The organism is Streptomyces sp. NPDC054842, from assembly GCF_053611025.1.
The window spans coordinates 1-57671 of record NZ_JBSGZN010000045.1 but is presented as its reverse complement, the minus strand read 5'-3'; the positions used below and the strand labels follow the sequence as shown (position 1 = coordinate 57671).

Sequence of the window (57671 nt, the reverse complement as noted above, 5' to 3'; positions counted from 1 at the left end):
TCCGGCCCAGTTCGCGGGAGATGGCCGCTCCCCAGTCGCCGCCCTGTGTCCCGTACCGCTGATATCCGAGGCGCCGCATCAGCTCCGCGAACGCGGCCGCGACCCGCTTGAATTCCCAGCCGGTCTCCCGGGTGGGTCCGGAGAAACCGAATCCGGGAATGCTCGGCAGCACGAGGTGGAAGGCGTCGGCGGGATCCGCGCCGTGTGCCCGGGGGTCGGTCAACGGGCCCACGACGTCCTGGAATTCGGCGATCGAGCCGGGCCAGCCGTGCGTCATGACGAGCGGGGTCGCATCGGGTTCCGGGGAGCGGATGTGCGCGAAGTGAACCGTGGCTCCGTCGATCTCGGTACGGAACTGCGGCCACTCGTTGAGACGTTTCTCCGCCGCCCGCCAGTCGTATGCGTGACGCCAGTGGCGTACGAGTTCGCGGAGGTAGTCGCGGGGAACTCCGTATGCCCAGCCCACGCCGGGCAGTTCGTCCGGCCAGCGTGTGGCGTCGAGACGCCGGCGCAGATCGTCCAGGTCGCTCTCGGGGATGTCGATGGTGAAGGGCCGGATGAGGGGGGTGGCGTCCTGCGGCGTGGTCATGTGCGCGGATGTTATCCCCGCTCACGCGGTGGCGAAGTGGCCCGGTGTGGCCCACGCGCCCGCCGGGGCGCGAGCCGGTCGGTCCGGACGGCGGTCGGCCCGGGGGCGCTGTCCTCGCCGGCCCGGACCGCCGCGACGACGTACCGGGTGGGCCCGGAGGAACGACGCTCTCCCTGCGGTCGGCGGCCGGTGGCCGAGGGTGTCCGGACCTCGACGCGGGCCACGGCTGCGGGCCGTCCGTCCTCGGTCGGCGCCTCGGTCCCGCCGTCCGGATCGTCGCTCGGCCCGCTCCGGCGTGCCCGGCGCGGTGCCGCTGGGCGCCGGGTGCCGGACGGCCCGCCGTGCGACCGATGAGTTTCCGGACGAGGATCGGTCGTTACAGGTGAAGAGGTTCCCGCCCGAGGAGGTACACATGTCCACCGACGGATTCACCACGTGTCTGTGGTTCGACGGCCGCGCCGAGGAGGCCGCCGACTTCTATGTCTCGGTGTTCAAGAACTCCCGGATCGGCAGGGTCGGCCGCTACACCGAGGCGGGGCCCGGCCCCGCCGGTTCCGTGATGGTCGTCGAGTTCGAGGCCAACGGCCAGAAGTTCGTCGCGCTGAACGGGGGGCCGCAGTTCACGTTCAGCGAGGCGGTGTCCTTCCAGATCGTCTGCGACGACCAGGAAGAGGTGGACCACTACTGGGACCGCCTCACCGAGGACGGCGGCGAGGCCGGTCCCTGCGGCTGGCTGAAGGACAGGTTCGGCCTGTCCTGGCAGGTCTTCCCGTCCCGGCTCATCGACATGATCGCCGACCCGGACCCGGTGAAGGCGGCGCGCACGACCCAGGCCATGTACGCCATGAGCAAGATCGACCTCGCCGCCCTGGAGAAGGTCCACGCCGGCGAGTAGCATCCGGACCCGCCGCCCGGACAGTGCGCGCGCACGCCCTGCCCGGGCCGGCCGGGCCCGGTCGGCACGCCGCCTCGCCGGGCGCCCCGCCGGGCCGACGGTCAGGTCCCGTCCTGGCGTCGCCGCCCTACCCGTGCAGCGCCGTGTACGCCCCGTTGCGGCTCAGCAGTTCCTCGTGCGAGCCGATCTCCCGTATCGCCCCGTCCCGCATCACGACGATGCGGTCCGCGTCCCGGATCGTGGAGAGCCGGTGCGCGACCACGAACGTCGTCCGCCCGCGCAGCAGCCGGGCCAGCGCCTGCTGCACGAGCGCCTCCGAGTGCGTGTCGAGCGCCGAGGTCGCCTCGTCGAGGATCAGCACCCGGGGGTCCCTGATCAGCGCCCTGGCGATCGCGAGGCGCTGGCGCTGACCTCCGGACAGGCGGGCCCCGTGCTCGCCCACCAGCGTGTCGAGACCCTCGGGGAGCCGGTCGACGAACTCCAGCGCGTTCGCGTCCCGCAGCGCCTCCCGCACCACCGTGTCGTCGGCGTCGTCCATGCCGTAGGCGACGTTCTCCCGGATCGTCCCGTCGAACAGGATCGACTCCTGGGGCACCACCGAGACGAAGCGCCGGTAGGTACGCAGGTCCAGCGTGCTCATGTCGGTCCCGTCGAGCAGCAGCCGGCCCGACGTGGGCCGGACGAACCCGATCACGAGGTTCAGCACCGTGGACTTGCCGGCCCCCGAGGCGCCCACCAGGGCGACGGTCTCGCCGGGGGAGACGCGCAGCGAGAAGTCGCGCACCGCCGCCCTGTTCTCGTCGTAGGCGAACCCGACGCGCTCGAAGGTGACCGCGCCGCGCACCGAGCGCACCTCCTCCTTGCCCTCGTTGTCCTCCAGTTCGGGCGCCTGGAGCACCTCGCCGACCGAGCGCACGGACTCCAGGCCCTTGGAGATGACCGGTGCCAGCGCGGCGAGCGTCGTCGTGGAGTTGGTCAGCGTGGTGAGGAACGCGCTGAGCATGACGACGTCGCCCGCCGTGACGCTCCAGACGCCGTAGTACGACACCAGCGCGGCGGCCGTCAGGAAGAGCACGCCGACGACGTTGAGGAAGACCCAGGCCAGCGATCCGAACCGCCCGTTGAGCAGATCCAGCCGCAGACCCGAACTGAGCACCTGGCGCAGCGTGTTGTCCATCCGCCGCAGCGCCTTGCCCTCCAGTCCGTGGGCGGGGGTGACCGAGATCAGGCGGGTCATCTCGGTGACCCGCGAGGACAGGTGCTGGACCTCGTGGCGGAAGTGCTCGTTGTGGGTGCGCAGCCGGGTCCGCAGCCGGGCCACGAGCAGGGCGGCGACGGGCACGACGACCAGGAAGACCGGCAGGAACTGCGGGGTGCGGACGGCGATGACGACGAGTCCGCCGGTGAGCACCGTGAGCGCGCCCAGTCCGGTCTCGGCGGTCTGCTGGACCATCTGCTCGACGGTCTCCACGTCCATGACGACCTTTGCCTGGAGGACTCCCGCGCTGACCCGTGAGTGGTAGCCGATGGACAGCTGCTGCATCCGGGTGCACAGCTCCGACCGCAGATCGGTGCCCATGCGGCGCACGCTGCCGTAGAGCAGGCGGACGTAGAGCAGGTGCAGCGGCAGGTTGAGCGCCAGGATGACCATCAGGACGCCGGTGCTGAGCCACAGCCGGCTGATCGGCCCGTGCTGGACGACGGTGTCGATGATCGACGCGGTGATCAGCGGCAGGAGCCACACCGGGCTGTGCTTCACGGTGAAGACGACGATCGCGGCGGCCAGGCGCCGGCGGTCGGCGCGGAACAGGTAGGCGAGCGTGCGGACCGGGTGTTCGTCCCGGTAGCGGTGGTCGAGCGGCCTTTCCGGCGACGCCATGGACGGGTGTCCTCCTCGGCACAGGGGTACGGGGCGAGCGCTTACTGCCCAGGCGGCGCCGGAGTACACCCCGCAACGCCCGTTCCGCACGCCCCAGTTCGCCTTGTGTCCTGCTCGACAAGAAGCGGCAACTATCTCTGCGCCGAGTGTGGACTCAACAACATCAGCATGCAACTCTCCAACAACTGACCGCAAAAACGCGACCCTTGCTCTCTCGTATCTCTTCCGCGTCCCCCCGTGACACCGCTCCAGGGCAGGAGAAGGATGATCAGACACCGTTGGAGAGGCCGCTTGCTGGCGGCCCTGCTGACCACAGCGCTCGCCCTCATCGGGCTCCCCGCGCTCACCGCGCCGGCCGCCGCGGCCGGCGGCCCCGATCTCGCCGCCGGCCGGAGCGCCACGGCGAGCAGCTCCAAGGCCGAGTACGGCGCGGCCCACACCACCGACGGCAACGCGGCGACCTACTGGGAGAGCTCGGGCTCCGGCTTCCCGCAGTGGGTGCAGGCCGACCTCGGCGCCGCCGCCCGGATCGACGAGGTGGTCCTGAAGCTCCCCGCGGCCTGGGAGAGCCGGAACCAGACCCTCTCGGTCCAGGGCAGCGGCGACGGCACGAGCTTCGACACGATCAAGTCCTCGGCCTCGTACGCCTTCACGCAGAGCGCCGGCAACACGGTGACGATCGGGTTCCCGGCGACCCAGGCCCGCTACGTGCGGATAACCGTCACGGCGAACACCGGCTGGTCCGCCGCGCAGCTCTCGGAACTGCAGGTGCACGGCGCGAGCGACTCCACCGGGAACCTCGCCGCCGGCAGGCCGTTCACCGCCAGCAGCTCGACCCAGACGTACGTCGCCGCCAACGCGGGCGACGGGAACCGGGCCAGCTACTGGGAGAGCCGCAACGGCGAGTTCCCGCAGTGGATCCAGGTGGACCTCGGCTCGTCGGTGCGCGTCGACCGGGTGGTGCTGCGGCTGCCGTCCGGCTGGGGCGCGCGGACCCAGACGCTCAAGCTCCAGGCGAGCGCGACCGGTTCGGACTTCCAGGACCTGACGGCCTCGAAGGGCTACGCGTTCAACGAGGCGAACGACCTGTCGCAGAGCGTGGCCTTCAACGCCACCACGACCCGCTACGTCAGGATGCTCGTCACGGCCAACACCGGCCAGCCCGCGGGACAGTTGTCGGAGCTGGAGGTGTACGGGCCGGCCACGGGCGACACCCAGGCGCCGACCGCCCCCACCGACCTGGCCTACACCGAACCCGCGACCGGCCAGATCAAGCTGACCTGGAAGGCCGCCACCGACAACGTCAAGGTCACCGGCTACGACGTCTACGCCGACGGCGAGCTGCGGACCTCCGTCGCCGGTGACGTCACGACGTACACGGACACCCAGCCGGCGTCGGCGACCGTCGCGTACTACGTGCGCGCCAGGGACGCCGCGGGCAACCAGTCGGGCAACAGCAACACGGTCACCCGCAAGGGGGACTCCGGCGACACCCAGGCGCCGACCGCCCCCGCCGACCTCGCGTTCACCGAGGCCACCAGCGGCCAGGTCCGCCTCACCTGGCGGGCCTCCACCGACAACGTGAAGGTCACCGGCTACGACATCTACGCCAACGGCGCCCTGCGCAAGAGCGTCGACGGTGACGTGACGACGTACACCGACACGCAGCCGGCGTCCGCGACGGTGACGTACCGGGTGCGCGCCAAGGACGCGGCGGGCAACCAGTCCGCCGACAGCAACACCGTCACCCGCAACGGCTCCACGGGCGACGGCGCGAACCTCGCCGTCGGCAAACCCGTCTCCGCCTCCTCCAGTGTCTTCACGTTCGTCGCGGAGAACGCCAACGACGACCGCACCAGCACGTACTGGGAAGGCGGGCCCGGCAGTTACCCGAACAGCCTCACCGTCAAGCTCGGTGCCAACGCCGACGTCGACACCGTGGTCCTCAAGCTCAGTCCGGACGCGGCCTGGGCGGCACGGACCCAGCGCGTCCAGGTGCTCGGCCGGGAACAGAAGGCCACCTCGTTCACGACCCTGGCCGCCGCGAAGGACTACACCTTCGACCCGGCGAGCGGGAACACGGTCCGGGTCCCCGTCGCCGGCCGCGTCGCGGACGTCCAGCTGGTGATCACCGCCAACTCGGGCTCCTCGGCCGGGCAGATCGCCGAGTTCCAGGTCCTGGGCACCCCGGCGCCCAATCCTGACCTCCAGGTCACCGGGATCACCTCGGCGCCGGCGAGCCCCGTCGAGTCCGACGCCGTGAAACTGACCGCGACCGTCCGCAACTCCGGCACGCAGGCCTCCGAGGCCACCGACGTCGAGTTCCGGCTTGGCGGCACCAAGGCGGGCACCGCCGACGTCGGCGCGCTCGCCGCGGGGGCCTCGGCCACGGTCACCGCCGACATCGGAGCCCGCGACGCCGGGACCTACCAGGTCGGCGCCGTCGCCGACCCGGGCAACAAGGTCGTCGAACGGGACGAGGGCAACAACTCCTACACCAGCCCCACTTCCCTCGTCGTCAAGCCCGTCTCCAGCTCCGACCTCGTGGCCGCCTCCGTCGGCTGGTCGCCCAGCGCCCCCGCCGAGGGCAACACGGTCACCTTCTCCGTCACCCTGAAGAACCAGGGCACCGTGGCCTCCGCGAGCGGCGCCCACGGCATCACGCTGACGGTACTCGACTCCTCCGGCGCCACCGTCAGGACGCTCACCGGCTCCTACGACGGAGCCATCGCGGCGGGTGACACCGCCCCCGCGGTGAAGATCGGCACCTGGACCGCGGGCAAGGGCAAGTTCACCGTCAGGACCGTGGTCGCGGCCGACGCCAACGAACTCCCGGTCAAGCGCGACAACAACACGAGCAGCCAACCCCTGTTCGTCGGCCGCGGCGCCAACATGCCGTACGACATGTACGAGGCCGAGGACGGCACCACGGGCGGCGGCGCGCAGACCGTCGGACCCAACCGCACGGTCGGCGACATCGCCGGCGAGGCGTCAGGCCGCAAGGCCGTCACCCTCAACAGCACCGGCAACTACGTGGAATGGACCACCAAGGCCGCCGCCAACACCCTGGTGACCCGCTTCTCCATCCCGGACGCGGCGGGCGGCGGCGGCACGAACTCCACCCTGAACGTCTACGTCGACGGCAAGTTTCTCAAGGCCGTCGACCTCACGTCGAAGTACGCCTGGCTGTACGGCGCGGAGACCGGACCGGGCAACTCGCCGGGCTCCGGATCACCTCGGCACATCTACGACGAGGCGAACCTGATGCTCGGCCAGACCGTCCCGGCGGGCAGCCGGATACGGCTGCAGAAGGACGCCGCCAACGACTCCAGGTACGCGATCGACTTCGTGAGCCTGGAGCAGGCGTCGGCGATCCCCAACCCGGACCCGGCGACGTACACCGTGCCGGCCGGCTTCTCCCACCAGGACGTGCAGAACGCGCTCGACAAGGTGCGCATGGACACCACCGGCAAGCTCGTCGGCGTCTACCTGCCGGCCGGCGACTACGAGACGTCCAGCAAGTTCCAGGTCTACGGCAAGGCGGTCCAGGTCGTCGGCGCGGGCCCCTGGTACACCCGCTTCCACGCCCCGTCGTCGCAGGAGAACACCGACATCGGCTTCCGGGCCGAGGCCAGTGCCAAGGGATCGTCGTTCGCGAACTTCGCGTACTTCGGCAACTACACCTCGCGGATCGACGGCCCGGGCAAGGTGTTCGACTTCGCCAACGTCTCCGACATCACCATCGACAACATCTGGAACGAGCACATGGTGTGCCTCTACTGGGGCGCCAACACCGACGGCATCACCATCAAGAACTCGCGGATCCGTGACATGTTCGCCGACGGGATCAACATGACCAACGGCAGCACGGACAACCACGTCGTCAACAACGAGGCGCGGGCGACCGGCGACGACAGCTTCGCGCTGTTCTCCGCGATCGACGCGGGCGGAGCCGACGAGAAGAACAACCTGTACGAGAACCTCACGTCGATCCTGACCTGGCGCGCGGCGGGCGTCGCCGTCTACGGCGGGTACGACAACACCTTCCGCAACATCCACATCGCCGACACCCTGGTCTATTCGGGCATCACCGTCAGCTCGCTGGACTTCGGCTACCCGATGAACGGCTTCGGGACGGCTCCCACGACCCTGGAGAACATCTCGGTCGTCCGCTCGGGCGGCCATTTCTGGGGCTCCCAGACCTTCCCCGGCATCTGGATGTTCTCCGCCTCGAAGGTCTTCCAGGGCATCCGCGTCAACAACGTCGACATCGTCGACCCGACGTACAGCGGGATCATGTTCCAGACCAACTACGTGGGAGGACAGCCCCAGTTCCCGATCAAGGACACCGTCCTCACGGACGTGACGATCACCGGAGCGCACAAGAGCGGCGACGCGTTCGACGCCAAGTCCGGGTTCGGCCTGTGGGCCAACGAGATGCCGGAGGCCGGCCAGGGGCCCGCCGTCGGTGAAGTCACCTTCCACAACCTCAAGATGAGCGACAACGCGCAGGACGTGAGGAACACGACGTCCACCTTCAAGATCAACGTGCTGCCGTAGCGCGCACCTCACGCCGACAGCCAGCCGATCGCCCGCGGGCGGCGGGGTCCCGAACCCCGCCGCCCGTACGGCGACCGGCCCACCGCCCGGCCCGGGCGCCCGCGCCGCAGGTGATCGACTGGTGCCCCCGTAGGCCCCGGCTTACGTTGGTCAAGTGAATGCCGGTGACTCCGCCGGCCTGCGACGACGCAGGGAAACCCAGATGACGGCATCTCCCGCGACACCTTCCACATCTGCCGGATCCCCGGAGCGGGGCCGCGGCAGCGGTATCGCACTCCTCGTCATCTGCTCGTGCCAGCTGATGGTGGTCCTCGACATCACCATCGTGAACATCGCCTTGCCGTCCATCCAGGAGTCGCTCGGTTTCTCGACCGAGAGCCTGTCCTGGGTGATCAACGCCTACACCCTCACCTTCGGCGGCCTGCTGCTGCTCGGCGGACGCCTCGGTGACATCCTCGGCCGCCGCAGGGTCTTCATGTTCGGCGTCCTGCTCTTCGTGTTCGCCTCCCTGCTCGGCGGACTGTCCCAGGAGTCCTGGCACCTGCTCGCGGCCCGCTCGTTGCAGGGCGTCGGCGGAGCCATCGCGTCCCCCACGGCCCTGGCGCTGATCACCACCACCTTCCGCGAAGGCCCGGAACGCAACCGGGCGTTCGGCGTGTTCGCCGCCGTCTCGGCGGGCGGCAGCGCGATCGGCCTGCTCGCCGGCGGCATCCTCGTGGAATGGCTCGACTGGCGCTGGGTCCTCTTCGTCAACGTGCCCATCGGCCTGCTGATCGTCCTCGCGACCCCGCGCTACATCCGCGAGTCCGAACGCCACCCCGGGCACTTCGACCTCCTCGGCGCGCTCACCTCCACGCTGGGCATGGTGCTCCTCGTCTACGGCTTCATCCGCGCCTCGGAGGACGGCTGGAGCGACCCCCTGACCCTCGGCTCCTTCGCGGCCGCGATCGTGCTGATCGCCGCGTTCATCGTCGTGGAGAGCCGGTCCAAACAGCCCATCACGCCGCTGTGGATGTTCCGTGACCGCAACCGCGCGGGCGTCTACGGAATGATGCTGACGCTCGCCGCGGCGATGTTCGGCATGTTCTTCTTCCTGACCCTGTTCGTGCAGAACATCCTGCACTTCAGCCCGCTGCGGGCGGGCCTCGCCTTCCTGCCGGTGAGCGCCATCATCGCGGTCGGCGCGGGTGTCGCCTCGCAGCTCCTGCCCCGGTTCGGGCCCAAGCCGTTCATGGCCACCGGCTCGATCCTGGCGGCCCTGGGACTCGGCTGGCTGACGCTCACCGACGTGAACAGCACGTACCTGGGCAGCATCCTCGGCCCGATGCTCGTCTTCGGCTTCGGCATGGGCATGCAGTTCGTGTCACTCACGCTGATGGCCGTCTCGGGTGTGTCGGCCCAGGAGACGGGCGCGGCCTCCGGCATCCTCAACGCCACCCAGCAGGTGGGCGGATCGCTCGGCCTGAGCGTGCTGGTCACCGTCTTCGGCACGGCCAGCCGCAACGAGGCCACCGAGCAGATCCGCGACTTCATGGCCGACGCCACCCCCGCCCAGCGCCTCGAGTTCCGCAGGACGGGACAGCTCCCACCGCCCTGGAGCGACGAGGTGCTGACCTCCGGCATCTCCAGCGCCTTCGTCGTGGCGGCCGTCCTCGCCGTCGTGGCCGCGCTGGTCGCCCTGATCATCATCCAGGTGCGTCCCGACGACCTCGAACGGCTCCAGGGCGGCGCCGTCGCCGGGGTGCCAGCCGGCGGCACCCCCGAGGACGCGGCACCGGTGGCGGGGCGGGACCCCGACGCCCGCGGCGGCCCACCCTCCTGAGGGGCACGTCAGCGCACCAGGCCGGCGATCACCCGGGTGATCTCGCGCGCGATCCTCGTGATCCCCGGCGAGCGGACCGGGCACGGCCGCGGCTCGGACGTGGTGGGCGCGAGGCAGAAGTGCAGAGGGTCGTCGTCGCGATGCAGAGCGGTACGGCCCGGTCCCGGCCGGGTGCAGTACGCAGGGTGCTCCCGCTCGTACGCGGTGCACGGCAGGTACTGCGCCCAGGTGTAGCGGCCGGACGCCGGGCTGACCGCGCCGCCCGCGTCGGCGACCACGTCGTGCGAGGCGTCCGCCTGTCGCGCGTACAGGGCGTTGACCTCGCGGACCCGGCCGGGGGTCATCGGGTCGGGACCCTGGAGCACCCACACGATCCTCGGACGCCGGGAGCCGCCCGCCGCCGCGATCTGGTCGGTGAGCCGGTCCGCGTCCGCCGCGTACCGGGCGAAGTACCTGCCGCGCGCCTTGTCGTACGTGATCCCGTCCATGCACGGCGTGTAGCCCCAGGAGTTGCCCCAGAACTGGAGCACCACGAGGTCCGGCCGCAGCGAGCGCACCAGCGCGGCTGCCTTGTCCTCGGCCGGCACCAGTGACTTCACGTCGGTGCCCTCCAGGTAGTCGCACAGGGTGGTGCCCGAGTAGGGCGCGCTCGTGTACCGGCCGCCCACCCGCGCCCGCAGCTCCGTGCCCAGCACCTTCTGGTTCTCCATGGCCAGCGAATCCCCGAGGTACAGCACCGTGGGAGCCTTCGTCCTCGCCTTCGCCTTGGGCTTCGCCTCCGCCCTCGGCTCCGCCCCGGCCTTCGTCGGCGTCGCGGCGGGGGAGGCGGCCGCCCGCCGGTTGACGGTCGCGGACGGCGTCCAGGAGCCGTCTCCGGGACCCACCGGGGCAGGTGCCCGCCCTTCCGACGCGGGATCACCGCAGGCGCCGAGCAGCAGCCCGGCCAGCAACGCCCCCACAATCCACGGCTTTCGCATCCGGCCACTCCCGCCCCGCCCGCCGAAAGGGCCTCCCAGGCAAGCACACGCGCCCGGAACGCGGAAGGCGTGCACCGGCCACCCGGCCGCGCCCCGGCCGGGACCCGCCGTGACGGATTCCCGGCGTTGACGCGCCGGGCCGGCCTCCGCTCCCATGCACGTGTCCGCCGGGCGCCGTCGAACCCTTCGCAGTCACGAGGTGAACGCCGAGTTCAAAGGCGCCAAGGCGCTTCTCGTCCCGCTCGCGCTGCTCCTGGGCTCCGCCGCGCCCTCCGATGCCCGGCCCGACGCCGTGCCTCCCGCACGCGGCCGGGTCGGCACCTGGCGGGCACCGGCGGTCGGCAGGCGCACGCACACGGCATCAAGGTCATCGGCGCCACCCTGACCTCCTTCAAGGGCTGGCGCGTCCACGACGACACCCTGGAAGCCACCCGTCTTGTCTCGCCGTCAACGATCACATCCGCACCAGCGGCCTCTTCGACCACGTCGTCGACTTCGACCGTGCCGTCCGGGACCCCGCCGACCCGCTGCGCCTCCTGCCCGCCTACGACGCGGGCGACCATCTGCACCCGAACGACGCCGGCTGCGCGGCCATGGCGGCGGCCGTGGACCTGCGCACCCTGTGACCGGCCGACACCGACCGGCCGTCGCCGACCGGGAGTTCAGTGCCGGGGCGGCAGGTCGTTCACCAGCACGGCGGCCCCGTCGAAGCGTCCGGCCTTGAGGTCCTGGAGCGCCTCCTGCGCCCGGGACAGCGGATACGCGTGCGTGGTCGCCCGGACGCCGTACCGCGCGGCGAGGGTGAGGAACTCCCGCCCGTCGGCACGCGTGTTGGAGGTGACGCTGCGCAACTCCCGTTCGTAGAACAGCTCCCGCTCGTAGTTCAGCGGCGGCGTGTCGCTCAGGTGGATGCCCGCCACCGCGAGGACCCCGCCGCGGTCGAGGGCGCGCAGGGCGACCGGGACCAGGTCTCCCACCGGCGCGAAGAGGATCGCGCTGTCCAGGGGCTCCGGGGGAGCGTCGTAGGGTCCCCGGGCCGACGTCGCGCCGAGTTCCAGCGCGAGCCGCCGCGCCGCCGCGTCCCGGGTCAGGACGTGCACCCGGGCGCCCTGCGCCAGCGCCACCTGCGCGCACAGATGGGCACTGGCCCCGAAGCCGTACAGGCCCAGCCGGCCGTTCGGCGGGAGTGCGGCCCGCAGCAGCGCGCGGTGGCCGATGATGCCCGCGCACAGCAGGGGCGCGAGGGAGACGTCGTCGACGTCGCGGGGCAGGCGGTACGCGAACGCGGCGGGCACCGTCGTGTACTCGGCGTATCCGCCGTCGGCGTCCCATCCCGTGTACGTCGATCCGGGGCACAGGTTCTCCGACCCGCGGACGCAGTGCGCGCAGGTTCCGTCGGTGCCCCGCAGCCAGGCCACGCCCACCCGGTCGCCCTCCGCGAACCCGCTGACGGCCGCCCCCGTCGCCGCCACCACACCGACCACCTCGTGCCCCGGCGTCACTCCGGGCCTGCGCACCGGGAGATCGCCCTCGCTGACGTGCAGGTCGGTGCGGCACACACCGCAGGCGCGCACGTGCACGAGCAGTTCACCCGCCGCCGGTACCGGCACCGGCTTCTCGACGAAGCGCAGCGGCTCCTGCTCGATCGGCCCCGGACGGGCCACCTCCCACGCGTGCATCATCCCTGCCCCGTCCCGTCCCGCGGCCGACCGGCCGTGCCTCTTCCTGCGTGCCGTGCCCAGTCTCGTCCAGGTCGCCGCGCTCGGCGCGCGGCGCCGCCCCGGGCTGGCTAGCGTGAGGAGCGAGAACCATCCAGCCAACCGGAGAAGGTCGACGTCATGGCGGTACAACCTGATGGAACACCGTGCTGGGCCGATGCGATGTTCGGCGATGTCGAAGGAGCCAAAAGCTTCTACGGTGACGTGCTCGGCTGGACGTTCGGCGAGTCGTCGTCGGAGTTCGGCAACTACACGCAGGCGTACGCGGACGGCAAGGCGGTGGCCGCCGTCGTGCCGCCGATGCCCGGGCAGGACGGGCAGTCCTCCTGGTGTCTGTACTTCGCCTCGGCGGACGCCGACGCCACCGCCCGGAAGATCCGTGAGAACGGCGGCGAGGTGTTGATGGAGCCGATGCAGGTCGGTGACTTCGGCACCATGGTGCTGGCCCGCGACCCGAGTGGTGCCGTCTTCGGCGTGTGGCAGGCCGGCGTCCACGAGGGTTTCGAGGCGACGGCCGTGCCGGGCGCCTACTGCTGGGCCGAGGTGTTCACGCGCGAACCGGAGAAGTCGGACGCCTTCTTCCCGGCCGTCTTCCCCTACCGCGCCCAGCAGATGGACGACGAGCAGGTGGACTTCCGGGTGTTCAGCCTCGGTGAGGGCTCGCCGGTTCTGGGCCGGATGCGGATGACGGACGACTTCCCGCCGGAGGTGCCGCCTTACATCAACGTGTACTTCACCGTCGAGGACTGCGACGCGGCGGTGGCGAGGGCGACCGACCGGGGCGGTGTCCTGCGGTTCGGGCCCATGGACAGCCCGTTCGGCCGCTTCGCCGCGCTGAGCGACCCGCAGGGCGCGGCGTTCACGGTGATCGACGTCAAGACGACCCAGGGTGAGATGCCCCCGCTCTCCGACGTCTCCTGAAACGCGGACGACGGAGATCAGCCGGCCCGGCTTTCCGGAGCCGAGCCGGTGAAAACCCTCCGGGCGGCGAATTCAGGAAGTCCGAATGCGGAATTCCGGTGAGTGGAGGCGTCGATTTCCGGTCGTTTCCACGGCCACTCCCGGCGTGCGAGGAAAACCCCTGGTGGGGACGCGGAAAGCGAAAAATACCGTCGGATTGCCGCACCCTGGGGCAACCATGCCAAGTACCCATTCGTCTACCTCCAGTAGCCGCTCACACGCTCCGAGCGGCTGACCCCCCACAGGGACTGGGAGTGTCGAAGACCGCATGCTCCGTATTCATTTCACCCCGCAGGATCTGCAGAATGTCCGCGTCGCCCGGCAGCCCGATCCGCTCTGGGAACTGATATGCGGTGTCTGCCGGCTGGAGACCGAGCACGGGCCGCTCGAATTCGGTCCGTGGCGCCGCTCGGCGCGCGCCCGCCTCGCCGTGGACCAGGCGGCCGCCCGCGCCCTGGGTCCGGTGCGCCGGCTGATCCCGGCGACCGGCTACATCCCCGACTTCCTCACCCCGCCCGTCACCGGCGAGGGTCTCGCCGCCGGACTCGAACAGGTACGCGCGACGCCCCGTACAAGGCTGGTGCACGACCTCTCCCGGCTCGCCGAGTCCCGGCCGCTCCCCGACTGGGCCGCCACGCTGGGCAGACCGGGCTCGGACTCCCTCACCCTGCTGGCGGGCGCCCTGGCCCGCTCCTTCCGCACCCTGTTGGAACCCTACTGGCCGCTCGTCCGCACGGCCGTCGCCGGTGATGTGGATCTGCGGACCCGCACACTGCTCGACGGCGGCACCCAGGCACTGCTGGAGGGGCTCGCCCCGCTCGCGCGCTGGCGGCCCCCGGTGCTCGAAGTGGATTACCCCGTCGACCGCGACCTCCGTCTGGAGGGACGCGGCCTGCTGCTCGTCCCCTCGTACTTCTGCTGGCGGCGGCCGACCGCGCTCGCGGACCCCGGCCTCGACCCCGTGCTCGTCTACCCGGTCGCCAAGCCGGCGCTGGACGTCGTCCGCACGGTGGAGGACGGGCTGGAGAAGCTCCTCGGCCGCACCCGCGCCACGGTGCTGAGCGCGGTGGCCGGCCCCAGCGCCCGGACCAGCTCCGAGGTCGCGCGGGTGGTGGGCATCTCCCTGCCCAGCGTCAGCTACCAGATCGGGGTGCTGCGGGACGGGGGACTGGTGGCCAGTCACCGCGACGGAAAGCACGTGCTGCACACGGCCACCCCGCTGGGCCGGCGCCTGATCGTCGGGAACGGCGGCGGGACCGCCCGCCCCGGGCCCGGAGCGGCCGTCGGGGCGTGGCATGATCGAGGGCATGTCTGAACGCGTTGTGGCCGCCTGTGACGGGGCGTCGAAGGGAAATCCCGGACCCGCCGGCTGGGCCTGGGTGGTCGCCGACGACGCGGAGACGCCCACCCGCTGGGAGGCCGGCCCGCTGGGCACGGCCACCAACAACGTCGCGGAACTCACCGCGCTGGAGCGCCTGTTGACGGCGGTCGACCCCGGGGTCCCGCTGGAGATCCGGATGGACTCCCAGTACGCGATGAAGGCCGTGACGACCTGGCTGCCCGGCTGGAAGCGCAAGGGCTGGAAGACGGCCGCCGGGAAGCCGGTCGCCAACCAGGAGCTGGTCGCGCGCATCGACGAACTGCTCGACGGCCGTTCGGTGGAGTTCCGCTACGTGCCCGCACACCAGGTGGACGGCGACCGCCTGAACGACTTCGCGGACCGTGCCGCGAGCCAGGCCGCCATCGTCCAGGAGCCCGCGGGCAGCGAGCTGGGCTCCCCGCAGCCGCCTCCGTCACCGGACACGCCCGCGTCGGGGACCCAGCGGCGCAAGCCCGCGGGCAAGTCCGCCCGCACGGGTGGCGGGGCCTCCCGCACGGGTGGACCGGCACGGACGATCAAGGCGAAGTTCCCAGGGCGCTGCCTGTGCGGACGCCCCTACGCCGCGGGCGAGCCCATCGCGAAGAACGCGCAGGGCTGGGGCCACCCGGAATGCCGCACGGCCGGCGCCGACGCCTGAGTGCGCCGTAGGCGCGAAGGGCGACGCGGCCGGCCGTACGGGGGAGGGGTGCGGCTCACACGACGGTGCCGCGCCAGCCGCCCGTCTCCAGACCGCGGGACTCGATGTACTTCTTGAAGCGCTCCAGGTCACCCTTGGTCTGACGCTTGACGACACCGAGCTTGTCGCCGACGGTCTCGGTGAGGCCCTCCGGCTGGAACTCCATCCGGAGCTTCACCTTCGTGCGGCCTGCGTCCAGGTGGTGGAAGGTGACCACACCCGCCTGCTTGGCCTCGCCGCCGACCGTGGTCCACGCGACGCGCTCGTCCGGGATCTGCTCGGTGATCTCCGCGTCGAACTCCTTGCTCACCCCGTCCACCTTGGTGACCCAGTGGGTGAGGGTGTCCGTACGCTGCTCGATGCGCTCGACGCCGCTCATGAACTCGGGGAACGTCTCGAACTGGGTCCACTGGTTGTACGCGGTGTGGACCGGGACGCCGACCTCGATGGATTCCTCGACCTGAGACACGGGTTACCTCCTCGTCGGACGTGCGCCCGGACCATCCGGACGCGTCAACGCGGGTACCCGACAGCCAGGATGCGAACCCCCGCGTTCCGCTTCCCTTGCTGACGCAACGTCACCAACAGTCGCCGGGGGACCCGTTGAGCACACACGCCACCGCCCACTGCTCAGCCGTACCGGCACAGGAGCAGCCGGAGATACTCCTCCAGGCGCCCGGTGAGGACGGACGGGGTCAGATCCTCCCGGCCGAGACTGCGCCAGGGCTCGGCCACCTTCTCCGCGTCAGGAGCGAAGGCCAGGGCGTCCAGTGCAGGAGCCTAGTGATCGAGGACTCCGGGGGGTTCCCGTTAGCGGGATCAGGTGGTGGCGGACGGGCCGTGCTTCGAGGGGGCGAGCGGGTCGGCCGGGGGCGCGTCCGGCCACCGGAGACGGGAGCGCCGGACGTGGCCGTGAGCGCGTGGCGTCATGCCGGATCGGCCGCGCGAGGTGTGCCGTCGATCCCGGGGCGGCCCGGTCAGTGGGCCAGGGAGGCGCCGCAGCGGTTGCAGTAGAGGGCGTCGCTCTCCGTGGCCATCCGTCCGCACTCGGCGCAGACCTGCTGGAGCAGGCAGGCGGGCTCGCCGCCCCCGGACGCCGCGCCGAGCCCGGTGTCCACAGCGGGAGGCGCTGCGGGGTGGGGCGGGCGCGGCAGAACCGTCAGGCAGTACAGGCCGGACTCGCCCGCGTGCAGGCTCTCCTCCCGGCGCCGGGGCAGCCAGACCGCCGTGTGCCCGGTGAGGTCCTGGTCACCGTCGGCCGACCGCAGGTGCCCGTGACCGTCGAGGACGATCAGGAGCACCTCTCGGTCGCCGGGGAGTTCGACTCGGGCGCCCGGGGCGATCCGGACGGCCGCCACCCGCAGTTCCGCTGCCGCTGCCTCCAGCCGCCAGACCTCGTCCCCTGGTCCGGCGGTGCCCCGGACCAGTTCGTCGAGCGCGGCCAGGACGGGGGTGACGGGCGAACGCATGGGGCTGACCTTTCCGATTCCTGCGGCGGGCGTGGCCGCGATCGTATGCCCGGAGGGCGGTGCGTGAACGAGCCGGGGCCGGTGCGCGGCGGCCCCGCGGCAGGCGTTCGTGGACACTCCGGGAAGCGTGCCCTCGTACGGCTGAGCCCGCCCTGCGGAGCGCCGGCTCGCCCCCGCCGCGCTGCTACTCTTCGTGATCGACTCATCGACTATGCGTGATGCAAGGGGAGTGCGCGTGAAGATCGCGTGCGTCGGCGGCGGCCCGGCAAGCCTGTACTTCTCGATCCTGATGAAGCGTCAGGACCCGTCGCACGACATCACCGTGCACGAGCGGAACCCGGCCGGATCGACGTACGGCTGGGGTGTGACGTACTGGAGCGGTCTCCTCGACCGGCTGCACGAGGGCGACCCCGAGTCGGCGCGGGCCGTGCGCGACGCCTCGGTCCGCTGGAGCGACGGAGTCGCCCACGTCGGGGACCGCACGACGGCGCACCACGGCGACGAGGGCTTCGGCATCGGCCGCCACCGGCTGCTCGGCCTCCTCGCCCGGCGGGCGGAGTCCCTGGGGGTGCGGATCGAGTTCGAGCACGAGATCGCCACCGACGACCCGCTCCCCGAGGCCGATCTCGTCGTCGCCGGGGACGGGGTCCACAGCGGTCTGCGCGAGCGCCACGCGGACCACTTCGGCAGCGCCGTCGCCCTCGGGCGCAACCGGTACATCTGGCTCGGCACGACGAAGGTCTTCGAGGCGTTCACCTTCGCGTTCGTCGAGACCGGTCACGGCTGGATCTGGTGCTACGCCTACGGATTCGGCGAGGACCGCAGCACCTGCGTCGTCGAGTGCGCACCGGAGACCTGGACGGGCCTCGGCCTCGACACCGCGAGCGAGGCCGACGGCCTGGCGCTGCTGGAGAAGCTCTTCGCCCGGCTCCTGGACGGGCACCGGCTGATCGGCCGGGCGCAGCCCGACGGAAGCGCCCAGTGGCTGAACTTCCGCACCCTCACCAACCGGACCTGGCACCGCGACAACCTCGTCCTGCTCGGCGACGCCGCCCACACCACGCACTACTCCATCGGCGCCGGCACGACCCTCGCCCTGGAGGACGCCATGTCCCTGGCGAACGCCCTGGGCGCCCACCGGGAACTGCGGCCGGCCCTCGCCCGGTACGAGCAGGAGCGGCGGGCCGCGCTGCTCCCGGTGCAGAGCGCGGCCCGGCACAGCGCCCAGTGGTACGAGAACCTGCCGCGCTACATCCACCTTCCGCCCGCGCAGATGTTCGCCCTCCTCGGCCAGCGGCACTCCCCGCTGCTCCCGTACGTCCCGCCGCAGCTCTACTACCGGATCGACCGGGCCGCGGGGCGGCTGGACTCCCTGCGCCGGCTCAAGCGGTGGCTCGGACCCCGCATCGCCCGCACGGTGCAGGCCCGCTCGGGAGGCTGAGTACCGCCCACGCGGACATCACGCTCAAGGAAATCGCCGACCGCGTGGGCATCAGCGCGCCGCTGATCCCGAAGTGCTTCGGGGGCAAGAGACGTTGCTCGCGCGGGTGATGTCCTTCGCGAGACGGACGCCACCGCCCGCCTGGACGCGCCGCTCGACGCGCTCGACCGCCACCTGGTCCGGCACCTCCTCGTCAGGCCGGCGGGACCACGGCGCCGACCCCGTCCTGCGGATCGTCTTCGCCCCCTCCACGGCCGGCGGGGCGACATCCTGGGCGCCAACTTCCGCGCCCGGGCGGGCGACCGTCCCGCCGAGCGCCTCGAAGGTCCGGACGCCTTCGCGGCCGGCCCGACGGGTCCTAGTTCACGCCCTGCGGGCGGAACTGGATGCTGATGCGGGGGCCGGTTGCCCGCGCGGACTTCGGCACGGCGTGCTCCCAGGTGCGCTGGCAGGAGCCGCCCATCACGATCAGGTCGCCGTGCCCGAGGGGGTAGCGCAGCGTCTCCCCGCCGCCGCGTGGGCGCAGCGCCAGGTCCCGCGCCGCGCCCACGGACAGGATGGCGACCATCGTGTCCTCGCGCGCGCCGCGCCCGATGCGGTCGCCGTGCCAGGCCACGCTGTCGCGGCCGTCCCGGTAGTAGCAGAGCCCGGCCGTGGCGAACCGGTCGCCGAGTTCGGCGGCGTACCGCGCGCTGAGCGCGTCGCGCGCCTCGTCGAGGACCGGGTGCGGGAGGTCCTCACCTGCCCGGTAGTAGGAGAGCAGCCGGGGTACGGCGACGACCTGCTCGTACATCTGGCGGCGCTCGGCGCGCCAGGGGACGTCGGCGGCGAGCTGTTCGAACAGCGCGTCGGCGCCGCGGAGCCATCCGGGCAGCAGGTCGATCCAGGCTCCGTGTCCGAGCACGGTCCGGTGCAGTCCGTCGAGGGAGGTCAGGCCCACGTCGTCGGTCTGGTCGAACAGTGAGCCCTGGAGGTGCGTGGACATGTTTTCAGCGTACCTCGTTAATCGAAAATATGTTCCATGAGGTGCGATGGATTCGGACCGGTGGCTTCCGTGAGGCAACCCCGTGGCGGCCGGTGCCGTCTTGATCGGCAGCAGCAGGAGGACGGCGCACGGCGGTACGGCGAGGGTTGCCCGGGCTGAGGTCCGGTCCACTATGCGCTCGGTGTATACATGGCAGGTAGAGACGCTGTGCATACCCGGGCGCGTCCGCAGGGGACACCGACGTCCGCACGCGCCGTCCGTCCGGTGACAACCCGACCGGCCGCCGTCCACCGGCACTCCGACCGGCGGCAGATCCGAAAGGCACGCATGTACAGCAAGGCATTCGCCCCGGAGTACCAGGGCGCTCTCACCACCCTGTCGGTGAACTCGTCGCTGAGGGACGTCCTCGCCGCCGGTACCGAGCAGCTGCGCGCCGCCGAGCGCGCCGGGGCGCGCGCCGAGGCGGCCCGCTCGGGCCTCGCCGTCGCCGAGGCCCACCGGCGGCTCGGCCAGGTGGCGGACGCGGACCGCGCCTGGAAGGCGAGCTACCGCACCGCCCGGGAGGCGGGGGACACCGGCGCGATGGCCTGGGCGCTGTGGAGCGGCGGCACCCTGGCCAGGCAGCGCGGGGCCTTCCCCCTGGCCCGGCGCCTGCTGCGGCTGGCCGCCGAGCTGGGGGAGGCTGCCGGGGACGTGGTGGTCCGCGGCTACTCGCTCGCCGGGCTGGCGGAGACCGGACGGATCCAGGGCGACTACGAGGCCGTCGCCGCCCTGCACGAACAACTGCTGGCCGAGGCGCGGAAGCGGGGGGAGGCCCGCCACACCGTGTGGGCCCTGGAGGGCATCGCCCAGATGCACCGCAACACCGGGTCCTACGACACCGCGTACGCGATGTTCGAGGAGGCCGCCGGGATCGCCGCCCGCGCGGAGGACCGGCGAGGCCACGCCTGGGCGCTGCGCGGGCTGGCCGACATCGTCTCCGTGCGCGACGGCGACACGTCCCGGGCGCTGGAGCTGCTCGCCGAGGCGGAGGTCTCCTGCCGGGAGATGAACCTGGTGAGCGCGCTCGCCTACAACCACAAGATGCGGGGCAACGTCCTGTACCGGGCCGGGCGCATGGAGGAGGCCCGGGACATGTACGCGCGCGCCCTCGCCGGGTTCGAGGGGATGAGCGAGCCACGCGGCCGGGCCCTGGCCCGGCTCGGGCTGGTCAAGTCCCGGGCCCGGCTCGGGCACGACCGCGCCGAGACGGCCGCGGAACTGGCCGAGCTGGCCGGTGTGCTGGAGGAGATCGGGCTGCGCCACGGCCGCGCGCTGGTCGACCGCGCCCGCGCGGAACTCGGCTTGAACGAGCCCCGGTTGGAGGGAGCGGCACCGGCCGGGACCGAGTCGGCGGCGGACCTCGCCGCACCGGCCGGCACTGACTCGGCGGCGGACCTGACCCAGGGACGGCCGGACGACGGCATACCCGGACGGACGGCGGGCGGAACCGGTCCCGGCGCGGCGGACGCCGACCGCTCGGGCACGGAGGCGGGCCGGTGACCGCCCTCACCACGCCGTACGCGGGCGAGCGGACGGCGCCCGCCGACGTGCCGAGCCTGCTGCGCCGCTGCCGTGAACTGGTCGCTCCGTCGCTCGGCGAGGCGGTCGGCACCCTGCACCCCTGGGTCGGGGAGATGGCCGGCTACGCGCTCGGCCGCGTCGAGACCGGCGGCGCGCCCGCCGGGCACAGCCCCGGCAAGGGCGTACGGCAGGCACTGGCCGTGCTCGGCGCGGAAGCCGCCGGAGCCCCCGCCGAGGCAGGCGTGCCGGCCGCGGTCTGCGTCGAACTCGTGCACACCTTCTCGCTGTTGCACGACGACATCATGGACGGAGACCCGCAGCGCCGGGGCAGGCCGGCCGTGTGGAAGGCGTACGGCACCGGCCCGGCCGTCCTGGCGGGGGACGCCCTCCTCGCCCTCGCCGTCGAGACGCTGGCGGCGGGGCCCGCGCGAGCCGGCACCGTACCGCCGCGCCACGACGAGGCCGGTCCCGCCGAGTCTTCCGCGCGGGACGCCGGGCCGGCTCCCGTCCACACCGCGGCGGCCGTACGCCGGCTGACCGCCGCTCTGCGCGAGCTCGTGCACGGTCAGGCGGACGACCTGCGGTTCGCCCGGCGTCCGTGGTCGGGCCCCGACGCGGTGAGCGTGCGGGAGTACGAGGCGATGGCCGAGCGCAAGACGGGTTCCCTGCTCGGGTGCGCGCCGGCGCTCGGGGCCCAACTCGCGGGAGCGGCAACGGAGACGGTCACCGCTCTGGACCGCGCGGGCCGTCACCTGGGCGTGGCCTTCCAGATCACGGACGACGTCCTGGGCATCTGGGGCGACCCCGCCGTCACCGGCAAGCCGGTCCACGGCGACCTGCGCCAGGGCAAGAAGACCTTCCCGGTCCTCGCCGCCCTGGACACGCCGGGCCGTGCCGAACTGGCCGGACTGCTGGCCCGCGCCGCCCGGGACGACACCGCCGTGCGGCGGGCGGCACTCCTGGTCGAGCGGTGCGGTGGCCGCGCGGCGGCGCTGAACGCCACCCGGCGTCATCTCGCCGCGGCCGACGCCCACTTGGCGGCGGCGCCACTGGCTCCGCGTCCGCTCGCGGAGCTGCGGAGCCTGCTCACGGCCCTCACGCACCGCACCCTCTGACGCCCTCGGAGCCCCCGGTCCACGGGCCGGGCCGGGGGCAGACGACAGGCGTTCTCACCGAGAAGCGCAGGAGCGGCGACAACGTGCGTTGATGGCGGGGGAGTCGGAGACGTGATCCGGGCGGTCCGGAGTCCCGTCGTGCCCCTCCGTCAGTGCTGCTGCGTCTTCTGGGGTGTCGCCTCGCTGGGCCGCACGACGACGAACCCCTCACCCTCCAGCTTGAGTTGCACCGCCTCGCCCGACCCGCCGCGGATCATGGACCCGAACGACTGCGAGCGGTGCAGCGAGGTGTTGAGGTGCGCGCTCCAGCCGACCACCGCGTCCGTGTCCACGTACACCGGCTGCTGCGGCGAGACCGGGATGACGAGCGGGTTGCCCTCGCAGATCAGCCCGAGCCTGCCCTGCCCGGTGAAGACGCTGTTGAACAGACCGCCCCCGGAGATGCCCGCGCCCTTCACCGTCTTGATCTCGTACGACAGGGAGGCGTCGAAGCACAGCACGTTGCGTCCGTTGACGGTGAAGACGTCACCGGGCTCGATGTCCACGACGAAGCAGTTCTGCGCCTCGTGCGCGAACCACGCCTCGCCCTGGCCGCGCACCGCCATCAGCGCCAGGCCCTCACCGGTGACCGCCCGCTTCAGCATGCCCCCCACACCCTGGCCCTTGCGCTCGAACTGCAGCGCCCCACGCCAGGCGATCATCGCCCCCTGCCGCGCGAACATCTCGCCGTTCACCGCGTACTTGACGCACTTGGCGTTCTGCACGGTCATGCCGGGCGCTACGGCCGGCTGCACCATGTGGTCACTGGAAAACAGGTCGCCCTTCATGCGCGCATCTTGTCCCGGAGCGATTCGTTCCGACAAGATCGATCGCCTCCCGGCGGCGATCCAGGACCGAACTGCGACATGCCGCCGGTGCCCGGGCGACGACGGCCGGGGCCGAGAGGACCGGGGGAACCACCCGGGTGAGCTTCCCGAGGCGCCGGCGCGGGTGCTTCCGTAGGCTGGCCGGGGAGGCACTCATGACAGTCCGCCGGATCGGTCTGGTCACGCACGGAGGACGCCGGGAGGCCGTGGAGGCGGCTCGCAGCGTCCGCGCCTGGTGCGAGGAACACGGTGTGCAGTGCACGGACATCGACGTGTGGCACGACGGCGGCCGGCACAGCGCCCACGAGGAGAACGAGGCCGCGGGTGACCCCGACCTCGTCGTGACCCTGGGCGGTGACGGCACCTTCCTGCGCGGAGCCCGTCTCGCCGCCGAGAACGACGCCCTCGTCCTCGGTATCGACCTGGGCCGGGTGGGCTTCCTGACGGAAGTGTCGGCCGCCGCGGTGCGCTCGGCACTGGACGCCGTACGCGAGGACCGCCTCACCGTCGAACAGCGCATGCTGCTCACGCTGCGCGCCTCCCGTGCCTTCGAGGTCCCGGCGGACATGGGGGTGCTCATGCGCTACGGGCGCGGCCCCCTCCTGCCGCCTCCCGGCGTGCGCGCGGACTGCGACACCGGCGACGAGTGGGGCGTGGCCCTGAACGTCACCGCCCTCAACGACATCGTCCTGGAGAAGCTGTCGCGGGACCGGCAGGTGTCCGCCGGTGTCTACCTCGCCGGGCGGCTCCTGGCGTCCTACTCGGCGGACGCCCTGCTGGTGGCCACCCCGACCGGCTCGACCGCCTACAGCTTCGCCGCCGGCGGCCCGGTCGTGTCGCCCCGCACGGACGCCCTGATCTTCACCCCGGTGGCCCCGCACATGACGTTCAACCGGTCGGTCGTGGCCGCCCCCGACGAACCGATCGCCCTGCGCCTGCTCGAACGCTCGGGCCAGGCGGCGGTCAGCATCGACGGCCAGGTGCGGGGCGTGCTCGAACCGGGCGACTGGATCGGCGTCTACGCCGCCCCGCGCCGACTGCGGGCCGTCCGGCTGGGCCCGACCGACTTCTACGGCCGGCTGCGCGAGCGGATGAACCTCACCGACGCACCCGCCGCGCTCGCGGACGGCGACGCCGCGCCCCTGTGGCCGCAGACCACACCGCCGCCCCCGGACCTCGCCCACCTCGCCATGCCGCCCCGGCCGAACCCGCCCGCCTGAGACGCCCGCGCCCCCGTCGCCGGGGCACGGAGCGTGGCCCGGCGGTGTCGTCCTGGATCGTCACCCCTCCAGCGGGAGAAGCGGTCAGGACCTGACCGCTTACGGCGTCACGATGGGCCCATGCCCAAGACCTCCGCGCGACTGCTCTCCCTCCTCTCGCTGCTACAGGCCCGCCGGGACTGGCCCGGAGCCCTGCTGGCCGAGCGGCTGGAGATAAGTCCGCGCACCGTGCGGCGTGACGTGGACCGGCTGCGCGAGCTGGGCTATCCCGTGGTCGCCACGAAGGGCCCCGACGGCGGATACCGGCTGGACGCGGGCAAGGACCTGCCCCCGCTGCTGTTCGACGACGAGCAGGCCGTCGCCCTCGCCGTCGCCCTCCGGATCGCCGCGACCACCACCGGCGCGGGCATCGAGGAGGCCGCGGTGCGCGCGCTGCACACCGTCCGGCAGGTCATGCCGGCCCGGCTGCGCCACCGCGTCGACGCCCTCCCCGTCACCGCCGTGGCACGCCCCTCCGAGCGGCCGGACCCGCCGGTCGCCACCGGAGTCCTCGTCGCGCTCGGGGCGGCCGTCCACGCCCGCGAGGAGTTGCGCTTCGACCACGTCCCCTCCGCGTCGAACCGGCCGGAACGAGTCGCCGCCGGGGCTTCGCCGCGCCGCGTGCAGCCCCAGCACCTCGTCACCTGGGCCGGCCGCTGGTACCTCGTCGGCTGGGACCTCGACCGCGAGGACTGGCGCGTCTTCCGGGCCGACCGGATCACTCCGCGCATCCCCACCGGGCCCCGCTTCGTGCCGCGCGAACTGCCCGGCGGGGTGGCCGCCTTCGTGGCCGGGAGGTTCCGGGGCGCCGAGAGTTCGGGAGGATGGCCGTGCCGCGGCGAGGTGATCCTGGGCCTGCCCGCCGCCGCCGTGTCGCCCCACGTCCGGGACGGGATCGTCGAGGAACTCGGCCCGGACCGCTGCCGGCTCGTCCTGGGCTCGTGGTCGTGGGCGGCCCTGGCCGCCTCCATCGGCAGGTTCGACGCCGGCTTCGAGGTCGTCGGCCCGGCCGAACTGGCGGACGCCGTCGCGCACTTGGCGCACCGCTGCGCCGCGGCCGTCAGCGCGCCGGGCGTACCGTCCCCGCGTCCGCGGTGAACCGTCCCGTCCGCAGGGAGTCGTCGCGTCCGCGGTGAGCCGTCGCGGTGGGGCGGGCGAACGCCCCCGGCGGTAACGGCGAGCGCCCGCCTGCGGATTCCCCGCCGTTCGCCGTTCGCCGTTCGCCGTTCGCCGTTCGCCGTTCGCCGTCACGCGGCATGGGCAACAGGTCACAGACCACAGGTCGCGGGGCACGTACGGCAAAGACGTCCGGGCCGGCGGTGGTGCTCGCCGGCCCGGACGTCGGGAAGGGATCAGACCAGGTCGAACCGGTCCAGGTTCATCACCTTGTCCCACGCCGAGACAAAGTCCTTCACGAACTTCTCCTTGGAGTCGTCGCTCGCGTAGACCTCGGCCAGGGCGCGCAGTTCGGAGTTCGAACCGAAGACCAGGTCGGCACGGGAGCCGGCCCACTTGACCTCGCCCGTGGCGGCGTCGCGCCCCTCGAACGTGGTCTGGTCCTCGGACGTCGCCTTCCACGTGATGCCCAGGTCCAGCAGGTTGACGAAGAAGTCGTTCGTCAGCGAGCCGGGCGTCCGGGTGAGGGCACCGAGCTGGGACTGCTGGTAGTTGGCGCCCAGCACGCGCAGGCCGCCGACCAGCACGGTCATCTCGGGAGCGCTCAGCGTGAGCAGGTTCGCCCGGTCCAGCAGCAGGTACTCGGCCGGCAGGCGGTTGCCCTTGCCGAGGTAGTTGCGGAACCCGTCGGCGGTCGGTTCGAGCGCCTCGAACGACTCGGCGTCGGTGTGCTCCTCGGTCGCGTCGACCCGGCCCGCGGTGAAGGGCACCTCCACCTGGAAGCCGGCTTCCTTGGCGGCCTTCTCGACGGCGGCGGAGCCACCGAGGACGATCAGGTCGGCCAGGGAGATCCGCTTCGCGCCGGCGCCGGCGTTGAACTCCTGCTGGATGCCATCCAGGACACGCAGCACCTGCGCCAGCTCGTCGGGCTCGTTGACCTCCCAGCCGCGCTGCGGCTCCAGGCGGATGCGGGCACCGTTGGCGCCGCCGCGCTTGTCGCTGCCGCGGAAGGTCGACGCCGACGCCCACGCGGTGGACACCAGCTGGGCGACGGACAGCCCGGACTCCAGGAGCCTGGTCTTGAGGACGGCGATGTCCTCGGCGTCGACGGTCTCGCCCTCGGCCTCGGGCAGCGGGTCCTGCCACAGCAGGGTCTCCTGCGGCACCTCCGGACCGAGGTAGAGGGACTTGGGGCCCATGTCACGGTGCGTCAGCTTGAACCAGGCGCGGGCGAAGGCGTCCGCGAACTCCTGCGGGTTCTCGTGGAACCGGCGCGAGATGGGCTCGTAGATCGGGTCGAAGCGCAGCGCCAGGTCGGTGGTGAGCATCTTCGGGCGCTGCTTCTTCGACGGGTCGTGCGCGTCGGGCACGGTCTCGGGAGCGTCCTTGGCCACCCACTGGTTGGCGCCGGCCGGGCTCTGCTCCAGCTCGTACTCGAACTCGAAGAGGTTCTTGAAGAACCCGTTGCTCCACTGCGTGGGCGTGCTGGTCCAGGTCACTTCGAGGCCGGAGGTGATGGCGTCGCCGCCCTTGCCCGTGCCGTAGGTGCTCCGCCAGCCCAGGCCCTGCTCCTCCATGGAGGCGGCCTCGGGGTCGGCGCCGACGTGGTCGGCCGGGCCGGCGCCGTGCGTCTTGCCGAAGGTGTGGCCGCCGGCGATCAGGGCGACGGTCTCCTCGTCGTTCATCGCCATGCGGCGGAACGTCTCGCGGATGTCGCGGGCCGCGGCGAGCGGGTCCGGGTTGCCGTTGGGGCCCTCGGGGTTGACGTAGATGAGGCCCATCTGCACCGCGCCGAGGGGGTTCTCCAGCTCGCGGTCGCCGCGGTAGCGCTGGTCGTCGAGCCACGTGGTCTCGGGACCCCAGTAGACGTCCTCCTCCGGCTCCCAGACGTCCGCCCGGCCGCCGGCGAAGCCGAAGGTCTCGAAGCCCATCTGCTCCAGGGCGACGTTGCCGGTGAGGACCATGAGGTCGGCCCAGGAGATGCTCTGGCCGTACTTCTTCTTCACGGGCCACAGCAGACGGCGGGCCTTGTCGAGGTTGCCGTTGTCCGGCCAGCTGTTGAGCGGGGCGAAGCGCTGCTGTCCGGCCCCGGCGCCGCCGCGGCCGTCGCTGATGCGGTAGGTGCCCGCGCTGTGCCAGGCCATGCGGACCATCAGCGGGCCGTAGTTGCCGAAGTCGGCCGGCCACCAGTCCTGCGAGGTCGTGAGCACCTCGGCGATGTCGTGCTTGACGGCCGCGAGGTCGAGTGCCTGGAAGGCCTTCGCGTAGTCGAAGTCCTCACCGAGGGGGTTCGCCACCGCGGGGTTCTTGGCGAGGATCTTCAGGTTGAGCCGCTCCGGCCACCACTGGCGGTTTCCGCCGCCCTGCGTCGGGTGCGGGGCGCGCCCGTGGGCGACCGGGCAGCCACCGCCGTCCTCTGTTTTCGCGTCGGTGACGATTGCATCATGGTTGTCGGACATGGGAATCCTTCCGGACCAGGCGGATCACGGTGCTCAAGAACTGCGGGCGGTGGAACAGTTGAGGCACGGGCCCCGGAAGGGGATCCCGGCCCCGGCGGCCGGAGGGCGGTCGTCGGCGGTCGTGGTCGGGCGGCGGACCACGAACGCCGTGCGGCTCACCTCGGCGCCGAGGCGGTCACCGTCCCGGACGGTGTGGAGCGGCGCGTCGCGGACGGCCCCGGGCCGCCGTGCGGTGCCGCGGGGCGTACCGGCGGTGATGCCGTCACGTCTTGGTCTCCTGCCGTACTGGGTCGTCCTGTCCCTTGGCTATTGCCGGAACCGATCCTACGATGGACAGAGTCCAAGTCAATAAGGATGCCAAATCCACAGGGGATCGAATCCGGACGTCCACGCCGAACGCGAACACCCACCGAGCCCGAATAGGTGAACCGACATGAGTGACCTGCTGGAGCGACTGCGCGGGCGCGGCTGGCGGATGACGTCCCAGCGGCGCGTCGTCGCGGAGGTCCTCGACGGCGACCACGTCCATCTCACGGCCGACGAGGTGCACGCCCGCGCGGCCGAGCGGCTGCCCGAGATCTCCCGGGCCACCGTCTACAACGCCCTGGGGGAGCTGGTGTCCCTGGGCGAGGTCATCGAGGTCTCCACCGACGGCCGCGCCAAGCGCTACGACCCCAACGCCCACCGGCCGCACCAGCATCTGGTCTGCTCGGGCTGCGGCACCATCCGCGACGTCCACCCGACCGGCAGCCCGCTCGCGGACCTGCCCGCGGAGGAGCGGTTCGGCTTCACGGTGTCCGAGGCGGAGGTCACCTACCGCGGGCTGTGCCCCGCCTGCGCCTGAGGGAGCGAGGAGCGGCGGCGGCAGGCGTCGTCCCGTCGGCGGTTCGGGCCGGACTTCGGCGCCCTCAGCTGCCACCGCCGGTGTGTCCGACAGTGGCGGGTTCGAAGGCGACGCGTGTCGTCGAGCCGTCGTCTACCCAGCGCACCTCGACGCCGTGCGCGTCCGCCGACACCCCGGTGACCGCCTCGGCGATGGGTACCGGGTCCGGCTCCGCGGTGAGCGTGGCCAGGCTCGCGTACACGGCGGTGCCCTCGGCCGCACCGGTGAGCCGCGGGACCCGAGCCCAGGACGTGAACGCCGTGCCCTGCGGTGCCCGCGCCTCGTCCGCGCCGCTCCAGCCGTGCAGCGGATGCAGCGCGGAGTACGCGCTCCCGTCGGGGCCGGTCGCCCAGCCCGTCTGCTCGACGACCGCTCCGGGCGGGGCGCCCACGACGCGGTGCACCCGCAGTTCGAGACGGCCCCGGACCACGGTGACGCTCTCCACCCGCAGCCCGGGCACGGTCGGCGGACCGGCCGCGAACACCGGCCGGTGCCAGGAGGCCGCCCAGCCCCAGCCGTCCCCGCCGCCCGCACCCAGCGGATGTATCCGGCGCCGCACGCTGCGCGCCCCGCCGACGACCAGGCCCAGGTGGTTGTCCGCGACGTTCCCGGCGGCCGTCGGGCCGGTACGGGTGCTGTACGCCTGACGGCCGTAGAGCGGGTCGTCCTCGGCGGCCGACTCGCCCTCGTGCGGGCGGACGTTGTCGCTGCCGTGGTTGTGCAGCCGGACGATGCCGTCGGAGCCCGTGCTCTGCACCAGGAAGCCCGGTGCCCACAGTGCCAGGACCCGGTCCGGTCCCTCGCTGGGCGCGGGCTCCTCACGCGCCGTCCACAGCGGGTGGCCGTCGGGCGCGAGCAGGCCGACGAACGCCTTCGACGCCCAGTACGGCGAGGCCGGACCCGAGTAGCGCTGCAGCGTCGCCGCGTGCGGGCCGTGCCAGCCGAGGCCGAGCAGTCCGTTCCCGTCGACGGCGCCGCGGTCCAGGAAGTGCCGCAGCGCGCCGCTCATCAGCCTCCGCGAGGTGCCCGGGGACAGCGGCGTGTGGCCGGTGACGGCGCCGAGCGCCACCGCCGAGGCCGCGGCGAAGCGGTACGTGAGCGACCGCCCGAAGTGCAGCGGCGCCCCGTCGGCCCCGAACATCAGGGAGTAGCTCTCCAGATGCTCGCGCAGCCGGGCACCGTACGGGGCCGCTCCCTCCTCGCCCGCGAGATCGTCCGCGAGATGCGCGTCGAGCACCGGGTACAGGTGCAGCGCCCACCCGTTGTAGTGGTCGAAGGCCCGCCCGTCGCCGTCCGCGTACCAGCCCTGGCCCCGGTACCAGCCCGCTAGAAGATTGAGCGCCCGCTCCCGCGCGCGGGCCGTCAGCGCGTCGCCGCGGCCGACCGACTCCAGGAACCCGGCGACGGTGTACGGGAAGAGGTACCAGTTGTTCGGCGCCGGTACGTGCTCCAGGGCGCCGCGCAGCCATCGCGCCGCCCGGTCCTGCACGTCGCCGTCGAGGCGGTCCCACAGCCACGGGCGGGTCAGCCGCAGACCGAGCGCCACCGACGCGGACTCCACCATCGGCTGGCCCTGCACGTGGTGGTCCAGGATCAGCGGCCAGGACTCGGCGTCGTCGCGGCCGGGCGTGCGGGTGCCGGCGGCCAGTCCGGCGGCGTAGCGGTCGAGCCAGCCGTGCGGGTCCTCACCGTCGGCGCCCGCGGTCCGGAAGGCGGCGGCGAGGAACGTCCGGGCGTATCCCTCCAGCCCGTCGGAGCGGGCGCCGGAGACCGAGGGGGGTCCCGGCAGGTCGAGCAGGGCGCCGCGCGGGGTCGCCCAGCGCCAGGCGGCGTGCAGCAGGAGGTCGGCGGCCGTCTCCCAGTGGGCGCGGGTGCAGCCGGTGGCAGGGCTCGACTCGCGGTCGTCGGCGGGGAGTCCGGGCAGGGTCATGCGAGTCGGGCCAGCCTTTCGTGTCGTACGGGATGGGCGAAGCCGTCGCCCGCGGCCCACCGTGCGACCTCACCGACGGCGAGTTCGGCCAGGCGCGCCCACTCGTTGCCCTGGGAGCCCGCGAGGTGAGGGGTGATCAGGGCGCCGTCGCAGTCCCACAGGGGGTGGTCGGGCGGCAGCACCTCGGGGTCGGTGACGTCCAGGACGGCCCGGATCCGGCCCGCCGTGACGGCCTCGGTGAGCGCCTCCTGGTCGACCACCGCGCCCCGCGCGGTGTTGACGAGGACGGCGTCCTGCCGCATCGCCGTGATGTGCCGCCGGCCGACGAGTCCGCGAGTTTCGGGAAGCAGCGGGGTGTGGACGCTGACGACGTCGCACCGGGCGAAGAGCTCGTCGAGTCCCACGGCCCGCGCCCCCAGCGCGGAGGCCTCCTCGGCGGTGACGTACGGGTCGTGCAGCAGGAGCCGCAGATCGTGGGGACGCAGCAGTTCGATCACCCGCCGTCCGACCAGGGAAGCGGACAGGATTCCCACCGTGCGGCGGTAGTTGCCGACGTCGCGCGGGGTGCCCCAGTCGTCGCGGCTGCGCGTCGCCCGGTAGTCGCGGGCGCGTTCCAGGGCGCGCTTGCCGGAGAGCAGGATCATGGCGACCGTGTACTCGGCGACGGGCAGGGCGTTGGCCGCGGCGGCGGAGGACACCGCGAGGCCCCGCTCCCAGCACGCCGGGGTGACGTGGTGGCGTACCGACCCGGCGGAGTGGACGACGGCCCGCAGCCGGGGGGCCGCATCCAGCACGGACGCGTCCAGTACGGGACAGCCCCAGCCGGTGACCAGCACTTCCACGTCGCGCAGGACGGCGCGGGCCCGTTCGGTGCCGAAGTCGTGCAGTGCGGGCGGCGGCACGAGGTCGCAGACCCGGCTCAGCGCCTCCACGGCGTCCGGAGGGAACACGGCCGCCGCCGCGTCCGGCCCCATGGCGAGAGCGGTCCGCGGAGGGGTACGGCCGCCTGACGAGGTGTCCATGCTGCTCCTGGTGTCCGTCCGTATCACTGGCGGAGGGTGCGTGCGCTGCTTGCCGGCCGGCACGCGAACGCGCGCGCGGCGCCGTCCTGTTGGGGCGTACTCCCGCGTTCGCCGTCAGCCCCGAGCGCCGGCACCGCTCAAGCAGCGCGAAGGCGGCGGACAGCGGGAGGACGGCCAGGAGGAAGCCCACTTTCACGACGGAGCGGTACCCGAGCGAAGCGGACGCCAAGCGGTTCCCGGTGCACGGACCGACACCCGACCCGATGGAGGCCCTGATCGGACGACACCACCGGGACCGGCGGCTCGGTCGGCCGGGCATGAACGCCTCCTGCCGCTCAAGTGAGAGACATGAGCATCTTGATCGACTGGGCGAGCAGGGGTCAAGGGAAAGATCGGAAGAACCCAAAACGATCAAACGATCGCGCAGTCCACGGTTTCGTCGCCCAGAAGCTGCCCACCGCGGGGGAGATGGCAGCGCTGCTGCGTTCCCCGCACCCCATCGGCGGTGCCGCCGGGTCGACGTCGCCCGAGGCGGCCGCACTCTTGCGGAACAAGGCGGTCCAGAGGAACGTCGCGCCGAACAGCGCTGACTCAGGGGGCTCCTCCCGCATCCGGCGCAGTTCCACCTCCACCAGGTCGGAGAAGATCCAGCGCAGCGATTCGGGGGTGTAGGCGAGGCCACCCTGCAACTCGCGTGCGCGGTAGAGGTCCGCATCCGTGAGTTCCGACCCCATTCCCCCCTCGCCGGCTGCGAAGCCGGTGAGGGCGAGGTGGCCGCCAGGGGCGAGGGCGCGGTCGAGCAGGGCCAGGTAGCTGACCCGCCGGTGCGGCGCACTCCAGGTCCCGGCTCCGCGTCCGCCCAGCCTGTCGTCCCAGGCCGGAATGGAGCAATCCTCGGCTACTGCGGGGAGCCTGTTTCGACGAGTTCTCCAGCGGTGCTGAAGGGTGTACGTCACCTCAGGCCGTCGGGCACTCAGCGGCACCCGCCTGCGCGGTCGGTTCCGGGTCGGGTGGGACGGGCCATGGTGCCGACGGCGGCGGCGGAGCCGTCCATGCGGTGGGCGAAGACGGCGTCGACCAGTTCGTCGCGGGTGGCGAAGCGGTCGGAGAGGGTGACTTGAGGCCGGTACATTCGGCCGCGCACCAGGACGAACGACAACGGGGGATTCCATGATGCGGTCGCTCCTGCGACGTCGCCGGGCGGCCTCGGGACTCCCCGTCCCGGACGCGTGCACGCCCGGCCGGCACGCCCTGGCCACCCGGCACCTGCTGGTCCACAACCCGGTGACCCGGCTCGACGCCTTGGCGGCCGTCGCCGCGGGCGAGGACCCCGAGGCCAAGCGCTGGCAGGGGAACCAGGGCGAGCAGGTGGTACCGGACGCCGACACCAGACAGGCACTGCTGCGCCTGGGCCCCGGCGGCGCCACCCCCCGTTGGTTCATCCGGGCCAACTCCGAACTGGCCGAGCCCTTCGAACCCGGCCCGGAGACGCCCGAGTTCATGGTCTGCGTACACCGCGACACCGGGCGCTACGCCGGGTACCTCGAACTCGACCGTGACAGGGGCGAGACGGGCGGCATCCTCGCCCCCGACCACCGAGGCCAGGGCCTCGGCGCCGAACTGTTCCTGGCCGGTGCGGAGTTCGCCCACGGCCACGCCGGTCTGGCGACGGTACGGGCGGGCACGGCCACGGGGAACCAGGCGTGCCGCCGCGCCCTGGAACGCGCCGGCTTCGTCCCGGCCCCCGGGCCGGCCCGCCACACCCTGCCGGACGGCCGTGAGCTGGACACCGTCTGGTACCGGCACGAGGGCGCCGCGTCGACGTGTACGGGGCAGTGAAGGGCACCTTCCGCCGGCCGCGGTCCCGGGCGGGGGGCCGCGACCGGCGCCCTGCTCAGCTGAAGGGGTCCAGGGTGAGGTACGCCTGCTGCGGGTTGCCGTCGTGCACCAGCGACTCGTGGTTGCCGACGTCGTCGAAGGCGAACGCGTAGGCCTTGCCGTCGGCCATCTGCGCGTGGATCTTCCGGGCGTAGTGGTTGGTCACCGTGTCCTGGTAGAAGCTCGCCGAACCGGTGTCGGGCTGGTTGGGGTTGACCAGCAGTGTGGAGCGGTTGAAGCCCGCGCACAGGGTGCGGGAGAGGGGGCCGCGCACGAGGTCGTTCGGGGCGTCCAGGAGCTTGTAGCAGCCGAAGATGCTGTCGGAGTCGGGCTTCTGGAAGCTGGTGACGATCGCGCCGGCCGCGTTGGTGAAGTTCATGACGTTCCCGGAGACGCGGCCGTAGTACTTGGTGTTCGGCTGGTCCGCGAACGGGGTCACCGTCAGGGTCGACGAACTGTACTTCTGCCACACCCGGTTGACGTAGTCGTCCATCACGTTGCCCGGCAGCGCCCCGCTCTCGATGCCGTGTCCGGGGGCGAGCGCCCGCAGGACGGTGCCGTCGGGCGCGGTCTGGATCAGGTTGGCCCAGCCGCCGGGCTGTCCCCGCAGGGCGTTGAAGAACCCGGTGTAGCCGCCCGGCTTGAGGTGGCCGGTGTTCTTCGTGGTGCCGTCGGCGCGCTGGACGCCGACGGCGTAGGGGGCGGAGAACATGTCGACCTGCGTGCTGTTGAGCCACAGTCCGCTGTCGTTGAGCGTGTACTCGGACCAGTTGAAGAGGGTGTTGCGGTTGGGGTCGCTCGGGTTCTGCACGGCCGGCTGCACGAGCCCGCCGGTCGTCAGCCGGAAGTCGAGCTTCTTGCCGTAGGAGAAGTAGATCCGGCCGGAGAACTTGGGAATCCGGATCGTCTTGGACTGCCCGTTCGCCGGTCCCAGGATCGACGCGTCGGGGGCGGGCGTCGGGGGGTTGCCGCCGGCCGGCCAGGCGTGGAACGTGCCGTTCTCGTCGGCCCAGCCCTGCCGGCCCGTCGAGAGGAGCGTCCCGAGGTCGTAGATGTAGACGGGGCCGCTGCGCCCGGAGTTGTTGGTGAACTTGAGCGGGATGGTCGCCGGGACCGCCGCCTCGGCGCGGGTCGAGGCTCCGAACGTCAGTAGTGCCGCGGCCAGTGTGGCAACGGCCGCCGTCAGTGCTCGCCACTTGGGTGTTCTGGGCACGCGCAGCCTCCTCACGAGGGGGGAATCAAACGGACGGGGTGCGTCCGGATGTCATGAGAGCGCTCTCAACGTCGCCCACGGTGGCGTACATGTCAACTACTTGCGCAGGGGTTGGTGCGCAACAACCTTGGCGGCGAGGGGGATTGACGCAGTGGCGGCACACTGGTTGAGTGGCTCATCCACTGGCGAGTGGCTCATCCACTGAGCCACTCAAGTGATGCCGGGCCCGACCGCTCGTCCTTGGTCCGCACCGCTCGTCCTCACCCCGCACCGCTCTCCGAGCGGCCGCGCCGCCCGAGAAGGAGACCTCCGTGGAGGCACTGCCCCGCGAGACGATCGTGGACGTCCTGGAACACCGGCTGCGCGAGGACATCCTCGACGGCCGCCATCCGACCGGCGGTTACCTGCCCCCGGAACGGCAGCTCGCCGACGGCTACGGCGTCACCCGCACCACTCTCAAGCACGCCTTCGGCCGGTTGGTCCAGGCGGGCCTGCTGGAGACCAGGCACGGGGTGGGGACCAAGGTGCGCGACTACGTGCGCCTGGGCGGCGCCGATCTGCTGCCCATGCTCGTGCGCCACGACGCCCGCTGGGTCCACGAGGTGTTCGAAGTGCGTCGCAGCATCGGCGCGTTGATCGCCGAACGGGCCGCCAAGAAGGCGACCCGGGCCCAACGTGACGAACTGCGCGCGCACTTGACCGCCGTGCGGGAGGCGACGGGCGGCGACGCCGTGCAGTTGGCGGACGTCGAGGTGCACCGAGCACTCGCGCGGGCCACGGGAAACCGTGTCTACGTCCTGCTCACCAACACGCTCTTCAACGCCTACCTGCCCGTCCGTGCCGGCCTCGCGGAGCCCTTCGCCGACCCCGAGGTGGCGCACGACCGGCTGGCGCCCGTGGTGATGGCCGTGATCGCCGGCGACGGCCCAGGGGCGCACGCGGCCGCCGACGCCTACCTGGAGGCCACCGAGCGGATCATGCTGGAGGGACTCGCGTGAGGGGCACCGAGTTCGCGGAGACGCTGCTCGGCACCGTCCGGCTCGACGCCGAGCGCCGAGAGCGCCGCGTACGCCTCGACCTGCGGGCCCGCGCCGACACGGTGACGGCTCCGCACCGGACGACCACGGCGCGCCTGTCCGGGCGGGTCCGCGTCGCCGGCCTCGCCGACGACGGCGCCGCCGAGGGCGAGTTGGAGGTGTCGCCGCTGGCGCGCCGGCGCATCCGCTACCGGCTGTCGTTCACGGCGGGCGGGCGCCGGCTCGCCCTCGACGGCTGGAAGTCGGTGACGCCGAGCCGCCCGGTGCGGTCGATGACCGTCCTGCCGTTCACGCTGTACGAGGGCGGGGCGCGCGTGGGCGAGGGCGTCCTGCGGTTCCCGCTCACCACCGGACTCCTGCCCTTCCTCCTCAGCTTCCGCTTCCCGCGGATCCCCGGCCGGGACCGGGCGGCCGGCGAGGCGGGCGCGGAGCACATGGCGGCCCGCTGGGACGGAACCCCCGGCCGTACCGAGGTCTGGTACACCACGCTCACCGACCCGGGGAGCGGCACCGGCCTCTGGCTGCACCACGAACTGACCGCCCCCGCCGACGGATCCGGTCCGGTGGCCCACGGCTGGGTCGCCGCCTACCCCCGGAACGGACCCGTCGAGCACGCCCGCTTCGGACCCGTACCCTGGACCGCCCCGGCGGACGGCTTCGCGGGAGCGGACGTCACGGCCCGCCCGGGACGGCTCGAAGGACAGGCCGGTGCCTTCTCCTGGCGGCTCACCGAACACCCTGAGGGTCCGCCCCTGTTCACCTTCCCCCGCTGGTCCTGGCGCCGACCGCTGCTGCCCGCCGCCCAGATGCTCCCGGCCGCACGGGCCCGCTACCAGGGGGAGTTCACGTACGGCGACACGACCCTGACCCTGGACTCCGCGCCCGGCGCCTCCGCGAGGATCTACGGGCACGGCAACGCCCGGCGCTGGGCCTGGCTCCACGCGGACCTCGGCGGCGGTGACGTCCTGGAGATCGTCGCCGCCGTGTCCACCCGGCCGGGGCTGCGCAGGCTGCCGCCGCTCGTCTTCCTCCGGCTGCGGCACCGCGGCCGGACCTGGCCGCGGCGGGCGGAGCGCACGGCGGTGGGCTGGCTCGGCGCCGGACGCTTCCGGGCCCGGATCGGCCTGCCCGAGTGGAGCGTCACCGGACGCACGGCACTGCGCCGCGTCCGCGTCCACGTGGTCCAGCCGGCCGCCCGCACCCTGGACCTGGAGTACCGCGACCCCGACGGCGCCCGCGCCCGCTGCCGCAACAGCGAGTCGGCCGACGCCCACGTGGTGCTGGAACGGTGGTGGGGCCGCTGGCGCACCGAGGCCCGATGGTCCCTGGACGGCACCGCGCACGCCGAGGTGGGCGAGCGATGACCGCCGAAGGACTCGTCGCCGCGCTGCTCGCCGACACCGGCGGGGACGACTGGGCGGCCAGGGTGCCGGACCGGCTCGGCAGGGTGCTCGCCGCGCTTCCCCGGCCGGCGCGGGCCGGCGTCCACACCGCCGTCGCCGCGGTGGAGGCGTACGCGGTGCTCCGCACCGGCAGGCGCCTCGCCGCGCTCGGCGCCCACGACCGGGAGGCCGTGCTGGCCTCGCTGGCCGCCCGGCCCGCGCTCGTCCCGCTGCTCGACGTCCTCAAGATGCCCGTACTGCTCGCCGCCGGCACCGAACGGTCGGCGGCGACGCGGGAGACGGCCCCGCAGGTCCACGCGGGCGCGCCGGCCGATCCGCCCCTCGACTGCACGCCCGCCGAGGAGTGGCCCGCGCGCACCACCGCGGACGCGGTGGTCGTCGGGTCCGGCGCCGGCGGAGCCATGGCCGCCCGCACCCTGGCCCGCGCCGGACTGCGCGTCGTCGTCCTGGAGGAGGGCGCCCACCATTCGACGGCGTCGTTCGGACGCCGGGCGCCGCTCGACCGGTTCGCCGACCTCTACCGGGACGGCGGAGCCACCCTCGCGCTGGGCGCCCCGCCGCTGCTGCTGCCGGTCGGCCGGGCCGTGGGAGGCACCACGGTGGTCAACTCCGGTACCTGCTACCGGACTCCGGACCACGTCCTGGACCGCTGGCGCAGCCGCTACGGATTCGAGGCGGCCGGACGCTTCGGGCCCCTGCTCGACGAGGTGGAGCGCACCCTGCGCGTCGCCGCGCAGCCCGTCGACGTGCTCGGCAACAACGGTCTGCTCGCGCTCGCCGGTGCCGCGAAGCTCGGCTGGCGGGCCGGGCCCCTGCGCCGCAACGCCCCCGGGTGCAAGGGCTCCTGCCAGTGCGTCGTCGGCTGCCCCACCGGCGCCAAGCAGAGCGTGCAGCTGTCCGTGCTGCCCGACGCCTGCGCCGCCGGAGCCCGCATCGTCACCGGCGCCCGGGCCCACCGCGTCCTGGTGGACCGCGACGGTCCCGGCATGCCACGGGCGGCCGGGGTGCGGGCCGGGCGCCGGGACGGCGGCGAGCTGGAGATCCTCGCCCCCCTCGTCGTGACGGCGGCCGGCGCGCTGCACACGCCGGGCCTGCTGCGCCGCTCCGGACTCGGCGGACATCCGCGGCTCGGCCGCAACCTGAGCGTCCATCCGGCCACCAGCGTGGCCGGACGCTTCGCCGAACCGGTCACCGCCTGGCGGGGCGTGCTCCAGAGCGCCGGCGTCGAGGAACTGCACGACCGGGGCATCCTCATCGAGGCGACCGCGAGCCCACCGGGCATGGGCAGCTTCGTCCTGCCGGGCCTCGGCCGCGAACTGCGCCGCGAACTGGAGGACACGGACCGGCTCGCCACCCTCGGCGCCATGATCGCCGACCGTCCCTCCGGGCGCGTCCAGGGCCGCGACCGCGCCCTCGTCCGCTACGACCTGGACCGCCGGGACGGCGAACGGCTGATGACGGCCGTCCACGCCATGGGACGACTGCTCTTCGCCGCCGGTGCCGAGGAGGTGCTCACCGGTCTGCCGCTCGCGCCCCGCGCCCGCTCCCTCGGCGAACTCGACGAGCTGCTCGCCGGTGCGGGACCGCGGAACCTGCACCTGTCGGCGTTCCACCCGACCGGCACCGTCGCGGCGGGCGCCGACCCGCGGCGCGCCCCGGCCGACCCCGAGGGCCGGCTGCGCGGAGTGCGAGGAGTCCTGGTGGCGGACGCGTCCGTGCTGCCGGGATGCCCGGAGGTCAACCCGCAGCTGAGCATCATGGCGGCGGCGCTGGCCGTCGCCGGGGCCCATGTCGCACGGGAGGGGGGAGCGGAACCCGGGCCCCCGGGCGGGTGAGCCGGTGCCCACCCCAATGGCCCGGCGCCGTTCGCGGCCCGCGCGATCCGCGCCGAGCATGAGGCGTACGCGAAGGACGGGCGCCGGACCGGCGGGAAGAGGACGAACGGCCATGAGCACACGCATTCCCGATGGCGGAGACCGACCGGGCCGGACCCGCGGGACGGCCGCACCCGACCGCACCGGACGGTGGACGCGCGGCCCGCTGTCCGCCCCCGCCGCGCGCGGGAGAGGGCCGGGTCGCGGGCGCCCGGCCCTCGCGCTGCTGTCCGTCCTCGTCAGCGGCGCCGCGCTCGTCTCGTGCAGCTCGGACAGCGGCGACGAGGGCGGCGGGGCCTCGGTCAGCTCGCGGCCCACCCCGCCGGACAGGTCCTCGTTCACGGGGACCCCGCCGTCCGCGCTGGCCTCCTCGGCGGCCTCCGCCATCAACTCCGCCCGGGCCTCCGCGTCGGCGGCGGCCTCCTCCGCCTCCGCGGCAGCCTCCTCGTTCGGGGCGTCGGTCGCCGCCGACACGGCCCGTGGCTCCGCCGCCGCGGAGGCCGAGCTCAAGAAGGTCGAGGGCCGCGGCAACGCCCTGTCCGAGGTCGCGATGACGGGACTGCCGAAGGCGCAGACCGGCGGGCTGCTCGCCGTGCTGGTCAGCATCACCAACAAGACCGACCAGAAGGCCTCGTACGCCGTGCGGGTCGATTTCAGGAACGCCGACGACAAGGTCGTGGAGACCAGGTTCGTCGGAGCTGAGGACCTCGCGCCGGGGAAGCGGGCCGAGCCCGTCGCCATCAGCCGCCAGCCTGCCGAGGAGAAACTCACCCCGTACCTGGCCAAGGCCCAGCGCTACTGACCCCGGCGCCCGCCGCTCACACCCCTGGCGCCTCCTCCGGTTCCCGCACCAGGTGCACCGCCGTGCTGGACCAGTCACCCGGCGGCAGGTCCGGACGCAGGCCGTACTCGCCGAGCACGGCGGCGTGGTGGACGGTGCCCGTGCGGGTGTCGCGGTAGCGGGCCGAGGGTGTGAGGCCGCGCAGCCGGACCGGCAGTTCCGGGCTGCCGTGCCGGGCCGTGCGCCGCCAGCCGAGCAGCAGCACCTCCGAGCCGTCCCCGGCGGTGTACTGCACCACCGACGGCAGGTCCGGAGAGGGCGTGGACAGGCGGTCCAGCCTGCCGTGCTGCACGAGAGGGCGCACCCGCTTGTACTCGGCCACCAGCCCGGCCGCCTCGCGCAGCTCCTCCTCCGACCAGCGGGTCAGGTCGCCGCCGATCCCCAGCGCCCCGGCCATCGCGACGTGGAAGCGGAACCGCAGGGGCACCGTGCGGCCCGTGAGCTGGTTCGGCACGTCGGTCACCCAGGCGCCCATGGTGCGCGCCGGGTAGACCTGCCCGTAGCCGTGCTGGATCCACATCCGGTCGGCGGCGTCGGTGTTGTCCGACGCCCACGCCTGGTCCGTACGCGCGAGGATGCCCAGGTCGACACGGCCGCCGCCGCCGCTGCACGACTCGATCCGCAGCCCCGGGTGGTCGGCCCGCAGGCGGTCCAGGACGTCGTAGAGATTGCGTACGTACGTGTGCCAGAGGCGGTCGGAGCCGTCCTGCCGCCCGGGCCAGCCGGCCTCGCTGAAGGCCCGGTTCATGTCCCACTTCAGGAAGTCGATGCCGTGGTCGCCGACCAGGCGGGTCAGCCAGCCGTGGGCCCAGTCCGCGACGTCGCGGCGCGCGAAGTTCAGCACGAGCTGGTTGCGCAGCTCGGAGCGCGTGCGCCCGGGGACGTGCAGGACCCAGTCCGGGTGACGGCGGTACAGGTCGCTGTCCGGGTTGACCATCTCGGGCTCCACCCAGAGGCCGAACCTCATGCCGAGCCCGTGCACCGCGCGGACCAGCGGGGCGAGCCCGTCGGGGAAGCGGTCGGGTGAGGGTGCCCAGTCGCCGAGGCCGGCGCGGTCGCTGCGGCGGCCCCCGAACCAGCCGTCGTCGACGACGTACAGCTCGACGCCGAGCGCCGCCGCCCGTTCGGCGAGGGCGAGTTGGCCCGCCTCGTCGACGTCGAAGCCCGTCGCCTCCCACGAGTTGTAGAGGACCGGAGCGACCTCGTCGGGATGCGGCACGACGTGGGCGAGCGTGTACGCGTGCCAGGCCCGGCTGGCCGCACCGAACCCGCCGTCGGTGCAGACGGCCGCGAACACGGGGGCGGTGAACTCCTCGCCGGGCTCCAGCGGCACGCCGACGCCGTCGTGGGCGACGCCGCCGGTGAACGCGGCCCGCCCGTCCGGGGTGCGCTGCGCGGTGATCCGCCAGCTCCCGCTCCAGGCGAGGGCCGCGCTCCACACCCGGCCGTGCTCCTCGGTCGCCTCACCCGCGTCGAGCATCACCCAGGGGTTCGCGTGGTGGCTGGTGATGCCGCGGCGGCTGGTCAGCACCGTCTCGCCGTGGGGGAGCGGTTCGCGGCGCAGTTGGCTCTCGGCGGACCACTGGCCGGTGACGTGACTGAGGCGGTAGTCCGGGAGCGCGGGCAGGGTCCAGGCGGCGGAGTCGGCGCGCAACAGCGTGACGGGTTCCGTGCCGTCGTTGCGGACGACGGTCCAGCGTTCGATGACGTCCGTGTCCTCGTGCACGCGGTAGTGCAGGTCCACGTGCAGCGGATGGAGCCGGTCGCGGAACGACAGCACCAGCTCGCCGTCGTCGTGGTGCCGGCCGGCCGGCAGCCACTCGAAGGCGCGGGATCCGTCGGCGAACCGGACCTGGAGCGAGGGCGGCCCGTACCGCGTGCCGCCGTCGACGGGGAGTTCCTCGCCGACGCCGGGTGTCCCGCCGAAGCTGTCGCCCGCCGGGGCGGGGGGCATCACGAGGTCCCCGGCCTCCGCGAGGGTCAGGCGCGGGCCCCAGGCCAGGTGGCAGGGCACCCCGGCCTCGTCGACCCGCAGCGCGTACGACGTCCGCGGCGTGGACAGCAGCCAGACCCCGGTGTCCGGGGCGAAGGAGATCATCGACAGGGTTCCTCACGTTCCATGGCGCGACGAGACACGTGAAAGCCAACCCCGACCTTCGATCATGTGTCAACACCGCACGACGACTTCATATTTGCAGGGCACAGGCAGCTCAGGAGCGACACTCAGGCGAATCCTGTTTCTTTCATTGACAGCAGAAAATAAGGGCCCTAGGTTCCGGCCATGCGCTCGACCACTCGGACCGAGGCGTTCCCGGCCCACACGCCGGCCGCCTCACAGATCTTCACCACCGTGCTGTCCCACGGTCCGCTCACCCGCTCCGACATCGCCGCCCGGACCCGCCTGTCGGCCGCCGCGGTCACCAAGGCGGTCCGGCCGCTCATCGAGGCCGGGTACCTCCGCGAGGACACCGGCGAGGACGCGCGGCAGGTGTCGCTCGGCCGCCCCGCCAACCCGGTACGGGTCGACGGGGGCAGGGCGCTGTTCATCGGCGTCAAGATGACCGGCGACGAACTCATCGCCGTGCTCACGGACCTGTGCTGCCGGATCAGGGTCGCCCGGCACGTGCCGCTCACCTCGCACCACCCGCAGGCCGTGCTCGACTCGACCGCGGCGCTCGTCCAGGAGCTGCTGACCGAGGCGGACGGCTTCGGGGTCCGGGTGCAGGGCCTCGGCATCGCGGTCTCCGGAGACGTGGACCGCGCCGACGGGGTGGTGCGGTACTCACCGTTCCTGGAGTGGCGCGACGTCCCGCTCGCCGAACTGGCGGGCGCGGCGACCGGGTTGCCGGTCACCGTCGACAACGACGTCCGGGCCCTGACCGTCGCCGAGCAGTGGTTCGGCGCAGGCGTCGGTCTGCCGGACTTCGCCCTGGTGACCGTCGGCGCGGGCATCGGCTGCGGCCTCGTGGTGCACGGGCGGGTCGTCTCGGGGGCCCACGGCGTCGCCGGGGAGATCGGGCACGTCTCCATCGACCCGGCCGGCCCGCTCTGCCACTGCGGCAACCGCGGCTGCGTCGAGGCCATCGCCTCGGACTCCGCGATCGTCGCCGGGGTCAGGGAGGCGACCGGCGTGCACGTGGCCGACGCCGCCGAGGCCCTGGACCTCGCCCACGACGGCGACCCGGGAGCCCGGCAGGTGTACGCCCGGGCCGGCGCGGCCATCGGCCGGGGCATCGCCACGGTCGCCAACCTGCTCGGCCCCGAACGCGTGATCATCTCCGGCGAGGGCCTGGCCGCCTACGACCTCTTCGCCGAGCAGATCCGCGACGCCTTCGCGGATGCCGCCTTCGGCTCGGCCGCACGGTGCGACCTGCGGACGCGGCCCCTGCCCTTCGAGGAGTGGGCGCGCGGCGCCGCCGCCACCGCGATCCAGTCCTTCACCACCTCGCACGCGAACTGAACAGACCGACGGCCGGCCGTCGTCCGGCCGCCCACGGCGGTACGGACACGTGCCGCGGACAGACACGTCCTGACATGTACGAGGAGTAGCGATGACGCAGCAGAGCCGCATACCCCTGGCTGCGCGTGGACCCGGCCGGCGCAACGTCGTCGGCGGGCTGTTCGGGATCGGTGCAGCCGCCCTGGCGGCGCCGGTCCTGACCGCGTGCGGCGGGGGAGCGGCGGCCGACCCGAAGTCGGTCACCTTCGGATCCAACGGCGCCGACGCCACCCCCAAGTCGGCCTACGCCGCACTGACCAAGGCATTCACCAAGGACAGCGGCCTGGAGGTGAAGACGAACACCGTCGACCACGACACGTTCCAGAAGGGCATCTCCACCTATCTGCAGGGCACCCCGGACGACGTCTTCACCTGGTTCGCCGGCTACCGCATGCAGTACTTCGCCAAGAAGGGACTCTGCAGCCCGCTCGACGACGTGTGGGACACCATCGGCGCCGGCTTCAGCGACGCCACCAAGCAGCTCTGCCGCGGCGAGGACGGCAAGTACTACTTCGTCCCGCTGTACAACTACCCGTGGGCCGTCTTCTACCGCAGGAGCCTCTTCGCGGAGCGCGGCTACGAAGTCCCGCGCACATGGGGCGAGTTCGTGGCCCTGGCCAAGCGCATGAAGAAGGACGGCCTCTCCCCGATCGCCTCCGGGTACGGCGGCGGAGACAGCTGGAGCATCCTCGGCGCCTTCGACTACCTCAATCTGCGCACCAACGGCTACGACTTCCACATGTCCCTCATGCGGGGCGAGGTCGCCTGGACCGACAAGCGCACCCTCGCCGCACTCGACCACTGGCGCGAACTCGCCCCCTACCACCAGCAGGGCGCCGGCGGCCGCTCCTGGCAGGACGCCGCCCAGTCGCTGCTCGACAAGAAGTCCGGCATGGCCGTCATCGGCCTCTTCCTCGGCCAGCAGGTCACGGACGAGAAGATCCGCGGCGACATCGACTTCTTCCCCTTCCCGGAGATCGACGCCGCCCACGGCCAGGACGCCGTCGAGGCCCCCACCGACGGCTTCATGCTCAGCCGCCAGCCCAAGAACGAGGACGGCGCCAAGAAGTTCCTGAAGTTCCTCGGCCAGGCCCGCGCCGAGGAGCTGTACATGGACGCCGACCCGAGCAACCTCGCCGTCAACGAGCAGGCCGGCACCGGCTCGTACAACGCGCTGCAGAAGAAGTCCGCCGAACTCATCGCCTCCGCGAAGCACATCACCCAGTTCGCGGACCGCGACAGCGACCCCGGTTTCATCTCCACCGTCGTCCTGCCCGGACTCACCCAGTGGCTCGGCCACCCCGACGACGGCTCGGACATGCTCAAGAAGATCGAGTCCCAGCGCTCGCGCTTCTTCACCGCCTGACCGGGCCCGGAAAGGCCGCACCCACCGTGTCCTCCACCCCCAGCACAAGGCCCGCTCCCCGCAAGGCCCGCGCACGCCGCCTCGGTCCCGGCGACCGCGTCTTCCTGGCCGTCGTCATCGGCATCCCCCTCGCGGCCCTCCTCTTCTTCGTGTGGCTGCCCGCCCTGGCCTCCCTGGCGCTGTCCTTCACCACCTGGGACGGCATCGACCTGGCCGACATCCACTGGACCGGCCTCGGCAACTACCGCGAGATCCTCACCAACTACCCGCCGTTCTGGCCGGCCGTACGCCACAACGTGGTCTGGCTCCTCTTCACAGCCCTGCTGCCGACCCCGTTCGGCATCCTCCTCGCCTACCAGCTCGACCGGAAGATCCGCTTCACCCGGATCTACCAGAGCGCGATCTTCCTGCCCATGGTGCTCTCGCCGGCCGTCGTCGGCTTCATCTGGGAGATCATCTACAACCCCGACACCGGACTGCTCGACGGTCTCCTGAACGCCGTGGGCGCAGGCCACCACGTCGACTGGCTCGGCGACCCCGACCTGAACCTGTGGGCCGTCCTCGTCGCCTCCGGCTGGCGGCACACCGGCTACATCATGATCCTCTACCTGGCGGGCCTGAAGGGCTTCGACCCGGCGCTGAAGGAGGCCGCCTCGCTCGACGGCGCCAACGGACGCCAGACCTTCCTGCGCGTGGTGTTCCCGGCCCTGAAACCGGTCAACATCATCGTTCTCGTCGTCACGGTCATGGAGTCCCTGCGGGCCTTCGACATCGTGTACGTCCTCGGCGGCGGCGTCGGCAGCAAGCCCGGCCTGGAACTGCTGTCCCTGCTCATCACCGACAACATCATCGGCGAGTCCAGTCACATCGGGTACGGCTCCGCTCTCGCCGTCGTGCTGCTCCTGGTCTCCCTTGCCGCCATCGGGACGTTCCTCGTCCAGACCATCCGCAAGGAGGACCGGTGACCACCACCGTGCCGCGCCCTGCCTCCCCGCCGCGCACCCCGCCGCGGCCGGCGGGCGCCCCGTCGAAGCCGCGCCGGCAGACCGGCCGCCACCTGTTGCTGACCGCCGTCGCCGTGCTGTGGCTCGTCCCGCTGCTGTGGGCCGTGCTCACCTCGCTGCGGCCGTACTCGGACACCACCCGGCACGGCTACCTGTCCTGGCCGCACAGCCTGGGACCCGGCAACTTCTCGGACGCCTGGAACCAGTCCGGGATGCCGCACTTCTTCCTCAACTCCGTTCTCATCACCGTCCCTTCGGTCCTCGGCACGCTGTTGTTCTCGGCGGCCGTCGCCTTCTTCGTCTCCCGCTTCGACTTCCGCTGGAACATCGCGCTGCTGATGCTGTTCACGGCGGGCAACCTGCTGCCGGCCCAGGTCCTCATCACCCCGCTGTACCGCATGTACCTGCTCGTCCCGCTGCCGCAGTGGATGAGCGACTCGCTCCTGCTCTACAACTCCGCCTGGGGCATCATCGCGATCCACATCGCCTACCAGTGCGGCTTCTGCACCTTCGTGCTCAGCAACTACATGAAGACGATCCCGAAGGAGATCTCCGAGGCAGCCCTCGTCGACGGCGCCCCCGTCTGGCGGCAGTTCCTCCAGATCGTCCTGCCGCTGTGCCGGCCGGCGTTCGCGGCCCTCGCGACGCTGGAGTCCATCTGGATCTACAACGACTTCTTCTGGCCCCTCGCACTGATCGAGACGGGCGACAAGCGTCCCGTCACCTCCGCCCTCGCCAACCTCCAGGGCGCGTACTTCACCAATCCCAACCTCATCGCGGCCGGCGCACTGATGACCGCGATCCCCACGCTGCTGGTCTACTTCGCGCTTCAGCGCCAGTTCATCAGCGGACTCACCCTCGGCTCGGGCAAGGGATGAGCCGCCCGACCGCAGGGGCCTGAGCCGCCCCGCCGCCCCCGCCGCCCCCGTCCCAGGAGGTCCGACCCATGCGGTCATCCCCGTACCCCGTCCTGCCCGGAACCGCCCGCCGCACCCTGCGCGGGCTGGTCGTCCTGGCCCTCACCGCGGGCTTCGCCACCGCCCTCCCGGCCGCCCGCGCGGACACCCCGAGCGACCCGGCCGGCACCACCACCACGGCCGTCGCCGCCAAGCCCTTCATGGGCTGGTCGAGCTGGAGCATGCAGTCGTCCAAGTACCCGGGCCTCAACCCGGACGGCGACTACAGCTACCTGAATGAGGCGAACGTCCTCAAGCAGACGGACGCCCTCGCCGCCAAGCTGAAGAAGTACGGCTACGACCACGTCAACATCGACGCCGGCTGGTGGATGGACAGGAACTGGAAGACCGGCTTCGACCGGTACGGCCGTCAGACACCCGACCCGGTCCGCTTCCCGCGCGGCATGAAGGCGGTCGCCGACCACATCCACGCCAAGGGCCTCAAGGCCGGCATCTACCTCCCCGTCGGCCTGGAGAAGGGGGCCTACGGCGGTGGCGAGGTGCCGATCTGGAACGCCCCCGGCTGCACCACCGGCGACATCGTCCACCCCGACCTGCGCACCACCAACGGCTGGGACAACGCCTACAAGATCGACTTCGGCGACGCCTGCGCGCAGAAGTACATCGACTCGCAGGCGCAGCAGTTCGCCGACTGGGGCTACGACTTCCTCAAGCTGGACGGCGTGGGCCCGGGCTCCTTCAAATCGGGCGAGAACTACGACAACGTTGCCGACGTCGCCGCCTGGCAGAAGGCCATCGCGACCGCCGGCCGCCCGATCCACCTCGAACTCTCCTGGTCCCTCGACATCGGCCACGCCGCCGACTGGAAGAAGTACTCCAACGGCTGGCGCATCGACACCGACGTCGAGTGCTACTGCAACACCCTGGTCACCTGGGAGAACTCCGTCGACGACCGCTGGGACGACGCGCCCGCGTGGAGCCGCAAGGCGGGCCCCGGCGGCTGGAACGACCTCGACGCCGTCGACGTCGGCAACGGCGAGATGGACGGCCTCACCAAGGCCGAGCGGCAGAGCTACCTGACGCTGTGGGCCATCAACAAGTCGCCCCTCTACACCGGCGACGACCTCACCAGGCTCGACAGCTACGGCGTCTCCCTGCTCACCAACCAGGAGGTCATCGCGGTCGACCAGAACGACTCGCCCGTCGCGCGCCCGGTCACCACGGTCGGTGACGAGCAGGTCTGGGGCACCGAGAACCCCGACGGCAGCTACACCGTCGCCCTGTTCAACCTCGGGGACTCGCCCGCCTCCGTCACCGCCCACTGGGCCTCGTTCGGATTCACCGGGAACGCCGCCGTGCGCGACCTGTGGAACAAGGCGAACCTGGGCACCCACAAGAACGGGATCACCGCGGCCCTGCCCGCGCACGGCTCGCGGCTCTTCACCGTCAGGCCCGCCGGGAGCGTCCTGGCGACGACGAGCTACGAGGCGGAGTCCGCCGCCAACACCCTCTCGGGCAACGCCTCCCTCGCCGGCTGCGACGCCTGCTCCGGCGGCAAGAAGGTCGGCAACCTCTACGGCGGCGGCACACTGCGCTTCAACGACGTCACGGTGAAGAAGGACGGCATCTACACCGTCCGCGTCTCCTACGTCAGCGGCGACGCCCGCTCGGCGACCGTCCTGTCCAACAGCGGCAACGGCAGCAGCCAGAAGTTTCCCTCCACGGGCGACTGGAGCACCGCCGAGACCGTCAGCGTCCAGCTCGCGCTGAAGGCCGGGTCCAACACGATCACCTTCGACAGCGGCGACGGATACGCGCCGGACATCGACCGGATCGTCGTTCCGCAGTCCGTCTGACCCGACCCGCTTCCCGCGGGGCCCGGTGACCTGGCCCGCCGGGCCCCGCGGGACCCCGTACGCCCCACCCGGCGGCCCCCGCCGTCGTCCCCGCACGAGCCGCTCCCCGGATTTGGAGTGCACACCGTGGACAACCAGCCCACCCCGCCACGCGACGAGGGACCCAGCAGACGAGGGCTCCTCGCACTCGCGGCCGCCGCCGGCACCGCCGCCGCCCTCGGCGGCCTGCCCGCCTTCACCGCGTCGGCGGCACCCGCCCGCCCCACCCGGTCACCCCTGCTGTCCGCGGCCGACGCCGCCCGGAACACGCTGTGGTGGCAGGCCCCCGGCTCCGCCACGTCGATGATCGAGCAGGGCCTGCCGGTCGGCAACGGACGCCTCGGGGCGCTCGCGAGCAACGACCCGGCCCGCGAACTCATGATGATCACCGACGCCACCCTGTGGACCGGCGGCCTCAACGACGAGCTGCAGAGCGACGGTCAGTTCCCCTACGGCCGCGACGACTTCGGCTCCCTGACACTGCTCGCCGAGCTCACGGTCACCCTCCCCGGCCACGACCTCGGGCGCGTCGACAACTACCGCCGCACCCTCGACATGGCCCAGGGCCTGGTCACCACCACCTACGACCTCGACGGCGTGACCTACCGGCGGCGGGTCTTCGCCAGCCGCCCCGACGACGTCATCGTCCTGCACCTCTCCCAGCAGGGCGGCGGCAGCCACACCGGCACCGTCTCCCTGGCCGGCACCCACGGCGAGTCCACCACCGCCGACGGCGCGAGGCAGTACGCCTCGTTCGGCGCCGCCTTCGCCAACGGACTCGCCTACGGTGCCGCCGTCACCGCGCGCAGCGGCACCGGCCGGGTCCGCGTCGACGGCAACTCGATCGCCTTCAGCGGCTGCGAGGACCTGACCGTCGTCGTCAGCGGCGGCACGAACTACGCGCCGGACGCCGCAGCGAAGTACCGCGACCCCTCCCTGGACCCGCGGCGCCTGGCGCAGACCAAGGTCCTGGCCGCGGCACGGCACACGGCGAGCACCCTGCTCGACACGCATGTCGCGGACTTCCGCCCGGTGTTCGCACGACTGGACATCGACCTCGGCCCGTCCTCCGCCGCACAGCGCGAGCTCGACACCTGGGAGCGGGTGCGGGCACGCCACCGGGACGACGTGCCGGACCCCGAACTGGAGGCCGCCTACGTGCAGTTCGGGCGCTACCTGATGATCTCGGGATCGCGGGGCAGCCTGCCCATGGGACTCCAGGGCCCGTGGCTGGACGGCAACGACCCGGACTGGATGGCCGACTACCACACCGACATCAACCTCCAGATGAACTACTGGATGGCCGACCGCGCGGGCCTGCCGGACTGCTTCGACGCGTACACGGACTACTGCCTCGCGCAGCTGCCCGACTGGACGGACGTCACCCGGCGGCTGTTCAACGACCCCGACAACCGCTACCGCAACTCCACCGGGAGGATCGCCGGCTGGACCGTCGCCATCTCCACCAACCCCTATGGCGGCGGCGGCTGGTGGTGGCACCCGGCCGGCAACGCCTGGCTCTGCCAGAGCCTGTTCGAGCACTACGAGTTCACCCAGGACCGGGCCCACCTGGAGAAGATCTACCCCCTGCTCAAGGGCGCGGTCGAGTTCTGGGAGGCCCGCCTGGTCACCACGACCGTCACCGACGCGTCCGGCGCCGGGTGCGAGGTGCTGATCGCCGACAGCGACTGGTCCCCCGAGCACGGCCCGCTCGACGCCAAGGGCATCACCTACGCCCAGGAACTCGTCTGGAACCTCTTCGGCAACTACCGCACCGCCGCCGCGACCCTCGGCAGGGACACCGCGTACCGCACGACCGTCGGCCGGCTCCGCGAGCGCCTGTACCTGCCCGTGGTCAGCCCGAGGACCGGCTGGCTGGAGGAGTGGATGTCGCCGGACAACCTGGGCGAGACCACGCACCGGCACCTCTCCCCGCTCGTCGGACTCTTCCCCGGCGACCGGATCCGCCCCGGCGGCTCCACACCGCAGGACGTCGTCGACGGCGCGACCGCCCTCCTCACCGCACGCGGCATGAACAGCTTCGGCTGGGCCAACGCCTGGCGCGGCCTGTGCTGGGCGCGGCTGAAGAACGCGGAGAAGGCGTACCGGCTCGTCGTCACCAACCTGAAGCCGTCGACGGACGGCGGCAACGGCACCGCGTTCAACCTCTTCGACATCTACGAGGTCGAGAAGGGGCGCGGCATCTTCCAGATCGACGCGAACTTCGGCACGCCCGCCGCCGTAGTCGAGATGCTGGTGTACTCGCGGCCGGGACACGTCGAGCTGCTGCCCGCGCTGCCCGCCGCCTGGGCGGCGTCCGGTTCGGTGTCCGGCGTCGGCGTCCGCGGCGGCTTCGTCGCCGACCTCGCCTGGCGGAACGGCAGGGTCACCCGGGCCACGCTGAGGAGCGTCGGCGGCCGGGAGACGACCGTCGTCGCGGGCGGCGCCTCGCGGCGGGTCAGCCTCGCGCCCGGGGAGTCCGTCACCCTGCGGAACCTCGGATGAGCGCCTCCCGCGGCCCCCGCCGCACGCCGGGCCTGGTCTGCGCGCTGCTGGTCGCCGTCCTCGCGGCCCTCGCCGTCCCGTCGGCCGCGCAGGCACGCACCCCGTCGGCCCCCGCGAAGCGCACGCACTCCGTGGTGACCTGGGGTGCCTCCGCGGACCGGCAGGGCGCCGGTCCCGCCGAGCGCAGCTACCGGCTGATCGTGCGCACCAGCGTCGGCGGCACGAACCTGCGCGTCCGGCTGTCCAACGCCTTCGGCGAGCACCCGGTGACCTTCGCGAGCGCGTACGCCGGGCTCCAGGAGCAGGGTGCGGAGCTGGTCCGCGGCTCCAACCGCGCACTGAGCTTCGGCGGGGCCGCGTCGGTCACCGTCCCGGCCGGGCAGACCGTGCTCAGCGACCCCCTGCCGGGACGGCTGGCGGCCCGCAGCAATTTGGTCGTCAGTCTGTACGTGACGGGCGCGGAAGGCCCGACGACCGGACACAGCATGGCGATGCAGACCAACTACGCCACCGCGGGCGACCATGCCGCGGAGGAGGGCGCCGCCAACTGGACCGACCCCATGGGCTCCTGGTACTGGCTGGACGCCGTCGACGTGGAGACCTCCACGGCCATCGGCTCGGTGGTGGCCCTCGGCGACTCCATCACCGACGGCTGGGCCTCCAGCACCGACGAGAACCGGCGCTGGCCGGACCACCTCGCCCGGCGGCTCCAGGCCGCGTCCTCCTCGACCGTGAAGGGGGTGGCCAACGAGGGCATCTCCGGCAACAAGGTCCTCGCGGACGGCGCCGGGGAGTCGGCGCTGAGGCGACTGCGGCGCGACGTGCTCTCCCAGGCCGGTGTCAGGACGGTGTTCCTGTTCGAGGGCGTCAACGACATCAAGGCCCACTCCGGCGTCACGGTGGAGGACATGATCGCCGGCTACCGGGAGATCGTCGACCGGGCGCACGAGGCGGGCAAGTGCGTCGTGGGCGCGACGATCATGCCGTTCAAGGGCTGGTACGAGTACGACGCCGCCGCCGAGGCCGTCCGCCAGGGCGTCAACGACTGGATCAGGAACGCCGGCGCGCTCGACGCCGTGACGGACTTCGACCGGATCACCCGCAGCCCCTACGACCCCGAGCTGCTCCTGCCGTTCTTCGACGGCGGCGACCATCTGCATCCCAACGACAAGGGGATGCAGGCCATGGCCGACGCCGTGGACCTCGCGAGCCTGGAGTGCGACCGCACCGCCGCCTGACCCCGGTCGCGCCGGTGCTCGCACGCGCGGACACCGGCGCGATCGCCTACGCTCCGGACGCATGACCGTGCTCGGAGTCGACATCGGGACCTCCAGCAGCAAGGGCGTGCTGGTCGACGAGGACGGGACCGTGCGCGCCACCGCCGTACGCCCCCACACCGTCGACCGCCCCCGGCCCGGGCACGTCGAGATGGACGCCCGTGTCTGGTGGGCGGAGTTCGTCTCGCTCGCCGCCGAGCTGGCCGGGCAGGGCGCGCCGGTCACCGCCGTGGGCGTCAGCGGCGTGGGTCCGTGCGTCGCCCTGGCCGACGAGGCGGACGAGCCGCTGCGCCCGGCGATCCTCTACGGGATCGACACCCGCGCCACCGACCAGATCGCCCGCCTCGAAGCCGAGTTGGGCCGCGACGCGGTCCTGCGGCGCTGCGGCTCGCTGCTGTCCACGCAGGCCGTCGGACCCAAGATCGCCTGGGTCGCCGAGCACGAGCCGCGGGTGGCGGAGCGGGCCCGGCGGCTCTACATGCCGAGCTCCTACCTCGTCCGCCGGCTGACCGGCGCGTACGTGCTGGACCACCACTCCGCGAGCCAGGCCGTGCCGCTCTACGACTCGGTGGCCCAGGACTGGTACCGGCCCTGGGCCGGGCGGATCGCGCCGGACATCGAACTGCCGCCGCTGCGCTGGCCCGGCGAGACCGCCGGACACCTCACCGGGGAGGCGGCCGCCGCCACCGGGCTGGCCGCCGGCATCCCCGTCGTCACCGGCACCGTCGACGCCTGGTCCGAGGCGCTGAGCGTGGGGGCCCAGCGCACCGGGGACCTGATGCTCATGTACGGCAGCACCATGTTCCTGATCAACACGGTCGCCGAACGGCTCCTGGTGCCCGAGCTGTGGAGCACGGTCGGCGCGCTGCCGGGGACGCGGAACCTCGCGGGCGGCATGGCCACCTCCGGCATGATCACCGACTGGCTGCGGCAGCTGTTCGGCGACCCCGCGCACGCCGAACTGCTCGCCGGGGCCGAGAGATCCGGTCCCGGCGCGCGGGGCCTGCTCATGCTGCCGTACTTCGCGGGGGAGCGGACGCCGGTCGCCGATCCGGACGCGCGCGGGGTGATCGCCGGGCTGACGGTGGAACACACCCGCGGTGATCTGTACCGGGCCGCGCTGGAGGCGACCGCGCTGGGGGTGCGGCACAACGTCGGGGCGATGCGCGCGGCCGGCGCGGACATCCGCCGGGTCGTCGCCGTCGGCGGTGGCACCCGGGGAGGACTGTGGACCCGGATCGTCTCCGACGTCACCGGTCTGGCACAGGAGGTCCGCGCGGTCACCGTGGGGGCGAGCTACGGCGCCGCGTTCCTGGCGGCGGGAGCGGTGGGGGACCCGGACATCGACGCCTGGAACCCCGTCCACGCGCGTGTGGAACCGGACCCGGGGCCGCGGGCGGACTACGACGAGCTGTACGAGCTCTACCTGGACCTGTATCCGGCGACCCGCGACATCGGCCACGCCCTCGCCCGGCGCCGGCGCGCCGCGTCCGGTCCGGAGCCGTCCCGGGACTGACGACGTCCGCCGGGAGCGCACCCCGGGCCCGTCCCACCGGCCGGCCCGCGGGCACCGGCGGCGCGGCCCGCCGGACGGGACCGGGCAGCGCGGGCCGGCGCCGGGCCCCGGCCGAGCGCGTCGTCGGGAGGGCCGCGCCTTCGGGGCGCCCGCATCCCCCGCGTACAGCCGTTCGGCGACGGGGACTTGGTGCGCGCGTCCACCGGCGGACGGTGCCGGGTCCTCCGGGCGCGTCGTCCGGACGGCCGAGACTTCGCGGCGCGTGAATCACCCGCGTACTGCCTTTCGGTGGCGGGGACTTGATGCCCGTGTCCACCGGGCGGGCGGTGCCGGTCCCGGCCGCCCGCGTCGTCCGAAGGGCCGAGCCTTCGTGGCGCCCGCATCCCCCGCGTACCGCCGCCCCGCGACGGGGACTTCGTGCCCGCTTCCTCTGGGGCCGTGTCCGTCCCAGCCGGGTGCGTCGTCCAGCCGGCCGAGCCTCCGTGGCGCCGCAATCCCTGCGTACCACCGTCCCACGACGGGACTTCGTGTCCGCCTCCTCCGGGCGAACGGTGCCCCTGAGCGTTCAAGGTCTGAAGCCGGGCGGGTCCCGACGGTCCGGCGGGAACGATTCCGGTGTGAAGTATTGACGGCGACATGACACTCCGGTTGACTCGCGGCCCAGCGTCGGAACCGGTACCGGTACCGCTTCCGGAGGCGCAGTCGTCCGCGGGTCCGTCAGGAGGCAGCCGTGCGCGTCACCATCGCCGATGTGGCCCAGGCGGCCGGGGTGAGCAAGACGACCGTGTCGCGGGTGCTCAACACCCGCGGCGAGGTCGACGCGTCGACGGCGGCCAAGGTCCGTCACGTCATCGACCGCATGGGCTACGTGCCGAGTTCGGGCGCCGTCGGCCTGGCGCGCGGCAGCAGCAGGACCGTCGGCATGCTGGTCCCCTCGCTGACCTGGCCCTGGATGGGCGAGGTCCTCCAGGGCGTGGTCGACACGGTCGAGGCGGCCGGCTTCGGCCTGCTGCTGTTCACCTGCAACCGGGGCGCCGAGTCCGTCGCCCGCTTCACCCACCAGGTGTCGGCCCGCGCCTTCGACGGGCTGCTCGTCGTGGAGCCGGAGAACACCCTCGGCATGCTCACGGCCCTGCACCGCGACGGCCTGCCCGTCGTCCTCGTCGACGACCGCGGCCACCATCCGGAGTTCCCGTCCGTGACGGCCGCCAACGCCGAGGGCGGGGCGGCGGCGGCACGGCACCTGCTGGCCGACGGGCGGCGCCGGCCGCTGGTGCTCACCGGCCCGCTGCGCTTCGGCTGCGTCCGCGACCGGCTGGCGGCGTTCCGCGCCGCGTACGCCGAGCACGGCATCGACATCGGCCCGGTGGCCGAGGGCGACTTCACCGAGGCCGACGGCCGCGCCCGGGTGGCCGCGCTGCTCGCCGAGGGGCGCCGCTTCGACGCGGTCTTCGCACACAACGACCTGGCGGCGATCGGCGTGCTGGGCGCCCTGCGCGACGCCGGGCTCCGGGTGCCGCACGACGTCGCGGTGATCGGCTTCGACGACATCCCGGTGGCCCGCCACACCGAGCCCTCCCTCACCACGGTCCGGCAGCCGATGCGTGAGATGGGGGAGACGGCGGCGGGCATGCTCCTCGCCCGGCTGGCGGGTCACGAGTCGCCGGCCTCTCCCGTCGTGCTGCCCACCCGCGTGGTCGTCCGGGGCTCGGCCCCGGCCCGCTAGAACGACGTCCACGCTCCCCCCTCCGCCGAGCGCCCCGGCAGACCAGGACGCCCGGCGCCCCCGTACCCGGTCCGGCCCCCACGGCGTGAACCGGCACCCCCGCACCGTCCCGCACCCCGGCACACCCGCACCGCACGCGACCGGCACCCCCAACCTCCTCCAGGAGAGCCGCATGCCATCCCGTACCCCCCGTACGTTCATGACCGCCCTCGCCACCCTGTCCGCCCTGTCCCTGCTGACGGCCGGCACCGCCCTCGCCGCCCAGGACCCGCAGAGCGGCGCGGTCGCCGCGGCGGCCTGGGACACCGACCGGGCCGCGGAGTCCTACGCCGCCAACCCGGCCGCCGTCACCGCCTCCGGCAGCGAGAACGCCGGCACCGCAGCCGGCCTCGCCTTCGACGGCAACTCCTCCACGCGCTGGTCGAGCCAGTTCGCCGACGACGCGTGGATACGCGTCGACCTCGGCGCCACGCTGCGCATCGACCGTGTCGCCCTGGACTGGGAGGCCGCCTACGGCAAGCGCTACGTCCTGGAGGTGTCCAGGAACGGCACCGACTGGACCCCCTTCTACACCGAGACCGCCGGCACCGGGGGATCCGTCACCGCGCACACCTACCCGCAGGAGGTGACGGGCCGCTACGTGCGCCTGCGCGGTGTCGAACGGGCCACGCCCTACGGCTACTCGCTGTACTCCTTCAAGGTCTACGGCGGCGAACCGGCCCCCGCCTCGACGGCCCGCTCCAACCTCGCCCTGCACCACCCCGCCTACACGAACCTCTACCAGCACGCGGGCAACTCGCCGGCCCTCGCGACCGACGGCGGCTGGCCCGCGGACCTCAAGAGCGACGCCACACGCTGGTCCAGCGACTGGAACGCCGACCGGTGGATCTCCGTCGACCTGGGCGCGACGTCCACCATCGACACCGTCGACCTGTACTGGGAGGCGGCCTACGCGGTGGACTACGAGCTCCAGGTGTCCGACGACAACAGGACCTGGCGTACCGTCCACCGGCCCTCCGCCGCCGAGGTCGCCGCCCGCCGCGCCGACGTGAAGGCGCCCGGCGACGCCGTGGGCCGGCACGACAGCGTCCGGCTGTCCCAGCCGGCCACCGGACGCTATGTGCGGATGCTCGGCAAGGAGCGGCGCTCCTTCTACAACCCGGCGCCCGCCACCGCCCAGTTCGGCTACTCCCTCTACGAGTTCCAGGTCTGGGGTACGGGCGGCAGCGCGGCCGCCGCCTATCCGGCCCTGCCCGGCGAGCAGTCCGGCACGTACCAGACCACGTTCTTCGACGACTTCACGGCGGCGGGCCTCGACCGCTCCAAGTGGCGCGTGGTCAGGACCGGCCAGGAGATGGGCCCGGTCAACGGCGAGTCGCAGGCGTACGTCGACTCCGCCGACAACATCAGCACGCAGAACGGCAGCCTGCTGCTGAAGGCGAAGTACTGCAAGGGCTGCACGCAAGCGGGGGGCGGCACCTACGACTTCAGCTCCGGACGCATCGACACCAACACCAAGTTCGACTTCACCTACGGGCGGGTCAGCGCGCGTATGAAGCTGCCCGTCGGTGACGGATTCTGGCCGGCCTTCTGGATGCTGGGCAGCAACGTCGACGACCCGTCGGTGTCCTGGCCCGCGTCCGGCGAGACCGACATCATGGAGAACATCGGGTACGCCGACTGGACCAGCACGGCACTGCACGGTCCGGGCTACTCGGCCGACGGCAATATCGGCGCGCGCCAGACGTATCCCGACGGCGGGCGGGCCGACCAGTGGCACACGTACGCGGTCGAGTGGACGCCCACGGGCATGCGCTTCTACGTCGACGAACGGCTGGTGCAGGAGACGACGCGCAACAAGCTGGAGTCCACGCGGGGCCAGTGGGTCTTCGGCCACAACCAGTACGTCATCCTCAACCTCGCCCTGGGAGGCGCCTATCCGGCCGGCTGGAACAAGGTCACCACCCCCTACTGGGGGCTGCCCCAGTCCAGCGTCGACCGCGTCGCCGCCGGGGGAGTGCGCGCGGAGGTCGACTGGGTGCGCGTGGAACAGAAGCGCTGACCCGGGGCCGCCGGGCCCCTTCACCCGTCAGAAGCAGCCATCGCCCTCACGCACATGGGCGCACGCGTTGCCGGCAGTGCCGCTCCCGGCACC

Annotated in this window: 41 protein-coding genes and 2 pseudogenes (1 of these 43 running past the window's edge); 27 read left to right on the top strand and 16 right to left on the bottom strand. The window is 72.7% G+C overall.

The annotated features are described in order from the left end of the window. Positions 1-589, bottom strand: the 5' end (the start) of a protein-coding gene (locus ACWGIS_RS28725) for an epoxide hydrolase family protein (RefSeq protein ID WP_453365362.1). Its footprint begins 620 nt before the window's first position; only the first 589 of its 1209 coding nucleotides appear in the window; its start codon is at positions 587-589; its stop codon lies beyond the left edge, outside the window. 412 nt (positions 590-1001) lie between these two features. Between ACWGIS_RS28725 and ACWGIS_RS28720 the strand changes: the two genes are divergently transcribed. Continuing rightward, positions 1002-1484 carry a VOC family protein gene (locus ACWGIS_RS28720; protein WP_453365361.1) on the top strand — a complete coding sequence of 161 codons (483 nt, stop codon included), beginning with the start codon at positions 1002-1004 and terminating at the stop codon, positions 1482-1484. 127 nt (positions 1485-1611) lie between these two features. Here the strand turns inward: ACWGIS_RS28720 and ACWGIS_RS28715 are convergent, their stop codons facing one another. Then, entirely contained in the window at positions 1612-3363 is a 1752-nt protein-coding gene (locus tag ACWGIS_RS28715; RefSeq protein WP_453365360.1) for an ABC transporter ATP-binding protein, read from the bottom strand. Between the two features lie 264 nt (positions 3364-3627). On the opposite strand from ACWGIS_RS28715, the gene ACWGIS_RS28710 reads away from it, so the two are divergent. Then, the gene (locus ACWGIS_RS28710; RefSeq protein WP_453365359.1) at positions 3628-7923 is read left to right on the top strand and encodes a discoidin domain-containing protein; all 4296 of its coding nucleotides are present in this window, start codon (positions 3628-3630) and stop codon (positions 7921-7923) included. 202 nt (positions 7924-8125) lie between these two features. Further along, the gene (locus ACWGIS_RS28705) at positions 8126-9745 is read left to right on the top strand and encodes an MFS transporter (RefSeq protein ID WP_453365358.1); all 1620 of its coding nucleotides are present in this window, start codon (positions 8126-8128) and stop codon (positions 9743-9745) included. Between the two features lie 8 nt (positions 9746-9753). Here the strand turns inward: ACWGIS_RS28705 and ACWGIS_RS28700 are convergent, their stop codons facing one another. Together ACWGIS_RS28700 and ACWGIS_RS28695 are read right to left on the bottom strand one after the other, a co-directional pair. Then, the gene (locus ACWGIS_RS28700; RefSeq protein WP_453365357.1) at positions 9754-10722 is read right to left on the bottom strand and encodes an SGNH/GDSL hydrolase family protein; all 969 of its coding nucleotides are present in this window, start codon (positions 10720-10722) and stop codon (positions 9754-9756) included. A 662-nt stretch (positions 10723-11384) separates the two neighbouring features. Further along, a complete protein-coding gene (locus tag ACWGIS_RS28695; protein ID WP_453365370.1) occupies positions 11385-12401 on the bottom strand; it encodes a zinc-binding alcohol dehydrogenase family protein in 1017 nt (338 codons plus the stop codon). 159 nt (positions 12402-12560) lie between these two features. Here ACWGIS_RS28695 and ACWGIS_RS28690 point away from each other — a divergent pair, with 159 nt between their 5' ends. The 3 genes from ACWGIS_RS28690 to ACWGIS_RS28680 all read left to right on the top strand — a co-directional run bounded on the left by ACWGIS_RS28690 (position 12561) and on the right by ACWGIS_RS28680 (position 15418). Beyond that, positions 12561-13361 (top strand): VOC family protein, encoded by an 801-nt coding sequence (locus ACWGIS_RS28690; RefSeq protein WP_453365356.1) that lies wholly within the window; start codon positions 12561-12563, stop codon positions 13359-13361. Positions 13362-13668: 307 nt separating this feature from the next. Beyond that, positions 13669-14715, top strand: a complete 1047-nt coding sequence (locus ACWGIS_RS28685) for an ArsR/SmtB family transcription factor (RefSeq protein WP_453365355.1) — start codon at positions 13669-13671, stop codon at positions 14713-14715. Further along, the gene (locus tag ACWGIS_RS28680; protein WP_453365354.1) at positions 14696-15418 is read left to right on the top strand and encodes a ribonuclease H family protein; all 723 of its coding nucleotides are present in this window, start codon (positions 14696-14698) and stop codon (positions 15416-15418) included. The genes ACWGIS_RS28685 and ACWGIS_RS28680 overlap by 20 nt, the downstream gene beginning before the upstream one ends. Before the next feature lie 55 nt (positions 15419-15473). On the opposite strand, the gene ACWGIS_RS28675 is transcribed toward ACWGIS_RS28680, so the two are convergent. The 3 genes and pseudogenes from ACWGIS_RS28675 to ACWGIS_RS28665 all read right to left on the bottom strand — a co-directional run bounded on the left by ACWGIS_RS28675 (position 15474) and on the right by ACWGIS_RS28665 (position 16926). Further along, the gene (locus ACWGIS_RS28675) at positions 15474-15926 is read right to left on the bottom strand and encodes an SRPBCC family protein (protein WP_453365353.1); all 453 of its coding nucleotides are present in this window, start codon (positions 15924-15926) and stop codon (positions 15474-15476) included. A 161-nt stretch (positions 15927-16087) separates the two neighbouring features. Beyond that, positions 16088-16228 (bottom strand): annotated as a pseudogene (locus ACWGIS_RS28670) (aminoglycoside phosphotransferase family protein); the annotation flags it as partial. A 206-nt stretch (positions 16229-16434) separates the two neighbouring features. After that, the gene (locus ACWGIS_RS28665) at positions 16435-16926 is read right to left on the bottom strand and encodes a hypothetical protein (protein WP_453365352.1); all 492 of its coding nucleotides are present in this window, start codon (positions 16924-16926) and stop codon (positions 16435-16437) included. Between the two features lie 235 nt (positions 16927-17161). Between ACWGIS_RS28665 and ACWGIS_RS28660 the strand changes: the two genes are divergently transcribed. Continuing rightward, the gene (locus ACWGIS_RS28660; RefSeq protein ID WP_453365351.1) at positions 17162-18367 is read left to right on the top strand and encodes an FAD-dependent monooxygenase; all 1206 of its coding nucleotides are present in this window, start codon (positions 17162-17164) and stop codon (positions 18365-18367) included. A gap of 358 nt (positions 18368-18725) precedes the next feature. Here the strand turns inward: ACWGIS_RS28660 and ACWGIS_RS28655 are convergent, their stop codons facing one another. Continuing rightward, the gene (locus ACWGIS_RS28655; protein WP_453365350.1) at positions 18726-19352 is read right to left on the bottom strand and encodes an alpha-ketoglutarate-dependent dioxygenase AlkB; all 627 of its coding nucleotides are present in this window, start codon (positions 19350-19352) and stop codon (positions 18726-18728) included. Positions 19353-19679: 327 nt separating this feature from the next. Here ACWGIS_RS28655 and ACWGIS_RS28650 point away from each other — a divergent pair, with 327 nt between their 5' ends. Both ACWGIS_RS28650 and ACWGIS_RS28645 read left to right on the top strand, forming a co-directional pair. Continuing rightward, positions 19680-20894: a tetratricopeptide repeat protein gene (locus tag ACWGIS_RS28650; RefSeq protein WP_453365349.1), complete on the top strand. Its 1215-nt coding sequence runs from the start codon at positions 19680-19682 to the stop codon at positions 20892-20894. Then, entirely contained in the window at positions 20891-22030 is a 1140-nt protein-coding gene (locus tag ACWGIS_RS28645) for a polyprenyl synthetase family protein (protein ID WP_453365348.1), read from the top strand. The genes ACWGIS_RS28650 and ACWGIS_RS28645 overlap by 4 nt, the downstream gene beginning before the upstream one ends. A 149-nt stretch (positions 22031-22179) precedes the next feature. Here ACWGIS_RS28645 and ACWGIS_RS28640 read toward each other — a convergent pair whose 3' ends face one another. Then, positions 22180-22857 (bottom strand): AIM24 family protein, encoded by a 678-nt coding sequence (locus ACWGIS_RS28640; protein ID WP_453365347.1) that lies wholly within the window; start codon positions 22855-22857, stop codon positions 22180-22182. A 194-nt stretch (positions 22858-23051) separates the two neighbouring features. Here ACWGIS_RS28640 and ACWGIS_RS28635 point away from each other — a divergent pair, with 194 nt between their 5' ends. After that, positions 23052-24116: an NAD(+)/NADH kinase gene (locus tag ACWGIS_RS28635; RefSeq protein ID WP_453365346.1), complete on the top strand. Its 1065-nt coding sequence runs from the start codon at positions 23052-23054 to the stop codon at positions 24114-24116. A gap of 120 nt (positions 24117-24236) precedes the next feature. Next, a complete protein-coding gene (locus ACWGIS_RS28630; RefSeq protein WP_453365345.1) occupies positions 24237-25253 on the top strand; it encodes a helix-turn-helix transcriptional regulator in 1017 nt (338 codons plus the stop codon). A 254-nt stretch (positions 25254-25507) separates the two neighbouring features. On the opposite strand, the gene katG is transcribed toward ACWGIS_RS28630, so the two are convergent. After that, complete coding sequence (gene katG / locus ACWGIS_RS28625; RefSeq protein ID WP_453365344.1) at positions 25508-27730, bottom strand: catalase/peroxidase HPI; 2223 nt, start codon at positions 27728-27730, stop codon at positions 25508-25510. 433 nt (positions 27731-28163) lie between these two features. On the opposite strand from katG, the gene ACWGIS_RS28620 reads away from it, so the two are divergent. Further along, entirely contained in the window at positions 28164-28574 is a 411-nt protein-coding gene (locus ACWGIS_RS28620) for a Fur family transcriptional regulator (protein WP_453365343.1), read from the top strand. Between the two features lie 64 nt (positions 28575-28638). Here ACWGIS_RS28620 and ACWGIS_RS28615 read toward each other — a convergent pair whose 3' ends face one another. The 4 genes and pseudogenes from ACWGIS_RS28615 to ACWGIS_RS28600 form a co-directional block, all read right to left on the bottom strand. Then, positions 28639-30543, bottom strand: a complete 1905-nt coding sequence (locus ACWGIS_RS28615) for a DUF2264 domain-containing protein (protein ID WP_453365342.1) — start codon at positions 30541-30543, stop codon at positions 28639-28641. Continuing rightward, positions 30540-31565, bottom strand: a complete 1026-nt coding sequence (locus tag ACWGIS_RS28610) for a hydroxyacid dehydrogenase (RefSeq protein ID WP_453365341.1) — start codon at positions 31563-31565, stop codon at positions 30540-30542. The genes ACWGIS_RS28615 and ACWGIS_RS28610 overlap by 4 nt, the downstream gene beginning before the upstream one ends. Positions 31566-32098: 533 nt before the next feature. Further along, positions 32099-32395 (bottom strand): annotated as a pseudogene (locus tag ACWGIS_RS28605) (class I SAM-dependent methyltransferase); the annotation flags it as partial. A gap of 143 nt (positions 32396-32538) precedes the next feature. Next, positions 32539-32697 carry a hypothetical protein gene (locus ACWGIS_RS28600; protein ID WP_453365340.1) on the bottom strand — a complete coding sequence of 53 codons (159 nt, stop codon included), beginning with the start codon at positions 32695-32697 and terminating at the stop codon, positions 32539-32541. Between the two features lie 38 nt (positions 32698-32735). Between ACWGIS_RS28600 and ACWGIS_RS28595 the strand changes: the two genes are divergently transcribed. Then, on the top strand, positions 32736-33404 hold the full coding sequence (locus tag ACWGIS_RS28595; RefSeq protein ID WP_453365339.1) for a GNAT family N-acetyltransferase: 669 nt from the start codon (positions 32736-32738) through the stop codon (positions 33402-33404). 55 nt (positions 33405-33459) lie between these two features. Here the strand turns inward: ACWGIS_RS28595 and ACWGIS_RS28590 are convergent, their stop codons facing one another. Beyond that, positions 33460-34656, bottom strand: coding sequence for a glycoside hydrolase family 64 protein (locus tag ACWGIS_RS28590; RefSeq protein ID WP_453365338.1), 1197 nt, complete (start codon positions 34654-34656; stop codon positions 33460-33462). A 311-nt stretch (positions 34657-34967) separates the two neighbouring features. Here ACWGIS_RS28590 and ACWGIS_RS28585 point away from each other — a divergent pair, with 311 nt between their 5' ends. The 4 genes from ACWGIS_RS28585 to ACWGIS_RS28570 all read left to right on the top strand — a co-directional run bounded on the left by ACWGIS_RS28585 (position 34968) and on the right by ACWGIS_RS28570 (position 39772). Then, a complete protein-coding gene (locus tag ACWGIS_RS28585) occupies positions 34968-35654 on the top strand; it encodes a FadR/GntR family transcriptional regulator (protein ID WP_453365337.1) in 687 nt (228 codons plus the stop codon). Next, positions 35651-37057 (top strand): hypothetical protein, encoded by a 1407-nt coding sequence (locus ACWGIS_RS28580; protein ID WP_453365336.1) that lies wholly within the window; start codon positions 35651-35653, stop codon positions 37055-37057. Before ACWGIS_RS28585 ends, ACWGIS_RS28580 begins: the two co-directional genes overlap by 4 nt. Continuing rightward, the gene (locus ACWGIS_RS28575; protein ID WP_453365335.1) at positions 37054-38931 is read left to right on the top strand and encodes a GMC family oxidoreductase N-terminal domain-containing protein; all 1878 of its coding nucleotides are present in this window, start codon (positions 37054-37056) and stop codon (positions 38929-38931) included. The genes ACWGIS_RS28580 and ACWGIS_RS28575 overlap by 4 nt, the downstream gene beginning before the upstream one ends. 205 nt (positions 38932-39136) lie before the next feature. Beyond that, positions 39137-39772, top strand: coding sequence for a hypothetical protein (locus tag ACWGIS_RS28570; protein ID WP_453365369.1), 636 nt, complete (start codon positions 39137-39139; stop codon positions 39770-39772). A 16-nt stretch (positions 39773-39788) separates the two neighbouring features. Here ACWGIS_RS28570 and ACWGIS_RS28565 read toward each other — a convergent pair whose 3' ends face one another. After that, positions 39789-41909, bottom strand: coding sequence for an alpha-galactosidase (locus ACWGIS_RS28565; protein ID WP_453365334.1), 2121 nt, complete (start codon positions 41907-41909; stop codon positions 39789-39791). 183 nt (positions 41910-42092) lie between these two features. On the opposite strand from ACWGIS_RS28565, the gene ACWGIS_RS28560 reads away from it, so the two are divergent. The 10 genes from ACWGIS_RS28560 (at position 42093) to ACWGIS_RS28515 (ending at position 57578) form a co-directional block, all read left to right on the top strand. Further along, positions 42093-43271: an ROK family protein gene (locus ACWGIS_RS28560; RefSeq protein ID WP_453365333.1), complete on the top strand. Its 1179-nt coding sequence runs from the start codon at positions 42093-42095 to the stop codon at positions 43269-43271. 91 nt (positions 43272-43362) lie between these two features. Continuing rightward, positions 43363-44676 carry an ABC transporter substrate-binding protein gene (locus ACWGIS_RS28555; RefSeq protein WP_453365332.1) on the top strand — a complete coding sequence of 438 codons (1314 nt, stop codon included), beginning with the start codon at positions 43363-43365 and terminating at the stop codon, positions 44674-44676. A 26-nt stretch (positions 44677-44702) separates the two neighbouring features. Beyond that, on the top strand, positions 44703-45641 hold the full coding sequence (locus tag ACWGIS_RS28550) for a carbohydrate ABC transporter permease (RefSeq protein ID WP_453365331.1): 939 nt from the start codon (positions 44703-44705) through the stop codon (positions 45639-45641). Next, a complete protein-coding gene (locus ACWGIS_RS28545; protein ID WP_453365330.1) occupies positions 45638-46558 on the top strand; it encodes a carbohydrate ABC transporter permease in 921 nt (306 codons plus the stop codon). The genes ACWGIS_RS28550 and ACWGIS_RS28545 overlap by 4 nt, the downstream gene beginning before the upstream one ends. Before the next feature lie 68 nt (positions 46559-46626). Further along, positions 46627-48453 carry an alpha-galactosidase D gene (locus tag ACWGIS_RS28540; RefSeq protein ID WP_453365329.1) on the top strand — a complete coding sequence of 609 codons (1827 nt, stop codon included), beginning with the start codon at positions 46627-46629 and terminating at the stop codon, positions 48451-48453. A 126-nt stretch (positions 48454-48579) separates the two neighbouring features. Continuing rightward, a complete protein-coding gene (locus tag ACWGIS_RS28535; protein WP_453365328.1) occupies positions 48580-50997 on the top strand; it encodes a glycosyl hydrolase family 95 catalytic domain-containing protein in 2418 nt (805 codons plus the stop codon). Beyond that, positions 50994-52235, top strand: a complete 1242-nt coding sequence (locus ACWGIS_RS28530; RefSeq protein ID WP_453365327.1) for an SGNH/GDSL hydrolase family protein — start codon at positions 50994-50996, stop codon at positions 52233-52235. Before ACWGIS_RS28535 ends, ACWGIS_RS28530 begins: the two co-directional genes overlap by 4 nt. A 61-nt stretch (positions 52236-52296) precedes the next feature. Further along, positions 52297-53790, top strand: coding sequence for an FGGY-family carbohydrate kinase (locus tag ACWGIS_RS28525; protein ID WP_453365326.1), 1494 nt, complete (start codon positions 52297-52299; stop codon positions 53788-53790). A 730-nt stretch (positions 53791-54520) separates the two neighbouring features. Continuing rightward, entirely contained in the window at positions 54521-55516 is a 996-nt protein-coding gene (locus ACWGIS_RS28520; protein WP_453365325.1) for a LacI family DNA-binding transcriptional regulator, read from the top strand. A 172-nt stretch (positions 55517-55688) separates the two neighbouring features. Continuing rightward, positions 55689-57578, top strand: a complete 1890-nt coding sequence (locus ACWGIS_RS28515) for a discoidin domain-containing protein (protein WP_453365324.1) — start codon at positions 55689-55691, stop codon at positions 57576-57578. The last annotated feature ends 93 nt before the right edge of the window (positions 57579-57671 follow it).

Excerpts from the sequence above, each read along its gene's own strand:
- ACWGIS_RS28630 (WP_453365345.1), top strand. The coding sequence starts at position 24,237 with ATGCCCAAGACCTCCGCGCGACTGCTCTCCCTCCTCTCGCTGCTACAG.
- ACWGIS_RS28655 (WP_453365350.1), bottom strand. The coding sequence starts at position 19,352 with ATGTCCACGCACCTCCAGGGCTCACTGTTCGACCAGACCGACGACGTG.
- ACWGIS_RS28595 (WP_453365339.1), top strand. The coding sequence starts at position 32,736 with ATGATGCGGTCGCTCCTGCGACGTCGCCGGGCGGCCTCGGGACTCCCC.
- ACWGIS_RS28715 (WP_453365360.1), bottom strand. The coding sequence starts at position 3,363 with ATGGCGTCGCCGGAAAGGCCGCTCGACCACCGCTACCGGGACGAACAC.
- ACWGIS_RS28700 (WP_453365357.1), bottom strand. The coding sequence starts at position 10,722 with ATGCGAAAGCCGTGGATTGTGGGGGCGTTGCTGGCCGGGCTGCTGCTC.
- ACWGIS_RS28680 (WP_453365354.1), top strand. The coding sequence starts at position 14,696 with ATGATCGAGGGCATGTCTGAACGCGTTGTGGCCGCCTGTGACGGGGCG.
- ACWGIS_RS28515 (WP_453365324.1), top strand. The coding sequence starts at position 55,689 with ATGCCATCCCGTACCCCCCGTACGTTCATGACCGCCCTCGCCACCCTG.
- ACWGIS_RS28575 (WP_453365335.1), top strand. The coding sequence starts at position 37,054 with ATGACCGCCGAAGGACTCGTCGCCGCGCTGCTCGCCGACACCGGCGGG.
- ACWGIS_RS28710 (WP_453365359.1), top strand. The coding sequence starts at position 3,628 with ATGATCAGACACCGTTGGAGAGGCCGCTTGCTGGCGGCCCTGCTGACC.
- ACWGIS_RS28635 (WP_453365346.1), top strand. The coding sequence starts at position 23,052 with ATGACAGTCCGCCGGATCGGTCTGGTCACGCACGGAGGACGCCGGGAG.
- ACWGIS_RS28525 (WP_453365326.1), top strand. The coding sequence starts at position 52,297 with ATGACCGTGCTCGGAGTCGACATCGGGACCTCCAGCAGCAAGGGCGTG.
- ACWGIS_RS28555 (WP_453365332.1), top strand. The coding sequence starts at position 43,363 with ATGACGCAGCAGAGCCGCATACCCCTGGCTGCGCGTGGACCCGGCCGG.
- katG (WP_453365344.1), bottom strand. The coding sequence starts at position 27,730 with ATGTCCGACAACCATGATGCAATCGTCACCGACGCGAAAACAGAGGAC.
- ACWGIS_RS28695 (WP_453365370.1), bottom strand. The coding sequence starts at position 12,401 with ATGCACGCGTGGGAGGTGGCCCGTCCGGGGCCGATCGAGCAGGAGCCG.
- ACWGIS_RS28615 (WP_453365342.1), bottom strand. The coding sequence starts at position 30,543 with ATGACCCTGCCCGGACTCCCCGCCGACGACCGCGAGTCGAGCCCTGCC.
- ACWGIS_RS28620 (WP_453365343.1), top strand. The coding sequence starts at position 28,164 with ATGAGTGACCTGCTGGAGCGACTGCGCGGGCGCGGCTGGCGGATGACG.
- ACWGIS_RS28650 (WP_453365349.1), top strand. The coding sequence starts at position 19,680 with ATGTACAGCAAGGCATTCGCCCCGGAGTACCAGGGCGCTCTCACCACC.
- ACWGIS_RS28565 (WP_453365334.1), bottom strand. The coding sequence starts at position 41,909 with ATGATCTCCTTCGCCCCGGACACCGGGGTCTGGCTGCTGTCCACGCCG.
- ACWGIS_RS28720 (WP_453365361.1), top strand. The coding sequence starts at position 1,002 with ATGTCCACCGACGGATTCACCACGTGTCTGTGGTTCGACGGCCGCGCC.
- ACWGIS_RS28665 (WP_453365352.1), bottom strand. The coding sequence starts at position 16,926 with ATGCGTTCGCCCGTCACCCCCGTCCTGGCCGCGCTCGACGAACTGGTC.
- ACWGIS_RS28610 (WP_453365341.1), bottom strand. The coding sequence starts at position 31,565 with ATGGACACCTCGTCAGGCGGCCGTACCCCTCCGCGGACCGCTCTCGCC.
- ACWGIS_RS28705 (WP_453365358.1), top strand. The coding sequence starts at position 8,126 with ATGACGGCATCTCCCGCGACACCTTCCACATCTGCCGGATCCCCGGAG.
- ACWGIS_RS28560 (WP_453365333.1), top strand. The coding sequence starts at position 42,093 with ATGCGCTCGACCACTCGGACCGAGGCGTTCCCGGCCCACACGCCGGCC.
- ACWGIS_RS28685 (WP_453365355.1), top strand. The coding sequence starts at position 13,669 with ATGCTCCGTATTCATTTCACCCCGCAGGATCTGCAGAATGTCCGCGTC.
- ACWGIS_RS28600 (WP_453365340.1), bottom strand. The coding sequence starts at position 32,697 with ATGTACCGGCCTCAAGTCACCCTCTCCGACCGCTTCGCCACCCGCGAC.
- ACWGIS_RS28640 (WP_453365347.1), bottom strand. The coding sequence starts at position 22,857 with ATGAAGGGCGACCTGTTTTCCAGTGACCACATGGTGCAGCCGGCCGTA.
- ACWGIS_RS28530 (WP_453365327.1), top strand. The coding sequence starts at position 50,994 with ATGAGCGCCTCCCGCGGCCCCCGCCGCACGCCGGGCCTGGTCTGCGCG.
- ACWGIS_RS28540 (WP_453365329.1), top strand. The coding sequence starts at position 46,627 with ATGCGGTCATCCCCGTACCCCGTCCTGCCCGGAACCGCCCGCCGCACC.
- ACWGIS_RS28690 (WP_453365356.1), top strand. The coding sequence starts at position 12,561 with ATGGCGGTACAACCTGATGGAACACCGTGCTGGGCCGATGCGATGTTC.